This window comes from Arthrobacter sedimenti (assembly GCF_042652025.1).
Classification (GTDB): Bacteria; Actinomycetota; Actinomycetes; order Actinomycetales; family Micrococcaceae; genus Arthrobacter; species Arthrobacter sedimenti.
In genome coordinates this window covers 1-55448 of record NZ_JBHSDQ010000005.1, presented here as the reverse complement: position 1 = coordinate 55448, position 55448 = coordinate 1, and the positions used below count along the sequence as shown (strand labels likewise).

Genomic DNA, 55448 nt, shown 5'->3' with positions numbered 1-55448 from the left:
GCTGCCCTGCTAGTGCGCCGGGATCTGCATGTTGTCCTTGTCCTGCGGAGATGCCTTCTGGTCGGTCAGCTTCTTCCGCGGCAGGGCGAAACTGATGAGGAACGCCAGGCCCGTCAGTGCTGCGGCCGTCAGCATTACCGTGTCGATGGACGTGGCGAATCCTTCGGTAATGGGCCGGGTCAACGTGCTGTTGGCGGTGTGCAGCCAGCTCGTGTCGTTCAGCGAATCGTTGGAGGCGCCGTTCTTGAAGAAGTCGTACAGCTTGGCGTTGGCGGGGTCCGAGGCCACCGCCGGGTCCTTGAGGACGGCCAGGTAGGCGGGGTCGCTGGCAGCGGCCTTCATTCCTTCGGCAATCTTGTCAGCTGCCAGGCTGAACAGCATGGAGATGAAGACGGCTGTGCCCACGGCGCCGCCCATGGAGCGGAAGAAGGCGGCGGAGGAGGTTCCCACGCCCATGTCCCGCGGCGGCACCGAAGTCTGCATGGCCAGGGTGAGCGGCTGCATGCAGAATCCCAGGCCGGCGCCGAAGAACACCGCGATGAGGCCGGGAACCCACAGTTCGGTGTCCACTTTCAATACCGAACCCATCACCAGGGCTGCGGCGGTCAGGATGCCGGTGCCCATGATGGGGAAGATCCGGAACGTGCCGGAGGCCGAGATGGTGCGGCCGGCGGTGATGGAGCCGAACAGGATGCCGATGGTGAACGTGATCATCATCAGGCCGGCTTCGGTGGGGGTCAGGCCCTTCACCAGCTGCAGGTACATCGGGAGCATGGCGATGGCACCGAACATGCCGATGCCGATGATGAAGTTCAGCAGCGAGGACAGCCCGAACGTGATGTTGTGGAAGAGCCGCAGCGGGATCAGGGCGTAGTCGCCGGCGCGCTTTTCTGCCAGCAGGAACCACACGATGCCCAGCACGCCAACGCCGTAGCAGAGGAAGGAGTTGGTGGAGGTCCAGCCCCAGGAACGGCCCTGTTCGGCCACCAGCAGGAGCGGAACGATGGCCACGGTGATGGCGGCGGCGCCCCAGTAGTCGATCTTCTGCTTGAGGTGCCTGGCCGGCAGGTGCAGGAACAGGAACACCACCACCAGGGCGGCGAGGCCGATGGGCACGTTGATGAAGAAGACCCAGCGCCAGCCGTCGAAGCCCAGGATGTTGGCGGAGCCGGCGAAGGCGCCGCCCACCACGGGACCCAGGACCGAGGAGATGCCGAAGACGGACATGAAGTAGCCCTGGTACTTGGCGCGGTCCTTCAGGGAGACGATGTCCCCGATGATGGTCAGCGCCAGGGCCAGCAGGCCGCCGGCACCCAGGCCCTGGATGCCGCGGGCAATGGCAAGCTCGGTCATCGAGTGCACGGACCCGGCGTAGATGGAGCCCGCCAGGAAGACGGCGATCGCGGTCAGGTACAGCGGGCGGCGGCCAAAGATGTCGCTTAGCTTGCCGTACAGAGGGGTGCTGACGGTGGAGGTGATCAGGTACGCCGTGGTGGCCCATGCCTGCAGGGAGAGCCCGTCCAGGTCATTGGCAATGGTGTAAATCGACGTGGAGACGATGGTCTGGTCAAGGGATGCCAGGAACATGCCCAGCATCAGGCCCACCATTACGGTGACGATCTGGCGTTGCGTCAGGGCTTCTCCGGCGCCGGGCGCGGCCGTGGATTTGGACATGGGTGCTCCAAGGGAAAGAAAAGGATATAAGCAGCGATAGTTGCTTTCAGTAACTATCTTACCTGCTCTTTCTATTCCCCGCCTTGGAGACTTTTCGCTTTACGGCTCCACAAGGATGCCATCCGGGTCGCACCAGACGGTGGCTCCGGGACGGAAGGTCACGCCGTCGATCACTACGTCCACATCCACCTCGCCGGCGCCGGCCTTCAGGCTCTTCCGCGGGTTGCTGCCGAGTGCCTTGACACCCAGGTCCAGCTGCCCAATCGCCACCCGGTCCCGGATGGCCCCGTTGATGACGACGCCGGCCCAGCCGTTCGCCACCGCGCTTTCGGCGATCATGTCCCCCATCAGCGCCGTGCCCAGCGAGCCGCCGCCGTCCACCACCAGCACAGCCCCGTTGCCCGGAGAATTGAGCGTCGACTTCACCAGGGCGTTGTCCTGGAAGCAGCGGATGGTACGGACCGGGCCGCTGAAGTGCGAGCGGCCGCCCAGGGACTGGAACTGCAGGGAGACGGACACCAGTTCGTCGCCGCGCTCGTCGTAAAGGTCCGCCGTGTTTACCGCTGTGCCTTCTGCCGGGGTGGGTGCGCTCATCTGGTTCTCCTTTTTCCTGGCAATTTTGTTCGTTGGGCAATGGGCCGCCAAATACCCGGGCGGCCAGCTACCGCCCACGATAGTCTGATCCCACCGCCAACCGGCCGCACCAGGGGGAGCCAAGCCAATGAGTCCGTTCCACACGCCCGTGCCGCCGGGCGGCACCTCCGAAGGTGTCAGTACGACGGCGGCGCTCTCCGAACCGGTGCACGAGGTCACCGCCCGCTGGGTCACCGGCCTGGTGCTGGTCAACGTAGGCATCAACGCCGCGTTCTTCGGCCCCATCAACGTGTTCATCGGCCAGCAGGCAATCACCATCGACGCGCCCGGCAAGGAGGCCATCCTCTCGCTGGTCACGGCCTGCGGTGCGGCGGTCTCCCTGGTGGCCAACCCGCTCTTCGGCGCGCTCTCGGACCGGACCACTTCCCGTTTTGGCCGGCGCTCGCCGTGGGTGCTGGCCGGAGCAGTGCTGGCCACCGCGGCGCTGCTGGCCATGTCCTTCTCGGGCGCCGTGGCGCTCATGGTGCTGTTCTGGTGCCTGGTGCAGCTCGGCGCAAACGCCGCCTACGCCGCCATCACCGCCGCAGTGCCGGACCGGGTGCCGGTGGTCCAGCGCGGGGGAGTGGGCGGGCTCGCGGCCATGGGCCAGACACTGGGAATCCTCACCGGGGCCGTCTTCGGTGCCGTGGTATCCGGCAACTTCATGGTGGGCTACTGGCTGTGTGCAGGGGCGCTGCTGCTGTCCGTGCTGCCATACCTGTTCCACCGGAACGACCCCGCACTGCCAAAGGATGCTGCCGGCCGCTTCCGGCCCGGCGGGTTTCTCCGTGGCTTCTGGATCAGCCCCCGGTGCTACCCGGACTTCGCGTGGGCCTGGCTGACCCGGTTCCTGGTGAATGTGGGCAACCAGCTGACCATCGTCTACCTGCTCTTCTTCCTGCGGGACGTGATCGGGCACGAGGATCCGGCCGCCGGCGTGCTGGTCCTGACGGGGATCTATGCCGTGATGGTGATGATCACCGCAGTGCTGGCGGGGCCGTGGAGCGACCGGATGGGAAGGCGAAAGCCCTTCGTTATCGGTTCCTCCGCCACTATTGCCATGGCCGGTGCCATCATGGCGTTCTTCCCCGTGTGGCCCGGCGCCTTGGCCGGCGCTGCCGTGCTGGGTATCGGCTTCGGGGCGTACCTGGCCGTGGACTTCGCCCTGCTCACCCAGGTCCTGCCCTTCGCCGTCAGCCGCGGCAAGGATATGGGGGTGATCAACGTGGCCAATTCCCTGCCGCAGGTGGTCGCCCCGGCGCTGGCACTGCTGGCCGTGACCTACGGGGGCGGCTACCGCACACTGTTCCTTACGGCAGCCGTCATTGGGCTGCTGGGCGCCGTCTTCGTGGTGAAAATCAAGGGCGTCAACTGACCCTGCTGGAGGCAATAGTAAGGCTGGCTGACTAATTAGGGCACGGATCTGTGCCGTATAGTTGAACCGGCTGCAGGGCGGTACGGAAGTGGGGGCGCTCCTGGCCGCAGTCGCAAAAACACAACCCCGGAATGCTGATGCCCGAGACTTTTTCAGACCATCCGCCCATGGCCGCCCGGCCTTCCGCTCCACGCCAGCGCCTCCGCTATGCGCGGATCCTCGATACAGCTGCAGGGTTCGCCCGCACGGGACTCGACGGCGTGGAACTTTCCCAGGTCGCAGAAAAAGCAGACGTGCCGCTGGGCACCCTCTACCGCTACTTTCCATCCCCTACGCACCTGATGCTGGCGCTGTACCGGCAGCAGCTGGACGAGCTGCAGGCAGGAACCCGTAACTCCTCCCCGCGCTTCCGCGGCCGCGCACTCTCCGGCCTGCTGATGGAGATCTTCCACATGCGCGTCATGCAGCCCGCGGTGGAGCAGTGCCTCAGCCGGGGCGTGTACCTTCCGGAAAAGGACACCACGGACCTCCTGCGCGAGATCGACGCGCTCAGCGAAAAGCTCGTTACCGCTGCCTGCGGTGACGCCGTAGGGGCGCGGGTCCTCCTGCTGACCGTGACTGGCCTGGTCCAGTCCGTGCGGAACCGCCGGCTTTCCCTCTTCGAAGCCGAGGAGGACCTCAAAAAGGCATGCGGCAGGCTGTCTCCGGAGGCGGATTCCAGGTTCACAGTGACCAAATCGGCGTAACTGGTCTAGACCAAAAGAGCATTAAATCCGTCATAATGCCGTGATCTGGATCATAGAATTCTTGCCTAAACGTTTTTTCTCCTCGCAGTGCTGTCAAGAGGCCCCTAAAGCTGCTTCTTCGGTTGCCTACCATGGAGGCACAGGAGCGGCAGGGCGGAAACATCCCCGGCGTTCCCACGGACCCGCTACCCATGGGTTTCCTGTCGCACTACTTTCCCTGCTTGGGCCCGGCCGGGCTCCAGCCCCATGTGCCGTGTGCCCACGGCGAGCACCAGGAGACAACGACGTGTCCATTGACGCAATCACTGCCATTGACGATTCCGCAACCGCCCCGCTGACCGAGGACGAGATCTTCGGAGCCCACCAGGGCGGCAAGCTGTCCATCAGCACCACCGCACCGCTGTCCAACAAGCGGGACCTGTCCATCGCCTACACCCCGGGCGTGGCAGAGGTCAGCCGCGCCATCCACGCCAAGCCCGAACTGGCCCGCACCCTCACCTGGGCCGAGCGCCTGGTGGTCGTGGTCAGCGACGGCACCGCCGTCCTGGGCCTGGGCAACATCGGCGCCAGCGCCTCGCTGCCCGTTATGGAGGGCAAGTCCGCCCTGTTCAAGACTTTTGGCGACCTGGATTCCATTCCGCTGGTCCTCAACACTACCGACGTGGACGAGATTGTGGAAACCCTGGTCCGCCTGCGCCCCAGCTTCGGCGCCGTGAATCTTGAGGACATCTCCGCCCCGCGCTGCTTCGAGCTCGAGGAAAAGCTGATCGAGGCCCTGGACTGCCCGGTCATGCACGACGACCAGCACGGAACCGCCGTCGTGGCCCTCGCCGCCCTGACCAACGCCGCGAAGGTAACCGGCCGGGGCCTGGAAGGACTGAAAGTGGTGGTGTCCGGTGCTGGCGCAGCGGGCATTGCGGTCGCTGAGATCCTGTTGGCTGCCGGCATCAGCGATGTGGTCCTCCTGGACTCGCGCGGTGTCATTAACAGCAGCCGCCCGGACCTGGCAGCAGACTCCACGAGCAAGAAGGCCGACATCGCCGGCCGCAGCAACCCCCGTGGCCTTTCCGGCGGCCCCGCCGAGGCGCTGGCGGGAGCCGATGTCTTCATCGGCGTCTCCTCTTCCAAGCTGGACGAGGCACACCTGGCCACGATGAACCAGGACGCCATCGTGTTCGCGCTGTCTAACCCGGACCCGGAAGTCCTGCCCGAGGTGGCCGTGAAGTACGCCGCAGTGGTTGCCACCGGCCGCAGCGATTTCCCCAACCAGATCAACAACGTCCTGGCCTTCCCGGGCATTTTCCGCGGCGCCCTCGACGCCGGCGCCCGCCGCATCACCCCTGCCATGAAGCTTGCAGCGGCGCGTGCCATCGCCGAGCTCGCGGCCGAGGACCTTTCGGCTGACTACATCGTGCCCAGCCCGCTGGACCCGCGCGTTGCCCCAGCCGTGACCGCCGCCGTCGCCGCGGCGGTGGAAGCCGAGTAAGACTTCTTCCTGCAGGAAACCACGACGGCGGTGCCTCCTTCGCGAAAGGAGGCACCGCCGTCGTGGTTTAAGAAGCTGGGCGTTACGCAGCGGCCCGGCTTGGGGGCCATGACAGACTGGGGACTATGAGCTCCGAGACCATGGTGACCATCCTGTGCGGCCTGGCGATCCTGGTGGGGGTGGCGGGCACGATCATCCCGGTCCTGCCCGGAAGTGTCCTGATCGGCGTGAGCCTGCTGGCCTGGGCCATCTGGGGCGGCGCCGGGACTGCCGGATGGGTGGTCTTCGCGGTGGCCATGATCTTCGTCGCCGCGGGGATGACTGCCGGCGCTGTCCTCACGGGGAGGAAGCTGAAGCAGCACGCCATTCCCAGCCGGAGCATAGTTGTGGCCCTGGTGGCGGGCGTGGTGGGGATGTTCATCATCCCGGTTGTGGGGCTCTTCGTGGGCTTCGCTGCCGGTCTGCTGGTCAGTGAGTTCCTCCGCACGCGGAACATGTCCACGGCGGCGCGATCCAGCTGGGCGGCGCTCAAGGCCACCGGCCTTGGCATGCTCGCCGAATTCGGGCTCGCCTGCCTCGCCGCCAGCACATGGGTCATCGGGGTTTGGATCGCTGCCGCCAACGGCTGAATCTAGAGACCCAAGCCGCCGAGCTTGTCGCCCAGTCCGCCCGGAAGTTTGTCCCCCAGCCCGCCGGGAAGCTTCGACAGCAGGTCGGCTGGATTGATGCCCAGTTTGGACAGCAGGCCCGCATGCTGCTCAGTGTCCACCTGGTCCGGCAGCTCCGACTCCGCCTGCGACGCCTTGTCCTGGTCTCCCTGGGACCGCAGGAGTTCGAGGATCTGGTTCTTGTCGATCTGCATGGCATTTCTCCTTACTGGATGATTACTAAGGGTACTTACTACCTTTCCTGAAAATACGGCGTGGGACAAGGCCCCGTCACTGGGCGACATCCCCGGTGTCCGGGCGTTGGGGCGCGCGCCAGCCGAAAGCTCCCCGCGGCTAGCATGGAAGGATGAGCTCCGGGGATACTGCGCCGATCTACTGGGACAGCCGCGACCTCACTCCTTTCGGGCAGGCCCACCTGCGCACTCCAGTCCATGACCTCGCCGGGGGAGTAGGGGGCCTGCTCACCGGAGTTTTGGGGGGACGCAATCCAGCCCTGCTGTCCATCGACGGTGAGGTGCCGCGGCTCAAGCGGCTGCTGCCCAAGCCGGCCAAGGCGATCCATGAGGCTGTCTTCACCAGCCGGGAACCGGAGCGCCTAATCACCCTGGCGCGTGCCTACCCGGGTTGGGCCGGGCTCTGCTACCTGACGGCGGGACTGCTGGTTTACAAGCACGGCGGTTACCTGCGCGCCTCCGAGCTTCTCCAGCGCGGACTCACCACCAGGAACGACGACGAAGCGAACCGTTACTCCTCCACCTACCTCACCCGCATCGTCACCAGGATCGAACTCGCCGAGCGGGTGGAGATTCCCGTCCTGTTCAGCGAGGAATCGGTGTTCCTGGCCTTGGCCCACTCGTTGCGCGAGACGGGCCGCACCGAAGCTGCGCTCGACGCTCTCGCCGGGCTGCCGCCGTCGCTCCCTATGGCCTTGGCACGCTGCTCGCTGGCCCTCACCTTGGGCCGGAGCCGTACAGTAATCGACTGGACCGAGGGGCTGCTGAACGCGGACGACCTCTCGGCCGCCCTGTTGCTGGTCCGGGCCCGTGCCCTGCGGCGGGAGGGCCGGTTCGATGCTGCGCACCAGGCGATCGCCGAAGTCCTTCGCCGGCGCAAGACCCACCTGGCGCTCCGCAACGACGCGCTCACGGACAGGGCGATGTTGGTGCTGGAATCAAGCCGCCGGTCCCTGAACCCGCGTGACTGGGGACGCCGGCGCACGGACCCGGAACCGCAGCGGGAGCTTGAAGCGCCGGTGCCCATCCGGAAGGACGAGGAGATGCGGCGGATCTGGGAGCGGGACTGGAAGGAACTCAGCGGCGACTAGGAATTCCGCTGTGAACCAGGCATGGCCGGCACCTAAGCCCGCCCGGCCAGGAATGGTACAACCTGTTCGCCGAGGAGCACGGCTCCCAGCGCCACCATGATGATGCCGCTGGCGAGGGTCACTCCCCGCGCAGCACCGGGCCTGCTCTGCAGCAGGGTGCGTGACAGCAGGGCTACTGCCGTGTAAACCAGGCCGGCCAGCGCTACGAACGTCATGCCCAGCAGCCCCGACTGCACCGGCACGGGCAGGGAGGCATCGGCACTGACAAACTGCGGAATGAGGGCTACGTAGAAGAGGAGTCCCTTGGGGTTGATCCCGCTGGTGCCCATGCCCTGCAGGAAGGTGCGCAGCTGGGTGCCCGAACCGCCGTCGGCATCCGCACTGAAGCTGGCGCCCCGCCAGGATCGGAGGGTGCCCACGCCGAGCCACAACAGGTACGCAGCTCCGGCCAAAGTGATCCAGCCCAGGAGGCCGGGCATGCCGGCCAGCACCGCCGCGAGCCCGGCCACCAGCAGGGCTGTGTGGAGGACGTAACCGCCGCAGAGTCCGGCAACCGCGGGGACGAAGCTGCGCTGACGGAGCCCTGCGGAGATGGTGTAGGCCCAGTCCACTCCCGGGGTGCAGGCAAGCGCCGCGGCCACCACCAAAAAGGCCAGGAACAGCTGGGTATTCATCGGTTCTCCTGTCGAAGGGCTTTCAGGAGCAACCATAGGGAGAATCAGGCCATAAGTGCTGTCCGGTTTTCGCTTGACCCGCGGCCCAGGCGATATGTTTATTGCGTGATCGACAGCATCGACAGGAATATTTTGCGCCACCTGCAGGAGGATGGCCGGATGACGGCCACGGCGCTCGCTGCCAAGGTGGGTTTGACGGTGGCGCCGTGCCACCGGCGGCTGCGGGAACTGGAGCAGTCCGGGGTCATCCTGGGATACAAGGCGGATGTCGACCCCGCTGCCGTGGGCCTGGGATTTGAGGCGATCGTGTTTGTCACGCTGCGCCAGGTGGACAGGTCCACGATGGAGGTCTTTGAGAACCGGGTAGCGGATAATCCCAACATTATTGAGGCGCAGCGGCTCTTCGGCTCCCCGGACTATCTGCTGAAGATCATCGCGGAAGACCTGCCGGCCTACCAGCGCTTTTACGACACGGAGCTGACATCCCTGCCCGGGGTGGAGCGGCTGACCTCAACGCTGGTCATGAAGAACTTGAAATCCAACGCCGGGCCGCCGGTGTAGGAGCCAAGCCCCGCGGGTGCAGTGCCGCGGCGGGGCTTCAGGCTGCCGGCAGGACGTGGACGATGATGACCTGCGTGTCCTTGCTGCCGTCGAAGCGAAGATCGTAGTTCACGGTGAGTCCTGTGCCGGTTCCGGGCGTGATGGAGAAATCACTTTTCGATGTTGGGTCCAGTTGGGTGCTCTCAATCCACTCCTCAGCGGACTCGGCCGATATTCCGTACCGCTGCACGCCGTCCCTGATCAGCCCGAAGAATTCCTCGGGCGAGTTGGCAGTAAGAAAGTAGGTGATCTCGCTGAAGTCCGTTCGTTGATCAGTGGTGTTGAATCGGATCCTGTCCGTCTCGGCGGATATTTCACCGTTGGGGGCCAGGATGCTGAGGTTGATCTTGCCCGAGCCGCGGGTATTGATCTCGGGCCCGTAACTGTCCGGTGTGACCCGGACGGAGTCCTTTTCCAGCCGCCCGGAGCTCATGTCCAGCCGGGCTGTCCTGCTGTTGCGGATATTTTCCACGCCGACGGCATCGAGGGTGGAGAATGCTGAGGTTTTCACTGTGCTCCCTGCAGAAGATGAAGTGGGGCTGGCTGGTTCGGCGGGTGCCGGCACTGCTGTCCGGCAGCCGCCCAGGACAAGGAGTAAAAGAAGGCCAATGACGGCGGCGGTGCCCTTCCCCGGGGCGGTGGCCCGGGGGAGTCGGTTCACTGGTGGACCTCCGCGCCGAAGCCGTCAAGGAATCTGTCCATGATTCCCGCCACGTTGTTGGTTGGCCGGTACTGGTCCACCCTGCCGTCGAAATCCGAGCCGATGATCTGCGCTGCGCGGTCCGGATCCGTTGCCAGCAGGTGCTGGTAGGCCGGCAGGGTGTCCTGCTTGATGAGGTTCCAGCGCTGGTCCGCATCCGCGATGTTGCCGTCCGGGAAGCCCGTCGTGAAGTCGGTCCGGAATTGTGCCGGGTTGTCCCAGTTAGTGAAAGGGATGTTCTCCGGTCCGGGGCTTTCCACGCTGAAAGTGTAGGGAAAGACTTCGGGGTAGCTCCTGGCGCCGGGGATGGAGGGTTCGCCGGCAAGTGTCACCATATAGGTCACGGCTTCGCCGCCGGGATGGCTGCGCATATTGTCATAGTCGTCCGCGATGATCTCGTTTTGCTCGCGGTACAGCAGCGTTGTGTTGCCCTCACGGACCAGATCGGGGTTGCCGGAGTCGATCTGCGCCCACGCGTTAGCAGTGCCCTGGTCGATGGCACCCGAGTCGCGGAGCCGGTTGATCTCCTCGATGCCGCCGCTCATGTACGCCTGGTGCTGGCGGCCCTGGTCGAGGAAGATCTCCTTGTTCATGTCCAGCATGCTGGTTTCGTAGAACCGGATTTCCTGGTCCGTCATGCCCGCCAGCTGCTCCAGCTGGTCCAAGACCGGCAGCGGTATGTCCGAAGCAGGGTTGTCAGTGATCTGTTGGGCCAGGTCTCGAAGCATCGCCATGTCCCGGAAGCCGCCGGCAAAGGACGGGCCAATCATGTTGGCCATGCCCGCCCACTGCAGGTCCGGATTGGACAGGTACGCCTGGCCGTAGAAGTCGTAGACCTTGGCGATGGTCTCCCAGTTGTAGTCCGTGCCTTTGGAGGTGTCCCAATCCGCCGGATCAATGCCCATCTGCAGCATCGCCTGGCCGTTCCAATAGGAATTGAGGAAGTCCTGGTAGCCCTTGGAGTTCTTGCCGATCAAGCCTGAATCCGCGGCCGCATCCATGGCGCTCTTGGCGGCGGCCGGGTTGGCCTGGGCCCACTGGCGGAATTCGTCGGTAAGCAGGTAGGCGCGCCGTTCGGCCGGTGTCATGGAGGTCAGCAGATCCGTCAGGTCCTGGGGGGTTCCCCCGCCGGAGCCGCCCGTTCCGGGGCCGCCGGCGCCACCACCGCCGGACCCGCTGCTGCTGGCTTTCTCCTGTTCGTCGGCGTTGGCCAGCAGGGCCTTCGCCGCGGCCTCCAGGCCGGACGTTGCAGACCTTAGCAGTTTGGCGTGCGAGGAGGTCCACTCACTGCGGAACCGGTCGCCGTCCCTGCCTTTCCAAAGTCCTGAGCCGATGCTGCTGCCCAGTTGCTGCCTCAGGCCGTTGAGCCGGTTTGCGCCGCGGGTCAGCTCCTTGGCAAGCTGCCGGAGCTGCGCCACATCTGCCCCGTAGAAATTTCCCGCCATATGATCCCCCCGTTTGTTCCTGCCCGCCAGCCTAGCCGGGCCGCCACCGGCCGGCGATGGGGAGCACTATCCGTCCAAGAGTCCGGTGGTGCGGTACGGGATGACTTCGCGCAGGAACATGCTGGTGGAGGTCCGGACGATGCCGGGGCACAGGCGGATTTCTTCGGAGACGCGGTAAAGGTCGTCAGGGCTCCTGGCCACCACCCGTATCAGCAGGTCGGTGTCCCCGGCCGGTGCATGGCATTCCAGGACTTCGGGAATTTTGCGCAGCGCGGCGATGGCCTCGTTGAGGTGGCTCTGGTCCAACTCCGCGCTCACCGCTGCGGCAACACCCCGGCCCAGGGCCGAGGGCAGCACGCGGCTGCTGTTGGGCCGCAGCGCGCCGGATGCCGTCATCCGCTCCATCCGTGACTGCACCGTTCCGCGTGCCAGGCCCAGCTTCTGGGCCAACACCATGATGGGGACGCGCGGGTCCTCATCCAGGGCATTCAGGATGCGCTTGTCAGTGGCATCCAGTTCCTGCAATTTGATCACTCCCTGCCTGGTCCAGCCGCAGGAATTAGTCAGATTGACTAATCCAGCGCCTGCTTGTTGTTCTAACTGTAGAAGGCCTGCTGGAATAGTGGCAACAAGGGCAAAAGCTACCGCTGGTCCCCGCAGGCTACAGGTTCCCCGGCACACCACCCGGCACACTGGACACCGCTTCCCGCAAGGAGGCCGCCGCTGAATGAGGCTTGTTCACACCATGCTCACTCCGCAAACACGGCAAGAGCCCCTGAGCTACCGACGTCGGATTTCCGCAGTCATCGGTAGCTGAGGGGCTCTTGTGTTGTTCCGTCTAGGGTTGGTTCATGACCTCCGCCGGCCGCTTTGCCCCCAGCCCCTCCGGTGAACTGCACGTGGGCAACCTGCGCACCGCCATCCTTGCCTGGCTCTTTGCCCGTTCCACCGGGCGCAGGTTCCTCCTGCGCGTGGAGGACCTGGACCGCGCCCGGGCCGGCGCGGAGGCCGTGCAGTTGCGCGACCTGGCCGCCATCGGCGTGACGTGGGATGGGGACGTCGTCCGGCAGACAGATCGAGGAAACCTGTATGCCAAGGCGATCGCCCGGCTGGAGCAAGCGGGCCTCACCTACGAGTGCTTCTGCACACGCCGCGAGATCCAGGAGGCGCCATCGGCACCGCACGCGCCCCAGGGTGCCTACCCTGGAATATGCCGCAACCTGGACCGCGCTGAGCTGGAATTCAAGCGGTCCACGCGCCCTGCAGCCATCCGGTTGCGGGTGGACGTAACGGAATACACGGTGCAGGATGTTTTCCGCGGCGAATACACGGGGGCAGTGGATGACTTCGTGCTGCGCCGCAACGACGGTGTGACGGCATATAACCTCGCAGTGGTGGTGGATGATGCCGAGCAGGGCATAGACCAGGTGGTCCGCGGCGATGACCTGCTTCCCTCTACTCCCCGGCAGGCCTATCTTGCCTCGCTTTTGAATATTCCCATACCGGAATATGCCCACGTTCCGTTGGTGGTGAACCACGCCGGCGCCAGGCTGGCCAAGCGCGATGGCGCAGTGACGCTCGCGGATCTCGCGCAGGAAGGGGTGCCCGTCGAGGGGGTGCGGGACCGGCTGCTGGCTTCGCTGCGGTTGCCAGCGGGGAACCTTGACCACGCCCTGGGTGCATTTGACCCGGCAGGGTTGCCCAGGGAGCCCTGGGTCTGGCCCGGGAGCTGACTATTCCGGTGCGGGATTCCGCTCCAAAGCAGCCACGAACTCCTCCGCAAACCGCCGGACCCCGTCCCACTCTGTGTAAATGTAGTCGCGGCCGGTGTCCGTGTCCGCACTGCCCTGGCTGCTGACGATCTCCTTCATCATCATCCGCTTCAGGAACCCGTATTGGGTATAAAGGAGCGCCCCGCCAAATACGGCCACTGTCGAAGGATGCCAGCCGGTGGCGTCTTCGAACTCCGACACATACTTCTGTGCCTCCTCTGGGTCCGCGTGGGCGGAGAGGCTGACGGAAAACAGGGCGGCGGGCATGTGCTCCAGGGCATCCCGGTTCCTGCGGACGAAATCAGCCACGAACCCCTCGTGCTTTCCGGCGTGGATAGAAGCGCCCACGATGACACCGTCGTAGCCTTCCGGCAGGTCATGGTCTGCGTGCTTGAGGTCAAGGGTGTCGGCCCTATGGCCACGCGCCTGCAGGACATCGGAGATGTACTCAGCGATCCGCGCGGTCTGTCCCTCTGTAGTCCCATAGGGAATCAGGATCTTTGCCATGCCTCCCACTCTGGCGTTCACGGGAAACACGGCAAAGGGGCAAAAGTCCCGGCTAGTCCCTCCCCAGCGCCTCAATGTCCTCGAGGAAGTCCGCCTGCACTTCCGGGCTCACTGTAGTGCGGGTATCGCCGATGGCGTCGAGGTAGTCCTGGGTGGAGGGACCCTTCCTGACCGCCTCGCGGACGGAAACCTCGCCTCCGGAGGCCAGCCCGCCGTCGTCGTACACTGCCTTTTCCAGCGCCCGCTGGGAGGCACTCCGGGCGGCGTACTCGATGTCCGCGGGGGAGAATCCCTCCGTGCGTTCCACCAAAAGCTCCACATCCACCCCGTCCACCACGGTGGCGGGAATGAACCGCTGCCACATCGCCTCCCGGGCCTGCCGGTCCGGCAGTCCGATGGGGATGACGTAGTCGAACCGGCCGTGGCGCAGGAAGGCTGAATCCAGGGCGCGGATGAAGTTGGTGGCGCAGACCAGGAGCCGGCCCGGCTGTTCCCGGAACGCGGGGATGATCTTCAGCAGTTCGTTCGTGACGCCCTGCAGCGGCGACGGGGGATCCCCTGCACGCTGGGAGGCGATCTCCTCCACCTCGTCGATGAACACCACTGCGTGCTCCAGTTCGGCGATCTCCAGGAAGGTCTCGCGCAGCGCTCCGGCCAGGCCCTGCGGATCGCCGGCCAGGCGGGAAGGGAACACTTCCACGAACGGCCACTCCAGCCGGGACGCGATGGCCTTGGCGAAGGTGGTCTTGCCGGTGCCGGGCGGACCGAAGAGGACGACGGCGCGCGGCGGCACCACGCCGAACTCATCGGCCAGGTCGGCCTCGGCGAGCGGCAGCACCAGGCGCCGCTCCAGCAGTTCCTTTTCCTTGCGCATGCCGGCCACGTTTTCCCACAGGTCGCGGGCCAGGACACGCCCGCCCAGCTGGCCCAGGGCGCCGAGCTCCTGCCGCTGGACCGGGATGGTGCGTTCGAAGTAGCGCAGGTTCTTCTTGAGCGCGAAGCCGCGGCCCAGGAACGCCTCCACGCGGGTTTCGGATTCCGGCATCAGCGCCGAGAGCTTGTTCAGGCCGTGCGGAGCCATCCGGTTTTCGACGGCGGCCAGCAGCGAGGTGCCGATGCCCCTGCCGCGGTATTCGGGCAGGGTGGCCAGGAAGACGATCCAGCCCTGGTCGTGCGCGGCACGTCCGACGGCGGCGCCCACCACCTGCTCGCCCTGCACCGCCACCACCGCATGGTCCTTTTCGCAAGACGCGAGGACCTCGGACAGGGCGTAGACAGGTTCCACGTTGTTGGCCTTGAGCGTCTCCCAGAGGTGCAGGATCCCGTCCAGGTCCGCCGAATGGAAATCCCTGATGCGCCAGTTGGTCATGCGTTGCTCCTGTTTGGTTCGTCGTTGAGCCTGCTCAGCGTGCACTTCTGTGAGCATATGCGAACCAGGGCCTGCGGACGGTTGCGGCGGCGTTGCATGACGCCGGTTCAGACGCCCAGGGCATCCATGGTGGCGCGCAACGTGTCCGCGGAATGCCGCAAAGCTGCCATTTCGCCGTCGTCCATGGGCGTTTCCAGGACGCGGTGCACGCCGCCGCGGCCCACCACGCTGGGCAGGGACAGTGCCACCCCGGAGATCCCGTGGAGACCCGACAGCACGGTGGAGACCGGCAGGACGGCGTTGTCGTCGCGCAGCAGCGCTTCCACAATCCGGGCACCGGACAGCCCGATGGCATAGTTCGTGGCACCCTTGCCGGCAATCACCTTGTAGGCCGCCTGCACCACCTCCTTGGCGGTGGCGGCAAGGTATTCGGGCGTGAAGATCCGCTCGCCGCCGTCGGTCCAATCGCGGATGGGGACCGGCCCAATGGTTGCTCCGGACCACAACGGGAACTCCGTGTCGCCGTGCTCACCCACCATGCTGGCGTGGACGCTGGTGACGGAAACCCCCGCCCGGCGGGCCAGCAGCCAGCGCAAACGGGACGTATCCAGCACGGTGCCGGAGGAGAAGATCCGTTCCACCGGCAGCCCGGATATTCGCTGGGCGGCCACCGTCAGCACGTCGCAGGGGTTGGTCACCAGGACGTAGACGGCGTCCGGTGCGCGCTCAAGCAGCGGCGGCATCAGCTGCTCCAGGATCCGCACGTTGGTGCCGGCCAGGTCCAGGCGGCTTTGGCCGGGATTCTGCTTGGCACCTGCAGTGATGACCACGACGTCGGCGCCTTCCGTCACGGCGATATCCCCGCCTCCTGTGACGGTCGCCGAGGCTGCGGCGAACTGGCTGCCGTGCGCCAGGTCAAGGGCTTCGGCCTCCGCCTTGGGCGCGTTGACATCGAACAACGCGATGTTGCTGGCCGAGCCGCGGATCAGCGCGGCGTACGCCAGGGAGGTGCCGACGCTCCCGGCGCCCACTACTGCGAGTTTGGATCCTGCCATGGTGCCCTTCCCATCCGGAGTCGTTGAGAGTGTCCTACCCGAAGAGTAGCGTGGCCCACATCACTCGAACCCCACGTAGGAGCCACCATGCCACATCTCGGACGCCGGCTCGCAGCTGTTACTGCCGCGCTGGCAATGAGCGTCACCACCGGGGCCATCAGCCCCGCGTCCGCCGATCCCCGGCAGACCGACAAGAACCCCACGGCCACCGGCTATGGCGGCGCTGTCAGCACGGTGGACCCGGATGCGTCAGCGGCGGCCATCGAAGTCCTCAGCAAGGGTGGAAACGCGGTGGACGCCGCCGTTGCCGCGGCAGCCACCCTTGGCGTCACCGAGCCGTACAGTGCCGGGATCGGCGGTGGCGGCTATTTCGTCTATTACGACGCGAAGTCCGGGAAGGTCAGCACCATTGACGGGCGGGAAACGGCACCGGCCGGGATCAAGCAGGATGCGTTTATTGATCCAGCCACCGGCAAGCCTTACCCGTTCACCCCGGAGCTTGTCACGAGCGGAGTCTCGGTAGGTGTCCCCGGCACGCCGGCCACGTGGGAGCGGGCACTGGATCGCTGGGGCACGCTCAGCCTGAAGGACGCCCTGAAACCTGCCATCAAGGTTGCAGACCGCGGCTTCGTGGTGGATGAGACCTTCCGCAACCAGACGCAGGACAATCAAAAGCGGTTCGAGGCGTTCACCTCCACCAAGGACCTGTACCTGAAAGACGGCAAGCTGCCTGAGGTCGGCTCGATCTTCCAGAACCACGACCTCGCGGCCACCTATCGCATGCTGGCCAAGGACGGCATGAGCGCGTTCTACACCGGACCGCTCGCCGAGGAGATTGCCAAGACGGTGCAGAGCCCGCCGAAATCCCCGGACACCACCCTCCCGGTCCCGGTGGGTTCCATGACTGCGGAGGACCTGGCCAACTACGAAGCAGTGGACCAGGACCCCACGCACGTGAACTACCGCGGCTATGACGTCTATGGCATGGCACCCTCCAGCAGTGGCGGCACAACGGTTGGGGAGTCGCTCAACATCCTGGATGTGTTTGACCTGCCCGGCCTGAAGGCAGACCGGCCGGCCGTGCTGCACCACTACCTCGAGGCCAGCGCCCTGGCGTTCGCGGACCGGGGCAAGTATGTGGGCGACCCCGCCTTCGTGGACGTGCCCACCGAGGCGCTGACCGATCCCATCTTCGGCAAGGAACGGGCCTGCGAACTCGACCCCAACCATGCAGCAGCCAAGCCCGTCCAGCCCGGCGATGTGGCCAACTACGACGGCACCTGCCCGGCGGCACCGGCGGCGCTCGCCGACGAGAAGGACACGGAGAACATCTCCACCACCAACATGACCGTCTCGGACAAGTGGGGCAATGTGGTGGAATACACGCTGACCATTGAGCAGACCGGCGGCTCCGGCATGGTGGTCCCCGGCCGCGGATTCCTGCTCAACAACGAGCTCACGGACTTCTCCACGGTCTACAGCGCCACGGACCCCAACCGGATCGAGCCGGGCAAGCGGCCGCGTTCCTCCATGTCGCCCACCATCCTTTTGGAGGACGGCAAGCCGTTCCTGGCCCTGGGTTCCCCGGGCGGATCCACCATCATCACCACGGTCCTGCAGACCATCGTCAACCGCATCGACCTGGGCATGAGCACCCCTGACGCCATTGCGGCTCCCCGCGCGTCCCAGCGGAACACGGCCAGCGTCACTGCCGAACCGGCCTTCATCGACAAGTACGGCCCGGCCCTGACGTCCCGCTTTGGCCACAAGCTGACACCGTCGGGTGACTCGTTCACATCTGCCTCTGAAATCGGCGCAGCCACCGCCATCGAGTTCCTTGGGGACGGGCGCGTCCTGGCCGCCGCGGAGCCGGCCAGGCGCGGCGGCGGATCGGCCATGGTGGTCAAGCCGTCCAAGTGACGGGCTGAGCCACTCTTAAAACCCCGACGGCGGCACCCGCGTTCCGGACTTCCAGAACCCAGGTGCCGCCGTCGGACGTTTGAGGCGCGGTTACTTCTTGAAGGTGTCAGCCGGTGCGTTGGCGACCACCGGGGACATGCCGGTGAAGCCTTCACGGGTTTCGGCGATTTCGCGGATCCGGTGCCGGCAGGCGTACCAGCCGATGACCATGAGGACGGAGGCGATCGCGGTGACCAGCATGGTGAACGGTGAGTCGATAAAGACCATGATGAGGACGCCCACCAGGAAGAGCAGGGAGAGGTAGCCGGTGTAGGGGGCGCCGAACATCCGGAAGGAGGGGCGTTCCACCCAGCCCTTGTCGGCCCAGCGCTTGAGCTGGATCTGGCACAGCACGATGGTGGCCCAGGTCATGATGATGCCCACGGAGGCGATGTTCAGCACGATTTCGAAGGCTTCGGCGGGGACCAGGTAGTTCAGCGGAACACCGAGCAGGGAGACGACGGCGGTGATGGCGATGCCGCCGTAGGGGACGCCGGCCTTGTTCATGCGCGAGGCGAACTTGGGGGCCGAGCCGTTGACGGACATGGAGCGCAGGATCCGGCCGGTGGAGTAGAGGCCGGCGTTCAGCGAGGACAGGGCGGCGGTGAGGACCACCAGGTTCATGATCACGTCCACGCCCTGGACTCCGATGGAGCCGAAGAACGTCACGAAGGGGCTGACGCCCTTTTGGTAGGAGGTGAAGGGCAGCAGCAGGGCCAGCAGGATCACGGAGCCGACGTAGAACACGGCGATGCGGAAGACCACGGAGTTGATGGCCTTGGGCATGATCTTTTCGGGGTTTTCGGTTTCGCCGGCGGCGGTGCCCACCAGTTCAATGGAGGCGTAAGCGAACAGGACGCCCTGCATGAGGATGATCATGGGCAGCAGGCCGTTGGGGAAGATCCCGCCGTTGTCGGACAGGAGGTTGATGCCTACCTGCTGGCCGTCCACGGGGGTGCCGAAGATGACGAAGTAGGTGCCGATGATGAGGAAGGCGACCAGGGCGGCGACCTTGATCAGGGCGAACCAGAATTCCATTTCGCCGAAGACCTTCACGGAGACCAGGTTCAGGGCCAGGACCACGACGAGGGCGGTCAGCGCCCAGACCCACTGCGGGACGTCGGCCATCCAGGGGATGTAGTTGCCGAAGAAGTGCATGTAGAGGGCGGCGGCGGTGATGTCCACGATGGTGGTGGTGGCCCAGTTGATCCAGTAGAACCAGCCGGAGACGAACGCTGCCTTCTCGCCGAAGAACTCACGGGCGTAGGAAACGAACGAACCCGAGGACGGGCGGTGCAGGACCAGCTCGCCCAGGGCGCGCAGGATCAGGAACGCGAAGAAGCCGCACACCGCGTACGCGATGACCAGGGACGGGCCCGCGGCGTTCAGCCGGCCGCCGGCGCCCAGGAACAGGCCTGTACCAATCGCACCGCCGATCGCGATCATCTGGATCTGCCGCGGCTTGAGGTTCTTGTGGTAGCCCTTGTCCTCCGCGTGCAGGGAGGTTTCGGTGGCATGCGCGTGGCCACCATCAATCAGGTGGTCTGGAAGTGGGGTGTTTGCCATTGGGGATGTCCTTACAAACGGAGGAGGTGGTTGGGTGGGCCCACGCCTGCCGGGTTCCCTGGCCGAGCTTGCGAGGCGAGGGAGCAGGTGGGGATTACTTGCTGAGGTTGGCCAGGCGTTCGGGGCTGAGGAGTTCCTGGAGCTGGGCATCGGTAAGGAGCCCGTGTTCCAGGACGAGTTCCGCTACACCCTTGCCGGTGGCAAGTGCTTCCTGCGCGATGGCGGTGGCGGTGGCGTAGCCGAGGTGGGGATTCAATGCGGTGACCAGGCCGATGGACTGCTCCACGGTGCGGCGCAGGTGCTCGGTGTTGGCGGTGATTCCCCGGATGCAGCGGGCCGTAAGGGTGCGGCAGGCTGCTTCCAGGTGGGAGATGCTCTTGTGGAGGCTGTGGACGATGACCGGTTCGAAGGCGTTGAGCTGCAACTGCCCGGCTTCGGCGGCCATGGTGATGGTGACGTCGTTGCCGATCACCTCGTAGGCCACCTGGGAGACAACTTCCGGGATGACCGGGTTGATCTTGCCGGGCATGATCGAGGATCCGGACTGCACGGCGGGCAGGTTGATCTCGCCGAAACCGGCGCGCGGGCCGGAGGAGAGCAGGCGCAGGTCGTTGCAGATCTTGGACAGCTTAACGGCAACCCGCTTCAGCACGCCGGACAGGTGCACGAAGGCGCCCACGTCCTGGGTGGCTTCGATGAGGTCGACGGCGGTCACCAGCGGGAGTCCGGTGATCTCCGCCAGGTGCCGGCAGGCTGCTGCGGCGTACCCGGCCGGGGCGTTCAGGCCGGTGCCGATGGCGGTGGCGCCGAGGTTGATCTCGTGGATCAGCAGCTCGGCCTCCGCCAGGCGCAGCCGGTCCTCGCCGATGGTGACGGCGTAGCTGCCGAACTCCTGCCCCAAGGTCATGGGGACGGCATCCTGCAGCTGGGTGCGGCCCATCTTCACCACAGTGCGGAACTCCATGGCCTTGGCGGCGCAGGCATCCTCGAGTTCCTCGAGTGCTGCCAGCAGCTCGCGGGCGGCGAAGATTGTGCCCAGCTTGACGGCAGTGGGATACACATCGTTCGTGGACTGGCTGAGGTTCACGTGGTCGTTCGGGTGCAGCCGCGCGTAGTCGCCCTTGGGGTGGCCCAGGATTTCCAGGGCGCGGTTGGCGATGACCTCGTTGGCATTCATGTTCGACGACGTCCCGGCACCGCCCTGGACCACGTCCACCACGAACTGGTCGGCAAGCTTGCCGTCCATGACGTCCTGGCATGCCTGCCCGATTGCGTCGGCGCGTTCGTCGTCCAGCAGGCCGAGCTCACGGTTGGTGCGGGCGGCGGCCAGCTTGACCGCGGCAAGCCCGCGGACCAGGTGCATGTTGGAGGACAGCTTCTGGCCGGTGATGGGGAAGTTTTCCACAGCGCGGAGCGTGTGCACGCCCCAGTACGCGTGGGCCGGGACGTCCCGGTCGCCGAGCAGGTCGTGCTCCGACCTGGTCGGGGCGGAGGTGGTGGCTTCCGCCGCGGTATCGGTGATGGTCATGGTTGTCCTCACAGGGCTTCGTTGTCGGGCGTGGACTGGTTGGTGTTCAGGAAGTCGGTGGCCAGGAGCTGGCCCACAGGGTGGCCGCCGCCCAGCACGGGGGATGTGGCGATGCCGGCGAGCGGCCCGGCATCCACTCCCAGCGCCTCCAGCAGGCGGACGGTGGCGGGCATCCGGGCGCGGTCGCCGCCGTCGGAAATCTTCACGGCCACGGCGCTGCCGTCCGGCAGGCCGACGAGCTGTACGCCCTCAAAGCCGTCTTTGGCCACGGCCCCGGGGACCAGGCGCATCAGCGCGGTGACGTCGCGGCCTTCCCCGGCCACCATCTCCGGGTGCTGCTGCATGGCGAGCCCGACGGCGGCTTCCGGGCTGACGTCGTCGTCGTTTCCATCCAGGGAGGCCGCGGCCGCCCGGGCGATCCGGCCGAAGGCACGGGCCATGCCACCGAGCGTCAGGGCGAACAGCGGGGTGCCGCAGCCATCGGTGCTCAGGGTTGCCGGCTCCTCACCGGTCAGGTCAATAACTGTTTCCGCCACGAGCTGCTGCAGCGGGTGGGACGGGTCCAGGTAGCCCCGCACGGGCCAACCGTTGATCTTGCAGGTGGCCACCATGGCGGCGTGCTTCCCCGAGCAGTTCTGGGTGATCTGCGTGGCGCTGCCCCCGGTGCGGAGCCAGTCCTCCCGCTCCGCCGTGCCGTACGGCAGGTCAGTGCTGTTTTCCAGGTCCATGGGGGCGAGCCCGTGCAGTTCGAGGATGCGCAGGGCGCCGTCCCGGTGTGCGGACGCACCCGAATGGCTTGCAGCGGCCAAGGCCAGGAGGTCGGCCGGGAGTTCAAGTCCGGCGCGGACCATGGCCACAGCCTGGAGGGGCTTGAGCGCAGAGCGCGGGTAGAAGGGTGCCAGAGGATCGCCAGCAGTCGCCGCCACTGAACCATCAGCGCCAAGGGCTACGGCGGAGCCGTAATGGACGCTCTCTACCAGGCCGTCACGGACGGCGGCAACCAGCGGGGTGTGCTGCGGCAGGGCCAGGTCGGCCGGGGCAGCAGTGTGGGCAGCAGAAAACACGGGGGAGGGCATGGGTTCCTTGGAAGGGTTGGTTGAATCTGGCTAGCTATTGAGGATGAAGTCCAGGGCCACGCCCACGGCTTCCAGATGGTGGGCCATGGCGGCGCGGGCCTTCTCCGCGGAGCCGGACTCGATGGCGGCAAGGATCTGCTGGTGCTCGACGTCGGAGGCGTGCTGGCGGTCGGCCACCATGTTCAGTGTCTCGGACTGGTGTGCCAGGGCGTCCCGGATGTCGGCCACGACGCTCGCGAACACTTTGTTGCCGCTGGCGCGGGCGATGGTGGCGTGGAAGCTGGAATCCAGAGCCACCCAGGATTCGGGATCGGTTTCCACGGCCATTGCGGCGACAATCCCGCGGAGGATTTCCAGTTCCTCTGCGGTGCGCCGCTCAGCAGCAAGTCCAGCGGCCGGGACTTCAATGTGCGGGCGCGCTTCCGTCAGGTCGCGTGCCGAGTACTGCCCCAGGGTGAGGTCGTTGGCCACCTTGCTGGCGACGACGAACGTGCCCTTGCCGGTCCTGGTGACCGTCAGCCCCAGGGCGGTGCAGGAGCGGAGGGCTTCCCGGATCACCGAGCGGCTGACTCCATACTGCTGCGAAAGGGTGGCCTCCGAGCTCAGCTTGCTGCCCACCGGGATGACGCCGGATTCGATGTCCTCACGGATGGTGTTGAACACCGCCTCGGCGGCGCTCAGCCGGGCAAGGGGGCGGACTACAGGCTGTCCTGCTGTCCGGCTGTCTGACAGGTTCACGCTTCAAATATGGCACGGGTCACAAAGGGTGTCAAACCCTCCCTAGTCCTGGCGTTGGCCTGCCGCGCGCCGCCGTTGCTGCCGCCGTCGTGAGCGAAGGTGCCAGGCGATGAGTGCAGCCACGGCAACTGCTGCGATGACGACGGCGAGGTCCCGGCCCACTGCCTGGGCCACGGCCTCGTAGGAATTGCCGGCGAGGAAGCCCAGCAGGACGAAGCCGATGCCCCAAACGATGCCGCCCGCAGCGTTGTAGGCAAGGAACCGGCCATACGGCATCCGGGATGTGCCGGCCAGGGCAGGCATGACGGCACGCAGGAAGGCGGTGAAGCGGCCCAGGAACACTGCGGAACCGCCCTTGCGCCGGAGGAATTCCTGCGCGTTTTGCAGCTTGCGCGTGTGCCGCGCCAGCACTTTTGTTTTCATGAGCCGGGTCCCCAGGTGCTTGCCCACTTCGTAGCCCACGCTGTCACCGATGACGGCGGCTAACACCACCAGGGCCATCATGGTTCCCAGTTGCACCTCGCCGCGGCTGGCCACCACCCCGCCGAGGACGGCCGCCGTCTCACCCGGGATCACGAAACCGACGAATATGGCGTCTTCGGCGAAGACCAGGCAGAAGACGGCTATGTACGCCACGATCGGGCTGACGTTCAGGAGTCCGTCGATAAAGCCCGTCATGGAACCAACTTTAAGCCTGCGGAGGCTCAACTCGGTTCTTTAGCCGGTCAGAGTACCTACGAGTATGCGCTCGTGCTCCTGAAAAATCCCTGACAGTTGGCCACAGGACGGTCAGCACGGCCGCCAGGTCTTGCCGCCGGGAGCGTAGCAGCGCGGGCCGGTGTATTTAGTTGAGGGGGCAGGGGGAACGTACGGTTGCGGGGCCGGCGCAACGTAAGGCGCCGGGTTTGGTGCTGGTGCAGGCAGATTGCGTAGACGTTCAGCCTCAGCTGCGGCGTTCCGGGCTGCTTCATCGGCTGCAGCTTTCGCCGCTGCCGCAGCAGCCTCGTCTGCTGCCTTCTTTTCTGCCGCAGCGCGCTCCTCTGCTGCTTTGCGTTCGGCCACCGCCCTGGCTTCAGCCGCTTTGCGCTCTTCCTCGGCTCTTTTTTCCGTTGCTTCCAAGGTCGCTTTTGGCGTTTTCGTGTCTTCTGCCTTCTTCTCCGCGGCAGTGATCTTCTTGTCCAGGTTGGACACATGTTTCGCGAGCACGGCAGTGGAAAGTCCGGCCCACAATAGGGCCCGCTCAGTTACTTTGTCCCCATTCAGGACCTTTCGGAGTGCCTTCGCCGCTGCCACTTTGCTCGCGAGGACGCCCGCTGCCGCACCTGCCGCGGCAGAAGTGGTTGCCGGTGATGCCTCGGTGGCCGTCTCGAGGCCCTTCGTTGTCTCAGCCAACTGCGCAGGAAGTGTGCACCCGATGCTCTCGGAGAAGAGCCCACTCTTGGCAGCCCTGGCCTCTTCGTAGGCTGCCTGCACGGGCGGCAGGAACTTCCTGTTGCCGCCGTACTCGACTGGAATTCCCAGTCCCTGCTGCGCGATTTTGGCGTTGACCAGAGACCCGTCGGCTGTGAAGACTCCCGCGAGAGTCCTGCCGTACTTGTCGTGGCGCTCGGCGTCGAACTCGAGTCTGACCTGGGTCCCCTTCGGCAGTAGGCCCTCAAGGTACTTTGAGGCCTCCGGACCGAGGCACTCGACCGGTTGGTTTGGGTCCTTGGTCTCAGGAGTGTCGATGTTCAACAGTCGGATGGTGTGGTCGCCGTTGTTGATGGAAACCACCAGAGTGTCCCCGTCGACCACGCGGACAACGGTGCCGGTACCAGCGTTGGCAGCTGCACCTGCAGCAAATGATCCTGCGACCAGGCCAGTGGCTGCCAGTGAAGCGATTATGAGTTTTTTCATGCCAAGTTCCCCCAACTGCAGCAGGAAACGAGGCCGATCGAGCGCTCTACCTCGGAGAATCCTGAGTGTTTACTCCACTAATGCTGGAGATGGAGAAGCAAGGATTCATCAAGGGTGGATCAAGGAATGCGCAGTTTTCGGTGCACCCGGGGAAGCGCGCCCTAGAGGTGCTGGATGCCGGCCCGCTGCATCGCGTCCCGGTAGGTCTCCACGTTCTTGGCCAGGAGCTCTTCCTGCTTGGCCTCAGAAACAGCAAAGGCCCTGCCGCCAAGGGCAGTGGCCTTGTAGATTTTGATGCCGTTGTTCTTCAGCGAGGAGTGGTAGGTCTTCTCGAACAGGGTCAGGAACGTGGACGCATCCGTACCGTGCGCGATGATGGCCGAAACGCGGGAGTTGATCTTAAGGAACTGCCTGAACGGGCGGAGCCCGTCGGTCTTCTCCTGGACACTCAGGGCCGAGGGGCTGCCGCTTTCGCGGATCCAGGGATAGGCGTTCCAAGGCATGACGTAGCGGGGGTCCAACTCAGCGAGCTCGTAGATCTGGGTAGCGCGGCGGGCCGCTTCGTCGTCGTTGTTGTGGGAGACAAACCCGGACTCGGTGCCCTTGCCGGGGCTGGCTTGGAGGCTGATGATCCTGCACTCATCTTCGTCGTGCACAGGGTCGATGTAGGGGACGGTGGAACCGGGCTTCTTTTCCATCAGCTCATCGCAAAGCTGGGTTACCTTCGCGATATTCGGTTCCTGTAGCAGGGCCTTTTTTTCGTCCCAGTCAATCGTCACGATTTCTCCCTTAGCAGCAAGGCGTCCAGAATCAGGCGTCCTATGTCACTCTACGCTTTCACCGAGAGTGGTGCGCACACCGAATTTTTTGCAGCTGGCCAACCTAGTGCGGTCCGCGCAGGTGCTGCCTGTGCAGTTCACTCAGCTGTTCGTCCGTCAGCTCATCGAAGACTCCTGCTTCCCGCTTATCGCTGCGTGAGAACCGGACGAACATGAGGATGATCAGTGGCAGGTCCACAACTTCGCAGATGAACCAGAGCAGGTTTCCCGCAAACTGCTGATCCTGGAACGCATCCCTGAACCACCACTGGGGGTTGGGCACTGACATCACGTGGTCGAGCACCTGGCCGTTGAGACTGAGCAGGATTCCGGGGATCGCGTCGATCAGCAATTCAATGAAGACGAACATGAATTCCAGGGTCAGGTACGCGCTGGACCGCTGGAAGTCCGATTCCTCGATGATGGGCAGCGCCATCAGCATGCCAAGCAGCGGTACACCGAGGGTGAGGAGTGCGCCGGCCACGGGATCTGTCCGGAGTGTGTAGAACATGGGAGTCAGGAACGTGGAAAAGAGCACCAGGCCCAGCAGCGGTGCACCGAAGGAGTTGCTGACGAACCGGACAGGCCGGCTCGCCAGGACAGTGTTCAGCGTGCCTATTCCCTTGGCCGGCAACGCTGCCCGGGCAAGGGTGAGCGGCTTTCCCAGCCCAATAAGCAGCGGAACGACAAAGAGCAGCATGGAAATCTTGATGGTGAATGCCCACCGCTGCTGCGCGCCGTAGACGCCCGTGAACCCACAGGTCAGGACAACGAATGAGCCCAGGCCCAGGACGTAGAACGCAACCGCCCGCCACACGGGCCAGTCCTGGCCTCGGCGGGCGGCTGACCGCATTCCCCACCCGTACAGGACACCGGCCACAACGACGAAGGCAGTTGCAGCCCAGTCGAGTTGCCAGGAGGACATCAGGATCTCAAGGGGTGGCACGCGCCAAGGATAGGTGGCGTTCCTGTGAATGGCCTGACTGCTCCCCTAGGTGAACACGCAAACGCAGCGGTGGTCCCCGACCTGCTGTTCAATGGACTATGCAGTTCACCAGGAAGGGCCTGAAGGCCGAGGGTTTCGCTGGCTTTAGGCCCATTCAGGCCCTGGAAACCATGAGGATCCCACAAGGAACAGGCCTCGTCGCCGTGATTGCTCCGGACGGCTTCCAGCCACGCTTTCTCCCGAGAAGCACCGCGGGCGTCTTCAAGAAGAAGGACCCGTCCCTCCCCGCGGCCGCGTTAGCCGCCGAGTGGGTGGAAGGCGCCGTTGTTCTCTACTTGGGAAAGGCCGGACCCGGAAGCAAGGGTAACCGCGGGCTTCGGCGCCAAATCCAGGAATTCGTTGACTTTGGGCAAGGCAAGCCGCCCGGCCACTGGGACGGGCGGCTTATCTGGCAGCTTGCTGACGCGGGATCACTGGCCATTGCATGGAAGGAACTTCCGGCCGACCAACTGAACGGCGCAGAAGCTGGTTACCATGCTGCCTTCGTGGAGAAGTTTGGTCGGTTGCCGTTCGCCAACCTCGTGCAGGCACGCACCAAAGCCGGCCCCTGACGCCGGCAGCACGCCTGTCACGCAGGTCCGCGAAGCCGATCCATCTCGCGGCGGTCCTTCTTGGTGGGGCGTCCGGCGCCCCTGTCCCGCTGCGGCAGTCCGAGCGCGGGAAGGACTGGCCGCGGCGGAGTGTGGTCGGTAAAGCAGTGCGACGCGGCCTCGGCCCCCACGCGCTTGGCGATGAGCCGCCGCACCTCGAGGATGCGCTCGTACCCGGGCATGCGGACGGTGACGGTATCGCCCGTGACCAGCGTTGCCGAAGCTTTCGAGGGGCTTCCGTTCAGGCGCACATGTCCGGCGCGGCAGGCGGCGGTGGCGGCAGACCGTGTCTTGTACGCGCGGACGGCCCACAGCCACGCATCGATGCGGACACTGGCGGGGGAGGAAGGGAGGATGGTCATGATTGGCACCGAGTATAGCCCCGGGCCCGCAACATCACTCCACCGTCACGGGCACCCTCTGCACCACGTTGTTGCCCATCCCCTGGAAATTCCAGGCCTGCTCCAGGGGCTGGGTGGCACCCGTGATGTCCGTGGCGCGGCAGGAAAGGACGTGCTCGCCGGGGTTCGCCACCCAGGGCAGGGTCCACCGCCGCCACGCGTAGCCGCCCGCCGGCTTGTCCAGGTGGGCGGGCAACCAGGTGCCGTCGATCCCCACGTCGACGGCGGTCACGGCACCTTCGCCGGACCATGCCCTGCCTTCCAGCATGACCGGGCCGGGGCGCAGGAACCGACGCCGGGAGAAGAAGTCCGGGACGCCCGGCGGGACCATCAACGAACGTACCCTGATCCGCGAAACCGGCGTGCCGGCGTCGTCCGCGGAGTCCTGGTAGCGGTAGGCGACCTCCTGCTGGAAGCCAGCGAACGGTGTCTTGACCACCTCGATGGACTCCAGCCACTTGACGCTGGCCATCCCGTACCAGCCCGGGACCACCAGCCGTAGCGGGTAGCCATGCTGCGGCGGCAAGTCGGTGCCGTTCATTTGGTAGGCAAGGACGACGTCGGGACGCAGCGCCTCGCGGATCGGCAGGCTGCGCGCGTAGCGCTGGGGAACGCCGCCCTGTACCCCGGCGTCGGCCCCGGTGAAGACCACCTCCACCGCGTCCGGAAGCACGCCCGCCTTGCCAAGGAGGTAGGCCAGTGGAACCCCGGTCCAGTGTGCCGTGCCCACCGCCTCCAGGACCCACGGCTGGCTGAGGGGCCGCGGCTCAAGGAGCGAACGGCCGTTCCCGGCGCACTCGAGGGTGACGGGCACGGTGATGGCAGGGTCCCTGCGGAGCGCCGCCATGCCCAGTTCCAGCGCACGTTCCACAGCCCCGCCGATCCGCAGATGCCAGGACGAACCGTCGAGGTCCGGAATGTCGAAGTGCGTCAGCACGTAGTGGAGCCCGGGCGGGGTGACGTCGCGGCGAAGCGCTTCCAGCGGCATGGAGTGGTTCCGGGCGGCGAGCTGCAGCTCCTCCCGGGTGAGCGGACCGGAGGCAGGCTGCGTGGCCGGTGACGGGACCGGCGCAGGCTCCTGCCGGGTTGACTGCTGGTTGCTGTAATTCATGGCGGTGCGATTCTGCTTGGCGGACTAACGACGCCCCCGGCACCAACAGGTCTACGCCGGGCCCACCCGCCCGTCAACGGGTGAAAACCATCTCCTACAGCACCGGCCGGGTCAAAAACTCTGCCAGGCTGATGGGATCCTGACCGGTCAGCCCGTGGACGTCCGGCGAAAGCCCTGCCATCTCGCCGGCAGCCATCGCCGTGTAGGTGCTGACCCAGGCATCGAGCTGCCACTGCGGGGCACCGTAGGAGGCCCGGGACGCGTAGGCTTCCTCCACCGTCTCCGGCTGGTAGCGCACCTCCCGCCCGGTCCCGGTACTCAGCACCTCGGCGGCCTGCGCCATGGTCAGCTCTTCCGGCCCGGTGAGGTTGTAGGTCATGCCCTTATGGATGGCCGGATCGCGCAGCACTGCATGGGCGCAGCGGGCAATGTCCTCCCGCGCCACTCCCGAAAAGACGCCGTCACCGGCAGGGCCCCGGATCACGCCGTCGTCCCCGGTCATCAACGGCAGGAAGTCCAGGTAGAAGTTGTCGCGCAGGAGCGTGTACTCCATCCCGGACGCCTTGATCCGCTCCTCCGTGGCGTAGTGGTCCCGGGCCAGGGTGAAGGTGGCATCCGGTGCCGCGCCGTAGAAGGACGTGTACACCACGTGCTCCACTCCGGCCTCCGCAGCGGCATCCACGAACGCGTAATGCTGCTGCAGTCTGTCCTCGGCCTCCGCGGCGGACACCATGAACAGGACTTTCGCTCCCTCAAGGGCCTGCCGGGAGGCCGCGCCGTCCCCGTAGGAACACACCACTGCATGCGCGCCGTCCAGCTGCGGCGCCCGCGCGGCGTCGCGCACCAGCAGGCGCTGGGCGAAACCGGACGCGGCAAGCTGCCGCGCCACCATTCCGCCCAGGCCTCCGGTGGAGCCGGCTACCGCAAGCTCCGGCAGTTCCGACGGGGTGGCCACTTACGCTTCCCGCGTGGCCGGCGACTTGGTCTGTGCCGGATCCCGTTCCGCGAGTCCGCCGATGGCGTCGTCAATCCGCTTGAGGACCTCAGCCTCCAGCTTCACGCCGGCGGCACCCACGCTGTCGGCGATCTGCTCGGGCCGGGACGCGCCCACAATGGCGGACGCCACGTTGGGGTTCTGCAGCACCCAGGCGACAGCCAGCTGTGGCATGGACAGCCCTGCCTCCTGGGCAATCGGCTTCAGTTCCTGCACGCCGGCCAGGACGTCGTCGCGCATCCACCGCTGGATCATCTTGGCGCCGCCCTTTTCGTCCGTGGCGCGGCTGCCCTCGGGAGCGGGCTGGCCGGGCTGGTACTTGCCGCTGAGGACGCCCTGGGCCATGGGGGACCAGACGATCTGGGACACGCCCAGCTCTTCCGACGCCGGAACCACCTCGGCTTCGATCACGCGCCACAGCATGGAGTACTGCGGCTGGTTCGAGATCAGCTGGAAACCCAGTTCCTTGGACAGCTTGTGGCCTTCGCGGAGCTGCTCCGCGGTCCACTCGCTCACACCGATGTACAGCGCCTTGCCCTGCCGGACGATGTCAGCGAACGCCTGCATGGTCTCTTCCAGCGGCGTTTCGAAGTCGTAGCGGTGGGCCTGGTACAGGTCCACATAGTCCGTCTGCAGCCGGCGCAGCGAACCGTTGATGGATTCCATGATGTGCTTGCGGGACAGGCCAAGATCATTCTTGCCCTTGGGGCCGGTGGGGCCGAAGACCTTGGTGAAGATTTCCAGGGACTCGCGGCGTTCATCCTTCAGGGCCTGGCCCAGGACGGTCTCCGCGGCCGTGTTGGCGTAGACGTCTGCTGTGTCGAAGGTGCTGATGCCGGCGTCGAGGGCCGCGCGCACGCACTGGGTGGCGACGTCGTTCTCCACCTGGGAGCCATGGGTCAGCCAGTTGCCGAACGTGATTTCCGAGACTTTGAAGCCGCTGTTTCCGAGGTATCTGAATTCCATGTGTTCACGCTAACCCAGATGGTTGCTCAGGGTAAGGGCTTAGCCGTTCTCCTTGGCCTGCTCCTTGAGTACCTGCTGCGGGCCGGCCAGCGAAACCAGGGACCCGGTATCGAGCGGCGGCACGGGGTGCAGCGGCTGGGGCTTCTTGAAGGACCGCGGCATCTCATGCGGCGGCCGGTGGTTGTGCAGGGCGGACTCCACCAGCGGGGCCACTTCCGAGACCTTGTCGGCAGGTACGGCCGGATCCGGAAGATCCCGGACCGAGAGCTTGATTTCGGGCCGTTCCGCCCGCGCCCTGGCCTCGGCGCGTTTATCCGCCTGGGCAACAGCGGAGGCCCAGTCTTCAGCGAGGACCGGGGGCTCCGGACGTGCGGCAGCAAGCTTTGGATGGCGTACGACGGCGGTGCGGAGCGACTCCTTCAGCCGGCCCGGCTTCAGCGCGGCGGCCCGTTCCCGGAGCGGCTTGCGTGGCTCCGCCTGGCTGGTTGCCCTGTTGGCGAAACGTTCGGAGCCGGTCCGGCCGGGGACGCGGCCGAACAGAACCATCAGCACGATGGCGGCCAGGCGGCCCAGGCCCGCGAGGACCAAGGTGATGACGCCCAGCAGGAAGAGGACACCGAACATCATGAGGGCCACGCCCACGGTGCCCAGGAAAGTCAGGTTGAGGACGAGAGTGTCCGGGTGCTCCACGCCATCTCTCCTCTCTGCCTGCATCCTGGGCTTACATCCCGGCGTCAAGTGCCGGGCGGAAGCTCCTTCTCCACCATACGGATTTTTGGCCGGACGTGCCGCCGCGGACCACGGGATGCCCGGGGTTGTAGCGAACCTGTTACCGGATGTGACAGCATCACCGGGTGACCGCGCCAATTGACTCTGCAAACTGCTTGTGCCTGTCCGGGGAGCCGTACTCCCAGTGCTGCGGCCGGTTCCATTCGGGCCAGGCCCAGGCGGCGACGGCGGAGCAGCTGATGCGTTCCCGGTACAGCGCATTTGCCCTGCTGGATGAGGAGTACCTGCTGCGCGCACACCATCGCTCCACCGCACCCGCCAGCCTGGACCTGGATCCGGCCATGGAATGGCGCCGCCTGGACATCGTGGGCACCAGCAACGGCGGCCCGTTCGATACCGAGGGGACCGTGGAGTTCAAGGCCTACTACCGGCACGGCAACGAACGGGGCGTCCTGCACGAGAACAGCAGGTTCGTCCGCGAGAACGGCCGGTGGTTCTACGTGGACGGCGACGTCCGCGCCTGACTACTCCTCGTCGTCGTAGAACTCGCTGTCCGGGGTGAAGCCTGCGCGGTCAACCTTCCGGTGGAAGCGCATGCCGGCCAGGCCGCCGAGCATGGCCCCGATGAGGGCCACCACTGCCACAACCACCGCGGCGATGATGCTGGTGGTGGTGAGCTGTCCTTCATTGATGGGGATGCGGGGGAAGCTGTTCAGGTTGGCCAGGACGTTGAACTGCTGTCCAGCCACCAGCCCCAGGATTGCCACCACGACGGCCGCGATCAACGCCCACACCCACACCATGAGCCCCTGCTTGGCGCCGTTGAAGCGTGCCATCCGGCCGGCCACGTAGCCGCCGCTGTAGTAGGAGAGGAACAGGATCACCAGCAGGACGATGATGCCCACCAGTCCAACGGTGCCGCTGTTCTGCGCGGCCTGGTTAACGGCCTGGTTGACGTCGGTGTTGTTGGCGAGCCCCACGGCGGTCCCGGCGGCGGCCACCAGCGCCGTCAGCAGCACGGCCATGCCGGTGGCGGTCAGCCAGCCAAAGAACGCCGAACCCACCTTGATGCCGCCAAACCGCTCCTTCTGGCGCGCGACGGCGGTTTCCCGGTCAGCCAGCGCCGGGTTCACTACCGGGGTGGCAGCCGTTGGCGCGGGCTGGTATTCCCGCTCCGCCCTGACGTCCGAGCGGTCCCGGTCCACGACGGCGTCCCGATCCCTGCCAATCACGCGGTCACGGTCCACGGCGCGGGTTGGTACTTCTTCCCGCGCAGCTACTCCATCCCGGGCCGGCGCCTGGTCAAACGAGCGCGTGGCGGCGTCGTCCGCGGCTCCGTCGCGGAAGGCTCCGCGACGGGTGGTTTCGTCCTCCCGGGCGCGGCGGGGAGGCAGGTTCTCTGGGTCCGTTGAGCTGCTCATAGCTCAACTCAACCACCCGCTCCACCCGATAGCAAGCGTGCTTACTACTTTGTGACCTGCGGTTTTACCGGTATTTCCGGTGCAGGTCCTCCTTTTGGGACGGGCCCGGCGAGGCATCGGCGATCCAGGGGCCGGTGCCTTCGGACTGGTCCAGGACCCCCGCCTCAAGCCAGGTGTAGTCACCGGCCAGGACCTTGCGTGTCAGTTCCCGGTCGGCGTCGTCCGTGTTCCGCCACAGCTGGTCGAAGTACTCGTCCACGCGCACCTTGGCCTGCTCGCAGTAGGCGTCGGCCAGCTCATAGGCGCTGGCAGCCTTGTCGGGGGACGTCTTGAGCAGCATCTCGGCTCGGGAACAGCAGGCGGTCATGGCGAAGAGTTCGGCGCCGATGTCCACCACGCGGCCCAGGAACGCCTGCTTCCGCTCCAGCTTGGCCTGCCACCGGCCCATGCCGTAAAAGGTCTGCCGCGCCAGCCGCCGCGATGAGCGTTCCACGAAGCGGAGGTGCTTGGCCAGCCTGCCGAATTCGCTGTAGGAGCGGGGGTCCATGCCGGCGCCGGCCACCAGCTTGGGCAGCCATTTGGCATAGAAGCTGGAAGCCCCGACGGCGGCCTTCGCTTTGTCGGCAAGGCTCGCGTCCAGGGACGCAAGATCGCCCGCGGCGGCCAGGTGCGCATCCACCGCTTCCCGGGCGATCAGGAGCCGCATGATCTCGGAGGACCCCTCGAAGATCCTGTTGATGCGCAGGTCCCGCAACTGCTGCTCGGCCGGCACCGCCCGTTCACCGCGCGCAGCCAGCGACTCGGCGGTCTCAAATCCCCGCCCGCCCCGGATCTGGACCAGCTCGTCCGCGATCGTGCAGCTGATCTCCGTGGCCCAAAGTTTGGCGAGCGCCGCCTCGATCCGGACGTCCTTCTGCCCGGCGTCGGCAAGCTCGGCGGAGAGTTCGAAAACGGCATCAAGGGCAAAGGCTGAGGCCGCGATAAAGGCAATCTTTTTGCCCACGGCTTCGTGCTGGCCCACGGGACGGCCCCACTGCGTGCGGGCGTTGGACCATTCCCGGGCTATCTTCAGGCTCCACCGCCCGGAGGCCACGCAGAGGGCGGGCAAGGCCAGGCGGCCAGTATTAAGCGTGGTCAGCGCGATCTTCAGGCCCTGCCCCTCACGGCCCAGGCGGTTCGCGGCGGGCACCCGCACCTGATGGAAGCGCGTCACCCCGTTCTCGATGCCGCGCAGGCCCATGAACGCGTTGCGGTTTTCCACCGTGATGCCCGGGGAGTCCATTTCCACCACGAACGCACTGATGCCGCCCTTGTGCCTGGTGCCGTCCGGATCGGTGTGCGCCGGGACCACCGCCATGACCACCACCAGTTCGGCGATCACCCCGTTGGTGGTCCAAAGTTTCACGCCGTCCAAAAGGTACGCATCGCCGTCGTCCGTTGGCGTTGCGGTGCTGCCCAGGCGCGCGGGATCGCTGCCCACGTCCGGTTCGGTGAGGAGGAATGCAGTGACGGCACCGGCGGCACAGCGCGGCAGGTACTCGCGCTTCTGTTCCGGCGTCCCAAAGACCTTCACCGGCTCCGGCACACCGATGGACTGGTGGGCGGAGATGAGGGCGCCCAGGCTGGGGTGCACGCTGCCCAGCAAGGCAAGGGCCCGGCCGTAATACACCAGCGAGAGCCCAAGGCCGCCGTATTCCTCCGGGATCTTCATGCCAAAGACGCCCAGATCCGCCAGGCCCTTGATGTAGTCGTCCGGGATCCTTGCTTCCCGCTCGATCACCCGCCCCGACATGGTTTTGGCGAACTCCGTGAGGCGGGCCATGAACTCCTCGCCCCGTTCCACGGACGCAGGGTCCGCGACGGGCCAAGGGTGGACCAGATCCAGGTCAAAGCTGCCAAGGTAAAGGCCCTTGGCGAAGCTGGGGCGGTCCCAGCCGGATTCGCGGGCGGCTTCGGCGACGGCCCGGGCATCTTCAGCGGTGGCCCCGGCGCCGATTTTGCCGGCTGGGACTGGGGTTTCCTCAGCCGGGGCGTCCTTGGCCTGGCTGTCAGTGGCGGAGGTCATGGGTTATCTCCTTGGCCGGATGGCCGGTGTAGCCATGGATCCGCCGGGGTTGGAGAACCCTTCAGCTGTCCCTCAAGATTACCCGCGGGTAGGTTCCGGTGCTAGGGGACGTTTGGCCCTGGAAATCGGCCGGAAGGTCCACGGCGGAGGCGCGCCGGACCAGCTTGTCCCAGCCCGCGTTGATCCCGTGGACCACGGCCATCAGCGTATTGACGACCACCATCCAGGTGAGCTTGCCCGCGCCCAGCAGCGCCAGGGCAACCAGCCCCGCGGTGAGGACGAATCCGGCCAGGATGGCACCGAAAACCAGTGTCCCGATGAAGACCAAGGTGGCTGTTTCCACTGAGCTTAGATCGAACTGCATGAATCCCCCTGCTGCGGCATTGCTTTGCGAAAGACTGCTGTGTGGCGAAGACCAGTAGAAGCAGATTAGGGGGACGCGGGGCGGCCAACCAGAGCAGCATGGGTCTGATGTGACTGTTGATACGGGATCGAAACACTACCGGCAGGTAGGTCACGAAGCGGTCGCGGCGGGCTGCGTTAACCTTGTAGTTGGCAGTTTTCCGGTCCGTCCCGTTCAGACCGCCCTGCCCCGTCCCCGGAACAGTCCAATAGCCAACAGCCCAAGGAGAGTGTGTGCCCCGCTCCGCCAGGTCATCCGCTGACGCCATCAGCGCCCGGCTCCGGGACCTCGAACTCCTCACCAAGGGACCTGCCTGGGCCCTGACGCGTTCCGCGCCGTGGGTGATCGCGGTGCTGCAGGCTTCCTTTACCCGCACCCGGCCGCAGGTGCCGCTTGAGGAGTTCCATGCCGACGTCGACACCTTCCTTGAGGAGCTCCGGCGCCAGGATCCCGGGCTGGGCGGAGGGGCCAACGGTAAGGCCTTTGGCGATGAATGGACCCGGCGGCAGTTCCTGACCCGCCGCAACCAGTCCGCACAGATTGTCTATGAGGCCACCGAGCCTGCCGCCCGTGTGCTCGCCTTCCTGGACAGCCTCTCCAGTGAACGGTCCACCCTGAACGGTTCCCGCCTGGGTACCTTGCTGGGCGACGTGGAGAAGCTCGCCAACGAAACCAACCCGGACCAGAGCGCCCGGCTCGAGGCCCTGGAAGAGGAAATCGGAGAGCGCCAGCAGCTGATCCAGGACATCAACACCGGCGAGTTCGACGGCCTGCTGGACGACGACGAAGCCGTGGAGGCCGCCGGAAACATCCTGGACCTGGCCGCCAGCCTCCCCGCCGACTACAAGAAGATGCGTGACCGGATTGAGGAGCTGGTGGGCGGGCTCCGCAACCAGATCATCGAGGAGTCGCTGACCAAGGGTGCCACCATGGCACAGGTCCTGGAGGCGGATAAGCGTCTCCGCCAAAGCCCGGAGGGCCGTACTTTCCGTTCGTTCACCGCGTTCCTCGAGGACCCGCAGCAGCAGCTTCGCTTCCGGTCTGCGATCGGCGAGGTGCTGAGCCGCCAGTTCGCCGACGACCTCTCTCCCGATGACCGGGAAACACTGAAGAACCTGGTAGCCGAGCTCCGCCAGCAACACAGCCAGATCCAGCGCATCTACGGCAAGCTCAGCGAGAGCCTCAATACATACGTCCAGAGCGACGACTTCCGCCAGTCGGTAAGGCTGCGGCAGGTCCTGCGCGAAGCTGAGCAGGCCATCCGTTCCCTCCCCTATGAGCGGGAACGCCCCGGCCTGGTCCCCGGACCCGTCCTCTACAACGCCGGCTTCGAGTCCCTGTCCATGGTGAAGCTGTTCGATCCGGATGAGTTTGCGGCACCGCCCCGCCTGGCCGATCCGATCGCCTTCACCGACTCGGACCGGGTGCGCTCGCCGAGGACCGGCAAGGCCAAACCTGCCGTGGTCCGGGCGGCCATGGCAGGGGCCGGGACGCTCGCCGACGCCTGGCAGCAGCTGCCGCCCGAAGAGCAGCACATCAACTCCATCCGCGCCCTCCTGTCCGAGGCCCTTCACGCCGGGGCCGACTTTAACCGCAGCGACTACCAGGGCCTGGACTTCGAACAGATAGACGGCTCCACCCGCAGGGCCTACCTGCCGGTGGTCACGCTCGCAAAGGATTCAGATGACTGAGGTTTCACACGACAACGGGCTGGACGAAGCGGCGGACATCCAGCCCGAAGCTGAGGCTGCACCGGCGGCCGAGCGTCCTTTCGCCGTCTCACCGCGCGACACCTTCGTCGACGGCGCTGCCTTGTTCCCCGGCGACACGGGCGTTCTGTCCATGAAGGTGCGCCAGGCCCTGGTGAAGCTCCTCAAGGGCCCCTACATTGACGGCGGCCGGGACGAAAAGCTCTGGACCGTGTTGCTGGATAACCAGGTGATCCTGCGCAGCCGCCTGTCCGAGCTGTTCCTGACCTTGCAGTTGGACCATGAGCGGAAGATCGCCGTCCTGCGTCCCGTGGATCCGGAGGTGATCGGCGGCAACACCCGGTCCAGCATCCTGCGCCAGCAGCGCGCCCTCAGCCGGGTGGAAACCATCGTGCTGCTCCGGTTGCGCCTGCTGCTGGACCGGCATGTCACTGCCCAGACGGACCCCACCATCACCCGCGAGGAGATCACGGACCTGGTGGCGCACTACCAGCCCGCCGGACAGCAGGACGCCCTGCGCGACTCCGACGTGGTCACCCGCGCCATCACCAAGCTCCTGGCCCGCCAACTCCTGCTCCCCACCGGATTGGACGACGTCTACACCATCTCCAACGCCCTGCCCCTGGCCTTGCCGTTCGAAAACATCGGCGACATCCCGGCCCACATCGAGGCTTTGGTAGCGGCCTCGGCAGACCCCACCGGCACAGAGGCGATGCTCGACCTCGACGGTGATTCTTCCGCGGAGGACGACGACGCCGATGCCGCCCCCGCCCCTTCGCCGGTCGGCATACGTCCTGCGGACGATGCGCCCGGCTCCGACAGGCCCGATGCCACTCCCGGGGCGGCATCGGCGTCGTCTCCCTTGAGTGCACTGGTTCCAGCCACGAGCGGTGGTGCCGCGGTAGGCGAGCCGGCAGCAGAACCTGAAGGAGAAGCCAAGTGAGTATCGCGAGCATGCTTCCCTTGGGGGACGTGACCAATCCGGGGCAGATGCGGCTTGCGTTGGTGCAGGTGGTCAACTGGGGGACGTTCCACGGGGCGCACACGATGCACGTGGACCGGAACGGGACGCTGCTGACGGGTAATTCGGGCGTGGGTAAGTCCACGCTGTTCGATGCGATGCTGCGGGTTTTCGATGCGCGGCCGCGGTCGAATGAGGCGGCAGCGCAGCGGTCGGGCGGTGCCGTGGAGGACAAGCGGACCACGTTCACGTATATGCGCGGCAAGGTGGGCGACAAGGCCGTGGGCGAGGGGTCGGCGAGTGCCTTCCAGCGCCCCGGTGCCACATGGTCCGCCGTCGCGCTGACGTTCGATAACGCCGCCGGCACGCGGGTGACGGTGTCGGCGCTGTTCGACCTGCCCAAGAACGGCACGGAGTCCAGTGTTGGCCGCTTCTACCTGATCGACAACGTGCCCCTGGACCTGGAGCTACTCGAGGGGATTGCGGACAAGCGTTTCACCAAGGGTGCATTGGAAACGATCTTCCCGCACGCCCAGGTCTTCGACGTGCACAAGGCTTTCGCGGAGCGGTTCCGGCGCCTTTTGGGGATCAGTTCGGACCAGGCACTGCCCCTGCTGCGCGTCATCCAGGCGGGAAAGGGGCTCGGCGGCAGCGTCAACACCTTCTTCCGCGACCAGGTCCTGGACGCCCCGGCAACGCTGGCCGCCGCGGACGACGTGGTGGAGGAGTTCAGCAACCTGATGTCCATCCGCCAGCGGCTGGAGGACGTGCGGCAGCAGCGCGACCAGCTGGCGCCGGTGCCGGGGATGAACCGGGAGTATGCGCAGTCGCTGCTGGACGCCAACCGGCTCCGGGAACTGGTGGGCGAGGAGTTCGAGGCGTACAAGCAGCAGCTCGCCGTCACGGTCCACCAGAAGACGCTGGTCCGTTTCCGCGAGCTGGCGCAGGCAAAGGCCAAGGAACTCGGCGCCGAGCGTGCGGTCCGGGACGGCCTGGCCAAGGAGCTGCGGCAGCTGGAAACCGACTACAACAACCAGGGCGGCAACGCGATCTCTGCCATCGAGCAGTCGCTCGAGAACGCTCGGGTTGGCCTGAAGCTCCGCCAGCAGGTGGAGGAGGCGGCCCAGCAGGCACTGGCCGACGCCGGGCTGCAGCTGGAGTGGAGCGCCGCCGGCTGGGAGCAGGCCCACGAGCAGGCGGCGGCACGGTCCGCTGAGCTGAAGGATGATTCGCAGGCCCTGCAGGAGCTGAGGTTCGAGGCGTTCGATGCGCACGCCGGCCGGAAACGCGAACTGGCGGCGGCTGAGCAGGAACTCGTCTCGCTGAAGACCCGCAAGTCCCTGCTGCCGCCGTCGAGCATCGAAAACCGCGCCGCCATTGCCGCGGCAACCGGCATCCCCGAGGACCGTATGCCCTTCGCCGGTGAGCTCATGGACCTCGCCGAGGGGGAGGAACGGTGGCGTCCCGCCGCCGAACGCGCGCTCCGCAACCTGGCCACCACGCTGCTGGTTCCCGGCGAGCACTTCGGCGCCGTGACCCGGTACCTCAACGACCACAACGTCCGCGGCGCGCTGCGGGCAGTGGACGTCTCCAAGCCGCTCGCCGGCGGCGCGCTCGCCGTGGAGGACGTGCGCGACGACGACCTGCTCACCAAGCTGGACATCCTCGCCTCGGGCACGGCTGCTGAAGCCGGCGAATGGGTCCGCGAACGGATCGCCCTCGACTTCGCCTACCCCTGCGTGGAAGACCCGGACGAACTGGCCTCCCTGGACAAGGGCCTGAGCCTGGGCGGCGTGGTCAAGCGCAACCGGCACACGGTGGAAAAGGACGACCGCTTCACCAGCCGCCAGGACTATGTTCTCGGCTTCGACAACGCCGCCAAGCTGGAACTCGTGGCGGCCCAGGTGGAGGACCTCCGGCAGGAAGTGGCCAAGGCCGCCGAGCTGGCACAAAGCCGTGAAGACTCGCACCAGGGCATGAGCAGGCAGCTCGACGCGCTGCGGCGGATCGCCGAGGACGACCGCCCCTGGGAACAGGTATCTGCCGCGGTGGCCGCCGATGAGCTGGCGCGAATCGAGCAGCGGCTCAAGGACGCCCTGGCTGCCCAGGCAGACCTGGAGCCACTGCGCGCCACCATCGAGGAGGTCCGGCAGAAGCACCAGTCGAGCACGGAATCCGCCGCGGTGCTGCAGAGCGAATACAAGGCGCTCGACCGCCAGCTGACGGCTGCGGATGCCCTGCTGGAAGCCGCGCGTGACCGCCTGCGCCAGGCGCCGCCGTCGGACGCCACCGTCAAAGCCCTGGAACCGTACTTCGCGGAATTCGGCGACGTCACCGAGATGCACGAGCTGGACAACCTGGCCAACCGGGTCCGAACCGCGCTGCTGGGCGAACTGCACGCCGCTGAATCCCGGGGGCAGGCTACGGCTGAGCGGCTCACCCGCATCTTTGAAGGCTTCGTCCGCGAGTGGGGCAGCGCCATCTCGGCGGACCACGGCACCAGCATTGGCGCGGCCAGCGAATTCGAGGCCCGCTATCACGCGATCGTCAACGACGGCCTGCCCGCGCAGGAAGCGGAGTTCCGCCAGTTCTTCAACCAGCGCACGCACGAATCCTTCAGCACGCTGCTGCACCTGCTGGATGAGGAACGCCGCTCCATCACCAGCCGCATCCTGCCCCTGAACGGCATCCTGTCGCAGGTGAACTTCCACGAGGGCAGCTACCTGGAACTGGACATCAAGCAGACGCTCCCGCCCACAGCCAAGCAGTTCAAGGACGCCATCCAGAACGCACTGAAGGCGCGGCACACCCGGCCGGCCAAAGCTGAAGCCGGCCGCGCAGACGGTCCCGGTCCGGACAGGGACGACGACGGCGAGCTCACCGCCCGCTACAAATCCCTGGAAACGCTGGTCAAGCGGCTCGGTTCCCAGGCACCCGAGGACCGGCGCTGGCGGGCCGAGGTGCTGGACGTGCGCGGGCACCTGTTCATCCAGTGCAAAGAGCACCGGGAAGTTACCGGTCCCCGTGGCGGAAAGAAGACCGACGTGTTCATGCACGCCGACACCGGCTCCATGTCCGGCGGCGAGCGGCAGCGGTTCACCGCGTTCATCATGGCCGCGGCCCTGAGTTACCAGCTGGGCATTGCCGAGCAGGGCTTCACCACCTACGGGACGGTGATGATGGACGAGGCGTTCGTGCTCGCCTCCGAGGAGTTTGCAGGTGCCGGGATCAAGGCGCTGCACGAGTTCGGCTTCCAGTTGCTGCTCGCGGCTCCCGAAAACGTAATCGACCTGTCCCGGCACCTGGGATCCGTGACCGAGATCCTCCGGGACCGGCGCACCAACCGCTCCGGCGTCCTTACCGCGCCCGTTATCCGGCCCCGTCCGGGGGAGGAAGGCGCCTGGCGGTCCGAGGCAAACCCGGTGGACATTGTCCTGCGCTGAGACGGCCGGGCAATATAACAAATAGATGGATTTATTGCGGGGGCCATGGTGGCCGCTGTTCGCGTTGTGCCACTCTGGGATGACCAAACACACCTCGCCTGAATAAATCCCATAGGTACTGCGGGATGCTGGGTCCGCACAGTTCCAAAAGAGAACAATGGCGTCCTCTTGAAAGGCACCTCCATGCGCCGACTCCAGCGTGCCGCATTCCTCCTCGCCGCAGTCGCCGCCACCGTGCTTTGCGTGGCAGGTTGCTCGATCAGCGGCCGCGTAACCGCCGGTTCTGCGGGGCCGTCTACGGCAGTGGCGGCCGCACCCACGACGGCGGCCGTTCCGCCGTCAATCAAGGCTCCCGCGGGGCCGGAAACCTTCACCTTTCCCGATGGCCGGCTGTCCTTCAGCCATCCGGCGGACTGGACGGTGGAGCTTTTCGAGCCGTCCAAGACTCCGTACGTGGGAACGGCCATGGTCCACGATGCCGAAGGAAACAGCCGCATCAACATCTACTACGGCCAAATTGCCGACGTCGTGGCCGGCTCTGCCAACCGGACCGTCATCGAAACAGATCCTGTCCCGGGCCTCCGGGACCATTCTGTTCCCACGCCGCATTCGTCGTTCTTTGTAGACCGCAGCGGAGGCGCCGCAAGATACCGCATGGAACTCACGGCCGGATTGCCTGTCTCTCCGGATGGACAGGTGCGGGAAGGCCCGGTGCTTCTTGGCGGCCGGGTATTGAGCGCGAACGTCCTGTTCGACCCGCAGCCGTTCACCAATGATGAGGCGGCCAAGGCCTGGTACTGGGGCCCCGAAGGCCAGGCGCTCAAGGCGGTGCTGGTGAGCTTCTCCTACCGTTGACCAGCACGCGGGAAAGCCCCGTCCACCTCAGCGAACGGGGCTTCCTTGCGCCTGCTACTTCGACTGCACCCTGCCCAGGAACTGCGCCGTGCGTTCCTGCAGGCCCTGGATCTGGCGCACCACGACGGCCGCCGGGTCCGGGTTGATCTCGTTGACCGGCGGTTCCTTGCGTACGTTGCCGCAGCAGAGGAAGTCGGCGCAGATCAGGGTTCCCACGGTGTTGCCGTTGCGCCCTGACTGGCCGGCGCGCTTGGCGACCCAAAGGAGCACGTCGTCCTTGGAGTGCACGTCGCGGCAGAGCTCACACAGCACGGCGCGGTTCTTCCTCGCGCCGCCTTCGGGTGCCCGGAGCATCACTCCGGTGATGCCCTTTGGGCCGGGGACCACCAGGTAGCCGCGCAACGGCATTTTCTCGTCCCGCCAGCCCAGGAACTCCAGGTTGTCCCAGTCAAGGAAGTCGAAGTTCTTGGGCAGCGTGAGCTTGGCAGCCTCTGAGCGGCTGGCGTTGACGAAGGATGAACGGATCTGTTGAGGCGTGACTAATTGCATGGCTGAACTTTCCTAAAGGGTGGGCGGCCCGGAGCCCGGGCCAGGGTAACAAGGGGGTCAGTCAGTCCCCGCGGTGCAGGCCAAAGCGGCCACCCCGCTTTCCACGGCAGCGGCGGTCCAAGTGACCTTCTGCGTGCGCATCGTTCCCGTTGTCCTGTTCCTGTTCAGCATTCCGGTGTCTATGCCGCCGGTCCGGCACAGGACATCCTGCCAGTTCAGCTGCTTCCTGTCCAAGGACTGCTGCCGTTATGTGGTGTTCGTCACCTTCGGATATTAGGTGATAAAAGTGTTGCGTAATCCGGATTTACATAGGTTAGCCTTACTTAAGTTTTTGATCAGCCTGATTCAAGGAGCCCCGTGACCAACCCCCTATTCCCCGGCCCTCTTTCAACACGCCGGGCCCTCTTTTCCTCTGCCGGCAAGGGAGTGACAGTACTGGTGGCAGCGGCCCTCACGCTTTCCGCCTGCAGCACCGGACCCGCCACGCCGGTGTCGGACGCCACGGGCTCCGGCAGCAACGCCCAGTTCCCGGTCGCAATCAAGCACGCGTACGGCGAAACCACCATCGAGAAGCAGCCCACCCGGGTTGCCACCGTCTCCTGGGTGAATGACGACGTCGCCATCGCCCTGGGGGTGGTGCCGGTGGGCGTCCCGAAGAATGAATGGGGCGGCAACGACAAGGGCTCCACCCTCTGGAAGGACGCCGCACTCGAAAAACTGGGCGCGGGCTTCGGTTCGGCCAAGGCCCCCGCCCAGTACTCGGAAGCGGACGGCATTAACTTCACCGAGATCGCCAAGCTCAGCCCGGACGTCATCCTCGCCGCTTACTCGGGCCTGACGGAAGAGGACTACAAGAAGCTCAGCCAAATCGCCCCCGTGGTGGCGCACCCCGGGGTGGCTTATGGAACGTCCTGGCAGGATGCAACCACCATCATCGGCAAAGCCCTGGGCAAGGACGCCGAAGCCGCCAAGTTGGTCTCCGACACCGAGGCCACCGTCAAGGACAAGGTTGCCCAGTACCCGCAGATCCAGGGCAAGAGCTTCATTTACGGCAACCTGGAGCCCGCCAAGGGCGACGGCGTGAACGTCTACACCGCCAACGACAACCGCCCCCGCTTCCTCAGCGAAATCGGCATGACCCTGGCCCCGGTGGTGGCAGACAACTCCAGGGGCTCCAAAGAGTTCTACATTCCGTGGTCCGCCGAAAAGGCCAACGAACTGCAGTCGGACATCTTCGTCACCTGGGTTCCCGATACCTCCACCACAGGCGCGATCAAGGCGGATCCGCTCCTCGGCCAGATCCCGGCCATCAAAAATGGCGCCCTGGTGGCCGATTCCGACAACACGCTGACCCTGTCCATCTCGGCCTCGTCGCCCCTGAGCCTGCCGTGGTCCCTGGACACGTTCCTCCCGCAGCTGGCCACAGCAGCGAATGCAGTGAAGTAGGCGCACCTCAATGAGTACGACGACGGCGCGTCCGGCAGCGGACAACGGCACCCGGGTGCCGGCCATGGCAGCCCCGGGCACCCTCCGCGGTGATGCTCCGGGAAGGAGACGGGCCGCCTCGCTGCTGGCCGCCGTCGTTGTGCTGGTGCTCCTGGCCGGCACCTCGCTGGCCGTCGGTGCCCGCGCGGTTCCCATCGGCACCGTGTGGCAGGCACTCGCCGCGTTCGATCCCGCAAACGGGGACCACGCCGTGGTGCACGCCCGCATCCCGCGGACCGTCCTGGGCCTGCTGGCCGGCGGCGCGCTGGGCCTGGCCGGCGCGGCGATGCAGGGTGTGGCACGCAATCCGCTGGCCGATCCCGGCATCATCGGGGTGAACGCCGGAGCGGCCCTGGCGGTGGTCGCCGGAATCTACCTGTTCGGCGTGACCACCTTCACCGGCTACATCTGGTTCGCGTTCACCGGGGCAGCCGCAGCTGCTGTCGTCGTATACCTCATTGCTTCGCTGGGCCGGGAGGGAGCCACTCCGGTGAAGCTCGCGCTGGCGGGAGCAGCATTGAGTGCCGGGCTGTCCTCGCTCATGAACGTGATCCTGGTTTCCAGCCAGGACACCCTTGACCGGTTCCGCTTCTGGCAGGTGGGCGGCATCGCCGGCCGTGACTGGTCGGTGCTCCTGCCGGGCCTGCCGTTCCTGGCGGCCGGTGCACTGGTGGTGCTGCTGGCAGGGCGGACCCTTAACAGCCTTGCCTTGGGGGACGACATTGCCCGCGGGCTGGGCCAACGCGTGGCCCTGTCCCGCGCCTTAGTTGCCCTGGGGGTTGTCCTGCTGTGCGGCACGGCCACCGCGCTGGCCGGACCCATCGGCTTCGTCGGCCTGGTCATCCCGCACGCCGTCCGCTTCCTCACCGGCCCGGACTACCGCTGGATCCTGCCGTTGTCCCTGGTGGCCGCCCCCGCCCTGCTGCTGGGCGCGGACATCATCGGCAGGGTGGTGCTGCTTCCCGGTGAGATCCCGGCGGGCATCATGACCGCCCTGATCGGCGCCCCCGTGTTCGTGTGGCTGGTCCGCCGCGGGAAGGGGGCAGGCCTGTGACCGGCATTGCCCTATCAGATATGGCTGCCAAAACCGGCCCTAAGGGACCAAAAGTGATGGAGCAACGCGGGGGACGGGGGCGACCGCATCGGACCGCGGTGCTGGCTGCCGCCGTCGTGATCCTGTTCTTCGCATCCGTCCTGCTGGGCAGCTACACGGTGACCATTCCGGACTTCTTCACCATCGTCTTCAACCACCTCACCGGCGGCGTGAAGATTCCGGGCGCCAGCTTCATCGTGATGGAGAACAAGCTTCCGCGGGCCGTCATCGGCACCCTGATCGGAATCGCCTTTGGCCTGGCCGGCGCTCTGTTCCAGACCATGCTGCGGAATCCGCTGGCCAGCCCCGACGTGATCGGCATCAGCTCGGGGGCCAGCGCCGCCGCCGTTGTTGCCATCGTCGTCTTCGGCGCCTCCGGTGCCGCAGTGTCCGGGGCGGCGCTGGCGGGTGCCCTGGCCGTGGCTGCGCTCATCTACGCAATCTCCAGCGGTGGAAAGCTCCGAGGAACCAGACGCGGGAACGCCGCGGGAAACAGGCTGGTCCTGGCCGGCGTGGGCATCGCGGCCGCACTTCAGGCCGTGGTCAGCTTCCTGATGTCACGGGCCGATATCCGCACCGCCGCGGACACGCTTGTCTGGCTCAACGGCTCCCTGAACTCCGCTTCCTGGGACCGGGCCGGCGTGCTGCTCCTGGCGCTCGCGGCGCTCGTACCCGCCGCCGGGGTGGTCGCCGCGCCGCTGCGCATCCTGGAACTCGGGGATGACGCTGCCGCCGGCCTCGGAGTCCGGGTGAACAGGGCGCGGCTGGCGCTGGTAGTCACCGCGGTATCGCTGGCAGCAGTGGCGACGGCGGCCGCCGGCCCGGTCTCGTTCGTCGCCTTCCTGGCCGGTCCAATCGCCCGCCGCCTTACCGGCACAGCCAGCCTTCCGGCGTCGGCTTTTGTTGGTGCCCTGATCGTCCTCGCTGCGGACTACGTCGCCGCGAACCTGGCACCCCTTCTGCTCGACGGCACGGTCCTGCCCGTCGGCGTCATCACCGGCGCGCTCGGTGCCCCGTTCCTGCTGTGGCTGCTGGTCACGGCCAACCGAAAGGAAGCCTGACGTGGCAGTTCTGGAAGCCCGCAACCTGACGCTCAAATACCACCAGCGCTCCGTGGTGGACGGGCTCAGCGTCCGTATCCCGGAAGGCAAGGTGACCATGATCGTGGGTGCCAACGCCTGCGGAAAGTCCACCCTGCTCCGCGGCCTGACCCGGCTCCTCAAACCCGCCGCCGGCGCCGTGGCCCTAGACGGCAGGGACATCCACACCCGCCCGGCGCGAGAACTGGCCCGCAGCTTGGGCCTGCTGCCCCAGCATCCCACCGCGCCGGACGGCATCACTGTCCGTGACCTGGTAGCCCGGGGCCGCTACCCGCACCAGGGCTTCTTCCGAAGCTGGACCGGAAAGGACGACGCCGCGGTGCAGCGTGCGCTGGAAGCCACCGGAACGCTGGAACTCGCCGGGCGGGACGTGGACGAGCTGTCCGGCGGCCAGCGGCAGCGGGTGTGGATTGCCATGGCACTTGCGCAGGAAACAGAGGTCCTGCTGCTCGACGAACCCACTACTTTCCTGGACCTGGCGCACCAGGTGGAGGTCCTGGACCTGGTGACGGACCTGAACGGCACTCGCGGCACAACCGTGGCCATCGTCCTGCACGACCTCAACCTCGCTGCCCGCTATGCGGACAACGTCATCGCCATGAAGGACGGCGCGGTGGCGGCGATGGGTGCCCCGGAAGATGTGGTCACCGAGGAGCTGGTCCGCGAGGTCTTCGGCCTTGAAAGCCGGGTGATGCCGGACCCCGTCTCCGGCACGCCTCTCATCATCCCCATCGGACGCCATCACGCCACCGCCAACGAACTGGAGCCCGTGTCATGAAGACCACTGAAAACGCCGCCCGGCAGGTGAGCGCCCAGCCCATGAGCCTGGCCTTCGAGGTCACGGTGTCAGCAGTCCGCCAGCTCAGTCCCTCGTTCCGCAGGATCACATTCGGCGGTTACTCCTTGCGCGATTTCGGCGTGCACGGCGACACGCTCGATCTCCGGATCAAGCTTCTGATCCCGTCGTCGGCAGCGGATGGCTCACCGCTTCCGCTTCCCGCCGTCCAAACCACCCAGGCCGGCTGGTACCGGGACTGGCTGGCCATGGACCCGGAGGTGCGTGGCTCGATGCGCACGTATACGGTGCGCGACGCGCGGCTGGATGCGGTGTACCCGGAACTCGATGTCGACTTCGTCAGGCACTTTGACACGCACGGAAACGGCGGGCCGGCGGCGAACTGGGCGCTGAATGCCAAGCCCGGCGACGCCATCACGATCATCGGTCCGAACAACCGGGCCGCACACTGTGTCACCGCCGGGACCTACTCGGGCATCGAGTGGCGCCCAGGCCTGGCGCAGCGCATCCTGCTCGCCGGCGACGAAACCGCGGTTCCGGCCATCTCCGCGATCCTCGAGGCCCTTCCGCCCTACATGAGCGGGCACGCCTTTCTGGAGGTTCCCCAGGCCGGAGACTTCCTGGACCTCAGCTCCCCGGCCGACATTGAAATTACCTGGCTGGCCCGCGGCGCCGCCCCCGGCCGTTCCCGGGCGCACGGCCAACTGCTGCAGGAAGCCGTCCGCAAAGCAATCCCCGTACCGGGCTGGGTGGGCATCACAACGGACGACGGCGGAGCCGGGCCGGAGCCCGAAGACGTCGATGTGGATGAAGACATCCTGTGGGAGACACCCGCGCGCTTGGACACGGCGGACATCAGCGCCACCAGGAACCCCCACCTGCCATCCGGTGCCCTGCCCTTCTACGCGTGGCTCGCCGGCGAAGCAGCCGTCATCAAGGACCTGCGGCGGTACCTGGTCCGGGACGTGGGTATCGACCGGAAACAGGTGGCGTTCATGGGGTACTGGCGGCAGGGCAAAGCCGAAGGGTGAATGCCTCCCGCCCCGGACGCCCGCTAACCTTTCGCACTTTTCCCTGCGACGCCCCATCAGGTTTTGCAGGTTTTTTCGCAACGCCCGCTCACTTACTGTTCATCCCGACGTCGTACTTGCGTTGGTTTGTTTTGCTACTTTCTTGCCTGTGCCCTCTGTTCCCCTGCTTCCTGACTCCGGGCGGCGGGTGTTTGTTGCCCTTGGCGACTCCTTTACCGAGGGGGTGGGGGACCGGGATGAACGGCTGCCCAACGGGGTGCGCGGGTGGGCTGACCGGGTGGCGGAGAAACTGGCCAAGGCGCAGCCCGGATGGAAGTACGCCAACCTCGCCATTCGGAGCAAGCGGCTGCGGCACATCATCGACGAGCAGCTGGAACCCACGCTGCGGATGCGGCCAACATTGGTCACGCTGTACGCCGGCGGCAACGACATCCTGGACCTGAAAACGGACATGGCAGCGCTCATGGCGGACTACGAACAACTTGTTGCGAAACTCGCGGGCACGGGGGCCGTCCTTGTCCTCTTCACCGGATTCGACGTCAAGGTCTCCGCGCTGCTGGAACCGCTGAAGAAGCGCAACACCTACTACAACCAGCGGGTGCGGGAGATCGCGGAGAAACACGGGGCCGTGCTGGTGGACTACTGGTGCCTGGACGCCTTCCACGACCGGCGGATGTGGGACTCCGACCGGCTCCACATGTCCAAGGCCGGCCACAAATACCTGGCCGGGCAGGTGCTGGACCAGTTGGGCGTGCCGCACAAGATCAAGCCGAAGGACTGGGAACCGCAGCCCAGGCTGGGACTGCGCGAATGGGAAAGGCGCCAGCGGCGCTGGGTCCACGACTGGGTCCTGCCGCTCTTTGGCCGAAAGCTCCGCGGCGTGACGCTGGGGGACGCGCTCACTCCCCGGTGGCCCGAGCCCGTGAAGGTGCCGCGGAAAGGCGGGCTGAAGAAGCTGGCCGCAGAAAAGTACGACGGCGGGAGCGCGCCCTAGGCAGTGGGCGCGGGTGGGGTGTCCAACAGGTTTTCGTACCCAGGGGCCACCCGGCCCGCATGGAACTCCACTACCTCGAAGTCGGCAACACCATTGGTGTAAAACGGGTCCTGCGCCAGGCTGGCGTCGAGAGTTTCCCGTTCAGCCTGCGACAGCAGCAAGCCCCCGGTGCGCGGAATTTTGCGGCCGGCAGCAATGAACACGCCGTCGTCGAACGACTTCTGCAGCCAGGCGATGTGGGCGTCGTTGTGGAAGTCGACGATCTCCTGGGGCACGCGGTAGGTGAGGGAGACAACATACATGCGGCAAGCCTACCGGGGCCCGGGCAGCTGGTTGAAAGATCAATCGTAGAATGGGGTCCATGACCGAACCCCGCTGGCTTACCGCTGACGAACGCCGGGCCTGGCTGGCACTGGTGAGCATCAATACCCTGCTGCCGGCGGCCTTGGATACCAGGCTGCACGCTGCAGGGAAGCTGTCCCTCTTCGACTACACGGTATTGGCCATGCTTTCCGAAGCGGAGGACCGGTTCCTGCCCATGAGCGAGCTCGCAGCCCGCAGCAGTGCGTCCCTGTCGCGCCTTTCGCACGTGGTCACCAAGCTGCAGAAGCGCGGCTGGGTGGAACGCCGCCCCCACCCCTCCGATGCCAGGGTGACCACCGCGCACCTCACCGAGGAAGGCATGGCCACCATCGTGCAGCTGGCCCCGGCCCATGTGGAGGATGTCCGCGACCTGTTCCTCGACGCCCTGAGCGAGCAGGACGTGCTGGACCTGGCCCGGATCGGCGAAAACGTGGTGGGACGGCTGGACACCGACCACTGGATCCTGCGCGAAAAGCAGGCCTGACCGGGGACGGGAACAGCCGATTGGTTGCTTCCGGCAACGGGTGGCAAACTAACCGCATGGATTTCACTTCCCGCTACGTGGCCCTGGGCGACTCCTTCACGGAGGGCGTTGGCGACGACGACCCCACCCGCCCCAACGGTGTCCGCGGCTGGGCGGACCGCGTGGCTGAGCAGCTGTGCGCCGCCGATCCAAACTTCGGCTACGCCAACGTGGCTATCCGCGGCAGGAAACTCCGCCAGATCCTGGCTGAGCAGGTGGACGCCGCCGTCGAACTCAATCCAACCCTGGTGACCATCTACGCCGGCGCCAACGACATCCTACGTCCCAAGGTGGACATCGACGACCTCCTGGCGGAATACAACGACGCCGTCGGCAAGCTCACCGCAACCGGCGCCACCGTGGTGATGTTCACCGGTTTCGATGCCCGGGGTTCAAAGGTTTTTGGCACCATGCGCGGCCGAACCGCCATCTACAACGAGCTGGTCCGCGGAATCGCCGGGGACCACGGTGCCCTGCTGGTGGATTACTGGCGCTTCAGTGAGTACTACGACTGGGGCATGTGGGCCCACGACCGGATGCACATGTCCGCCGCCGGCCACGGCAACATGGCCAAGCGCGTTCTTGAGGTCCTCAAATACGACCACTCCATCGATGTTCCGCCCATCACGCCCGTTCCGGAACTGAGCCGTGCCGAAGCCATCCGCGCCAACGCCCAGTGGTTCCGCGAGTACGCCGCGCCATGGGTGGTCCGCCGCGTTACGGGCAAGTCATCCGGAGACAACCTCCAGCCCAAGTACCCGCAGTTCACCCGGCTGTAGCGGGAAGTCCCGCCGGCCGTCCCGTGCGTTTCAGGAGGACTGGAAGCCCGGCGTTGCCAGCATGGAACCGTCGGCGCGGATGGCCAGCACGGCAACATCCCAGTGGTCCGCGGCGCGGTTCAGCATGCGCGTCCCGCCGGCGACGATCGCGGTCGCCAGCACATCAGCGGTAACTATGTCCGCTGCTGCCACGCTGACCTGGATGAATTCGCCGTCGTTCCCCACCCGCCAGATGTGCTCGCCGCGTTCGGCGGAGCCGGAGGTTGCGATGGCTGCATGGCGGTTGGTGCCGCCCAGTGCGTAGCCCGTAATCAAGGTGCGGCGGTCGGCAGGATCCACGACGCCGGCCTTCCACGGTTCCGCGCTTCCGGGGCGCGGCGAGCCGCTGACCAGGACGTCGCCGCCGGCGTTGAGGCACCAGTCGCGCCGGCCCAGGGCCAGCAGCGACGTTCCCGCCTCGCGGATGGCGTGCCCCTTGATGATCCCGGAAAGGTCCAGCACGCCGTCGGGCCTCTCGGGGGTGAAGGCGCCTTCTGTCCGGAGCCGCCATTCGTGGGCCTCGGCATACCGCTCACGCATTTGCGCCGAGGCCTGCGGAAGCTTCACGTCACCCCTGGCAAGTTTGCTGGCCTCCGAATCGGGGCGGTAGAGGCTGAACGTTTCGTCCAGGTCCCGGAAAAGGCGTTCGACGACGGCGGTGGCGGCACCGAGCTCATCGAACCCCGGCTGCCCCTCCGTGGGGGAGTCCGCGGGCATGGTGAGCCCGATGACCGTTCCCATGCACTGAAAAGTGCGCGCCTTCAGTGTGCTGGTCGCCGCGTTGGCGTCAGAGGTTTGCTGCATCGATGGCTGCCTGGAGTGAGGTCAGGTACGCCTCGCTGGTGATGGTGGCGCCGCTGACGGTTTGGATATTTGCCGACTGTGCCGCGAGGACCTTGCTGCGAAGCAGGGGAGCCGCGCGGTTGCTGATCTGGATGGACTTGCCGTCGGTATTGGTGAGCTGGAGGGCCGTGACATCGGTGATCTTCCCGCTGGCCACCGTGATCTGGACCTGAACGGGGCCGAACCGGGTCTGCACGGTGTTGCCCTTGTAGGTGCCGGAGGCTGAGGAGTTCGAAGAACCGGAGGAGCTGGTCGAGCCTGAGGACCCGGAGGAGCTGGAGGAAGCCGCCGAGCCTGAGGAGCCCGAAGAACCGGAGGGCCCCGTAGGCCCCGACCCGGACGAACCCGTGCCGGACGAGCCGGTGCCTGTCGAACCAGTGGTGCCTGCCGCCGTCGTACTTGATGCGACGGTGCTGATGCCGCCTGCCTGCGTTCCCGTCTGCCAACCGGCCAGGAGGATCCCGGCTGAGGCCAGGGCTGCTGCGACTGTTCCGCGTATTTTCACCAGTCAAACCTTTCGTGATGGATCTGTTCCTCGGGGACGCCCGCCTTGCCGGCATCCGCTATGACGTTGGCCGCCCACACCGCCGGGCCGCAGACGTAGACGTCCGCATCCGCGATGTCCGGCACATAGGAGGTGAGGCTGTAACCGTTCCGCACGGCGTCCTCGGGAAGCCATGTTGATTGGGTGCGGGACCGTGGGCCGGTGAGGTGGAAGAGCCGGACACCCCGGGCCTGGCAGAGGTCGAGGATCTCGCTGCCGAGATACAGCTCCTGCTCCGTGTGGCCGCGGAGCAGGACCGTGGCCTCGCCTGGCGCAAAAGGCGTGGTCTCCAGCAGCGCCCGCAGCGGCGTGATGCCGATGCCTGCGCCGATCATCACCACCTTGTTCTTGGTCCGGGCTGCCGTGCTGAGCAGGCCGTACGGGCCTTCCAGCGCCACCTTGGTTCCTTTCCGCAACCGCAGAAGCTGGGCGGAGCCGTTGCCAAGGCCGCGGACCGTGACCCGCAGCGTCCCCTGGCCGTCGGACCCACTGAAGACGGGTTCCGCGGACAGGCTGAACGGGTGCGGATGCCACCACATGCCCGGGGCGAGGAAGCGCCAGATGAAGAAGCGCCCGCCCGTTCCCGCGAGCTGGTCCAGTTTCCGGCCCCGCATGACGATGTTCACCACGCCCGGCGCCACCCTTTCCACCCGTGCCACGGTGAGCTGATGCCGTGCCGTCGCGAGCACCGGCTCCAGGATGCGGAAGTACACCAGGGCCGAACCGGTGTAGATGCAGATGGATAGCCAGTACCAGCGCTGCCAGGTGCCGGCCGCAAAAAGGCCGCCCACGCTGAACTGGTGCGGGATTGATGTGGCCACGGCCGCGTAGGTCAACAGGTGGACCACGTACCAGAACTCGTACGGGAAGCGGCGGCGCACGGCCACCAGGGATGTCACGACGACGGCGATGAACAGCACCATGGAGACGAAGGCCAGCCACGTGTCGGGGACTTGGACCCAAAGGTTGATGGACTCGCTGACCGGATCCAATCCTTCGGCCATGCCGTACCCGATGGCCAGCAGGACCCCATGCGCCAGCAGCAGGTACAGGGAGGGTTTCCCGAGTTTGCCGTGGAACTCCAGCGCACGGTCGTGGCCGATGGTGCGGTCAATGAAGGGGATCCTTGCGGCCAGGAGCAGCATGAGCAGGACCAGGTCCATGCCCGCCAAGCCGGCCACGATCCCCGCCGCCGTGAAAAGCGAGGCGGGTGACGTGATGTTGGTGGCCCCGCCGTCGGCAAGCCATAGGGCAATGGCGGCAGCGACGGACGACCAGGCGATGACGGTCAGGAGGTCCGTACGCAGCATGCGCTGCCGGTACTGTCGGGCAAACCAGCCGCGGGGCGGTCTCTTCGTAGTTGAAAGCTCCGGGCGGCCGGAGCTGCTTGCGGCCGGTGATGCCGGCAGGAGCTGCGTGTTCATGCATCAAACATGCGTGGCGAAGCTATGCCGCTGCTGTGAAAAGGGGCAACCCCAAGCTGTGACCTTGGCTGGCGGTGGCCGCCCTTATACACCCGATTGGTCTTTAATTGCGTCAACTCGTAGACTTGGTAGGCGCTAAGTGCGCGGAGCGTGCGCAATTGCTCCGGTTGCCCGGTAATTTTCTCCAGGGTGGCCGGTAGTTAGGGGCTCAAGTTGCGTAACTAACCGTTGCCCGTACATTCTGTGGGTCGCCCTTAGCAGCATGGTCCAGCAGCCGATATGCGGATCATTACTTTCAATTCTTGAGGAGAAGTCATGGCAGCACACTGCCAAGTGACCGGGGCCGAGCCGGGCTTTGGGCACAGCATTTCGCACTCGCACCGCCGCAACAAGCGTCGGTTCGATCCGAACATCCAGAAGAAGCGCTACTGGGTTCCGTCCCTGCGCCGTAACGTCACGCTGCAGGTCTCTGCACGTGGCATCAAGACCATCGACGTGCGCGGCATCGACGCAGTCGTCGCCGACATTCTGGCTCGTGGGGTGAAGCTCTAGTGGCTAAGGACAAGGACGTACGTCCGATCATCAAGCTCAAGTCGACCGCGGGCACGGGTTACACCTACGTAACCCGCAAGAACCGTCGTAACGACCCGGACCGCATGGTCCTGAAGAAGTACGACCCCAAGATCCGCCAGCACGTCGAATTCCGAGAGGAGCGCTAAACATGGCTAAGAAGTCCAAGATTGCTCGCAACGAGCAGCGCAAGGTCATCGTTGAGCGTTACGCTGCAAAGCGCCTCGAGCTGAAGAAGACCCTGGTTGACGAAAACGCAACCGACGAAGCACGCGAAGCAGCCCGCCTGGGCCTGCAGAAGCTGCCCCGCAACGCGTCCCCGATCCGTCTGCGTAACCGCGACATCATCGACGGCCGTCCCCGTGGCACCTTCCAGAAGTTCGGCATCTCCCGTGTCCGTTTCCGCGACATGGCACACAAGGGCGAACTCCCGGGCATCACCAAGTCTTCCTGGTAATCCAGCACCGCTGATTCCAGCTGCTTGAGAAGGGCCGGCAACCTTTGGGTTGCCGGCCCTTCGGCGTTTAACTCCTTAGCGCCCGGGTGCCCTGGCTGCCGTGTGCGGCAGCCCACACAGGGGAATTACGACGGCGGCAGCCGGGATGGGTGCCTGAATGGCCCGTCCTGCCGCGCAATCGCGGGGATTTCATCGGCCCCGCCCGACGGTTTGCGGTGAGGCTCCAGTGCGTGTATTGTTTTCTAAGTCGCCGCGGGGGAGACAGTGAAGAACTGATCACCGGGCGGCCAAAAACTCCCAAAATCAAAGCCAAAATCTGGTTGCTCTTTAGGGCGCTGGAAACGGGTTGGGAACGATCTTCCACCGAAAAGAATTCCGAAAGATGGATTTGCTTCGGGGCGGGGGATCGGGTAAGTTTGAAAAGTTGCTCCGGAGCGATCCTGAATGTTTGGTTTGGGTGGTGCCGGGTGTGTCTGTTGTTTGAGAACTCAATAGTGTGCCAAGTTTGTTGATACCGATTATGTATGTAATTGGTTGAATTTGCCGAATCGTGCCGCCCCTGTGGTATTGGTTTGGTGTTTTTAGCTGGTTTCAA

At 65.9% G+C, this 55448-nt stretch carries 56 protein-coding genes; 25 read left to right on the top strand and 31 right to left on the bottom strand.

Going from position 1 to position 55448, the window contains the following annotated elements; all coding sequences use genetic code 11:
• Positions 1–9: 9 nt before the first annotated feature.
• The gene (locus tag ACFO0G_RS12945) at positions 10–1674 is read right to left on the bottom strand and encodes an MDR family MFS transporter (protein ID WP_286400333.1); all 1665 of its coding nucleotides are present in this window, start codon (positions 1672–1674) and stop codon (positions 10–12) included.
• A gap of 99 nt (positions 1675–1773) precedes the next feature.
• On the bottom strand, positions 1774–2268 hold the full coding sequence (gene rraA / locus ACFO0G_RS12940) for a ribonuclease E activity regulator RraA (protein ID WP_286400331.1): 495 nt from the start codon (positions 2266–2268) through the stop codon (positions 1774–1776).
• A 127-nt stretch (positions 2269–2395) separates the two neighbouring features.
• Between rraA and ACFO0G_RS12935 the strand changes: the two genes are divergently transcribed.
• The 4 genes from ACFO0G_RS12935 (at position 2396) to ACFO0G_RS12920 (ending at position 6543) form a co-directional block, all read left to right on the top strand.
• Positions 2396–3682 (top strand): MFS transporter, encoded by a 1287-nt coding sequence (locus tag ACFO0G_RS12935; protein WP_286400330.1) that lies wholly within the window; start codon positions 2396–2398, stop codon positions 3680–3682.
• 137 nt (positions 3683–3819) lie between these two features.
• On the top strand, positions 3820–4428 hold the full coding sequence (locus ACFO0G_RS12930; RefSeq protein ID WP_286400327.1) for a TetR/AcrR family transcriptional regulator: 609 nt from the start codon (positions 3820–3822) through the stop codon (positions 4426–4428).
• Between the two features lie 286 nt (positions 4429–4714).
• Entirely contained in the window at positions 4715–5914 is a 1200-nt protein-coding gene (locus tag ACFO0G_RS12925) for an NAD(P)-dependent malic enzyme (RefSeq protein WP_286400326.1), read from the top strand.
• Positions 5915–6039: 125 nt separating this feature from the next.
• A complete protein-coding gene (locus ACFO0G_RS12920; protein ID WP_286400323.1) occupies positions 6040–6543 on the top strand; it encodes a DUF456 domain-containing protein in 504 nt (167 codons plus the stop codon).
• Between the two features lie 2 nt (positions 6544–6545).
• On the opposite strand, the gene ACFO0G_RS12915 is transcribed toward ACFO0G_RS12920, so the two are convergent.
• Positions 6546–6776 (bottom strand): hypothetical protein, encoded by a 231-nt coding sequence (locus ACFO0G_RS12915; RefSeq protein ID WP_142132234.1) that lies wholly within the window; start codon positions 6774–6776, stop codon positions 6546–6548.
• Positions 6777–6928: 152 nt separating this feature from the next.
• Between ACFO0G_RS12915 and ACFO0G_RS12910 the strand changes: the two genes are divergently transcribed.
• The gene (locus tag ACFO0G_RS12910) at positions 6929–7906 is read left to right on the top strand and encodes a hypothetical protein (protein ID WP_286400320.1); all 978 of its coding nucleotides are present in this window, start codon (positions 6929–6931) and stop codon (positions 7904–7906) included.
• Between the two features lie 32 nt (positions 7907–7938).
• Here ACFO0G_RS12910 and ACFO0G_RS12905 read toward each other — a convergent pair whose 3' ends face one another.
• Positions 7939–8580, bottom strand: a complete 642-nt coding sequence (locus ACFO0G_RS12905) for a LysE family translocator (protein WP_376978066.1) — start codon at positions 8578–8580, stop codon at positions 7939–7941.
• 105 nt (positions 8581–8685) lie between these two features.
• Between ACFO0G_RS12905 and ACFO0G_RS12900 the strand changes: the two genes are divergently transcribed.
• Complete coding sequence (locus ACFO0G_RS12900) at positions 8686–9141, top strand: Lrp/AsnC family transcriptional regulator (protein WP_286400317.1); 456 nt, start codon at positions 8686–8688, stop codon at positions 9139–9141.
• 37 nt (positions 9142–9178) lie between these two features.
• On the opposite strand, the gene ACFO0G_RS12895 is transcribed toward ACFO0G_RS12900, so the two are convergent.
• The 3 genes from ACFO0G_RS12895 to ACFO0G_RS12885 all read right to left on the bottom strand — a co-directional run bounded on the left by ACFO0G_RS12895 (position 9179) and on the right by ACFO0G_RS12885 (position 11859).
• Positions 9179–9691 (bottom strand): hypothetical protein, encoded by a 513-nt coding sequence (locus tag ACFO0G_RS12895; RefSeq protein WP_350310799.1) that lies wholly within the window; start codon positions 9689–9691, stop codon positions 9179–9181.
• Positions 9692–9837: 146 nt separating this feature from the next.
• Positions 9838–11325: a WXG100 family type VII secretion target gene (locus tag ACFO0G_RS12890; protein WP_376978063.1), complete on the bottom strand. Its 1488-nt coding sequence runs from the start codon at positions 11323–11325 to the stop codon at positions 9838–9840.
• 66 nt (positions 11326–11391) lie between these two features.
• A complete protein-coding gene (locus ACFO0G_RS12885; protein WP_376978061.1) occupies positions 11392–11859 on the bottom strand; it encodes an Lrp/AsnC family transcriptional regulator in 468 nt (155 codons plus the stop codon).
• A gap of 317 nt (positions 11860–12176) precedes the next feature.
• Between ACFO0G_RS12885 and gluQRS the strand changes: the two genes are divergently transcribed.
• Positions 12177–13058: a tRNA glutamyl-Q(34) synthetase GluQRS gene (gluQRS, locus tag ACFO0G_RS12880; protein WP_286400313.1), complete on the top strand. Its 882-nt coding sequence runs from the start codon at positions 12177–12179 to the stop codon at positions 13056–13058.
• Here the strand turns inward: gluQRS and ACFO0G_RS12875 are convergent, their stop codons facing one another.
• The 3 genes from ACFO0G_RS12875 to ACFO0G_RS12865 form a co-directional block, all read right to left on the bottom strand.
• Positions 13059–13604, bottom strand: coding sequence for a flavodoxin domain-containing protein (locus ACFO0G_RS12875; protein WP_376978059.1), 546 nt, complete (start codon positions 13602–13604; stop codon positions 13059–13061).
• Positions 13605–13656: 52 nt separating this feature from the next.
• Positions 13657–14973, bottom strand: a complete 1317-nt coding sequence (locus ACFO0G_RS12870) for an ATP-binding protein (protein WP_376978057.1) — start codon at positions 14971–14973, stop codon at positions 13657–13659.
• A 107-nt stretch (positions 14974–15080) separates the two neighbouring features.
• Positions 15081–16028 carry an L-lactate dehydrogenase gene (locus ACFO0G_RS12865; RefSeq protein ID WP_376978055.1) on the bottom strand — a complete coding sequence of 316 codons (948 nt, stop codon included), beginning with the start codon at positions 16026–16028 and terminating at the stop codon, positions 15081–15083.
• 87 nt (positions 16029–16115) lie between these two features.
• Here ACFO0G_RS12865 and ggt point away from each other — a divergent pair, with 87 nt between their 5' ends.
• On the top strand, positions 16116–17948 hold the full coding sequence (gene ggt, locus ACFO0G_RS12860) for a gamma-glutamyltransferase (RefSeq protein WP_376978053.1): 1833 nt from the start codon (positions 16116–16118) through the stop codon (positions 17946–17948).
• Between the two features lie 90 nt (positions 17949–18038).
• Here ggt and ACFO0G_RS12855 read toward each other — a convergent pair whose 3' ends face one another.
• The 8 genes from ACFO0G_RS12855 to ACFO0G_RS12820 form a co-directional block, all read right to left on the bottom strand.
• Positions 18039–19553, bottom strand: a complete 1515-nt coding sequence (locus tag ACFO0G_RS12855) for an amino acid permease (protein WP_286400302.1) — start codon at positions 19551–19553, stop codon at positions 18039–18041.
• A gap of 94 nt (positions 19554–19647) precedes the next feature.
• Positions 19648–21081 (bottom strand): aspartate ammonia-lyase, encoded by a 1434-nt coding sequence (locus tag ACFO0G_RS12850; RefSeq protein ID WP_286400300.1) that lies wholly within the window; start codon positions 21079–21081, stop codon positions 19648–19650.
• A gap of 8 nt (positions 21082–21089) precedes the next feature.
• Positions 21090–22157 (bottom strand): asparaginase, encoded by a 1068-nt coding sequence (locus tag ACFO0G_RS12845; protein WP_376978050.1) that lies wholly within the window; start codon positions 22155–22157, stop codon positions 21090–21092.
• A 30-nt stretch (positions 22158–22187) separates the two neighbouring features.
• Entirely contained in the window at positions 22188–22895 is a 708-nt protein-coding gene (locus ACFO0G_RS12840; RefSeq protein WP_376978048.1) for a FadR/GntR family transcriptional regulator, read from the bottom strand.
• Positions 22896–22937: 42 nt separating this feature from the next.
• The gene (locus ACFO0G_RS12835) at positions 22938–23573 is read right to left on the bottom strand and encodes a DedA family protein (RefSeq protein WP_376978046.1); all 636 of its coding nucleotides are present in this window, start codon (positions 23571–23573) and stop codon (positions 22938–22940) included.
• A 111-nt stretch (positions 23574–23684) separates the two neighbouring features.
• A complete protein-coding gene (locus ACFO0G_RS12830) occupies positions 23685–24791 on the bottom strand; it encodes a thermonuclease family protein (RefSeq protein WP_376978044.1) in 1107 nt (368 codons plus the stop codon).
• Positions 24792–24952: 161 nt separating this feature from the next.
• Positions 24953–25570, bottom strand: a complete 618-nt coding sequence (locus tag ACFO0G_RS12825; protein WP_286400293.1) for a uracil-DNA glycosylase family protein — start codon at positions 25568–25570, stop codon at positions 24953–24955.
• A gap of 103 nt (positions 25571–25673) precedes the next feature.
• Positions 25674–26555, bottom strand: a complete 882-nt coding sequence (locus ACFO0G_RS12820) for a cytochrome c oxidase assembly protein (RefSeq protein WP_376978042.1) — start codon at positions 26553–26555, stop codon at positions 25674–25676.
• 98 nt (positions 26556–26653) lie between these two features.
• On the opposite strand from ACFO0G_RS12820, the gene ACFO0G_RS12815 reads away from it, so the two are divergent.
• The gene (locus ACFO0G_RS12815; protein ID WP_376978040.1) at positions 26654–27166 is read left to right on the top strand and encodes a hypothetical protein; all 513 of its coding nucleotides are present in this window, start codon (positions 26654–26656) and stop codon (positions 27164–27166) included.
• 17 nt (positions 27167–27183) lie between these two features.
• Here the strand turns inward: ACFO0G_RS12815 and ACFO0G_RS12810 are convergent, their stop codons facing one another.
• The 5 genes from ACFO0G_RS12810 to ACFO0G_RS12790 all read right to left on the bottom strand — a co-directional run bounded on the left by ACFO0G_RS12810 (position 27184) and on the right by ACFO0G_RS12790 (position 31367).
• Entirely contained in the window at positions 27184–27567 is a 384-nt protein-coding gene (locus tag ACFO0G_RS12810) for an RNA-binding S4 domain-containing protein (protein WP_286400287.1), read from the bottom strand.
• 34 nt (positions 27568–27601) lie between these two features.
• A complete protein-coding gene (locus ACFO0G_RS12805) occupies positions 27602–28717 on the bottom strand; it encodes a sulfite oxidase (protein WP_376978038.1) in 1116 nt (371 codons plus the stop codon).
• A 94-nt stretch (positions 28718–28811) separates the two neighbouring features.
• Positions 28812–29672: an SDR family oxidoreductase gene (locus ACFO0G_RS12800; RefSeq protein WP_286400283.1), complete on the bottom strand. Its 861-nt coding sequence runs from the start codon at positions 29670–29672 to the stop codon at positions 28812–28814.
• Positions 29673–30677: an aldo/keto reductase family protein gene (locus ACFO0G_RS12795; RefSeq protein ID WP_376978036.1), complete on the bottom strand. Its 1005-nt coding sequence runs from the start codon at positions 30675–30677 to the stop codon at positions 29673–29675.
• A 39-nt stretch (positions 30678–30716) separates the two neighbouring features.
• The gene (locus ACFO0G_RS12790) at positions 30717–31367 is read right to left on the bottom strand and encodes a hypothetical protein (RefSeq protein WP_376978034.1); all 651 of its coding nucleotides are present in this window, start codon (positions 31365–31367) and stop codon (positions 30717–30719) included.
• 164 nt (positions 31368–31531) lie between these two features.
• Between ACFO0G_RS12790 and ACFO0G_RS12785 the strand changes: the two genes are divergently transcribed.
• A complete protein-coding gene (locus tag ACFO0G_RS12785) occupies positions 31532–31930 on the top strand; it encodes a YchJ family protein (RefSeq protein WP_376978032.1) in 399 nt (132 codons plus the stop codon).
• On the opposite strand, the gene ACFO0G_RS12780 is transcribed toward ACFO0G_RS12785, so the two are convergent.
• The 3 genes from ACFO0G_RS12780 to ACFO0G_RS12770 all read right to left on the bottom strand — a co-directional run bounded on the left by ACFO0G_RS12780 (position 31931) and on the right by ACFO0G_RS12770 (position 35256).
• Positions 31931–32827 carry a TIGR04086 family membrane protein gene (locus tag ACFO0G_RS12780; protein WP_376978030.1) on the bottom strand — a complete coding sequence of 299 codons (897 nt, stop codon included), beginning with the start codon at positions 32825–32827 and terminating at the stop codon, positions 31931–31933.
• A 64-nt stretch (positions 32828–32891) separates the two neighbouring features.
• Complete coding sequence (locus tag ACFO0G_RS12775; protein WP_286400274.1) at positions 32892–34892, bottom strand: acyl-CoA dehydrogenase family protein; 2001 nt, start codon at positions 34890–34892, stop codon at positions 32892–32894.
• 61 nt (positions 34893–34953) lie between these two features.
• Positions 34954–35256: a hypothetical protein gene (locus tag ACFO0G_RS12770; RefSeq protein WP_286400272.1), complete on the bottom strand. Its 303-nt coding sequence runs from the start codon at positions 35254–35256 to the stop codon at positions 34954–34956.
• A gap of 272 nt (positions 35257–35528) precedes the next feature.
• Between ACFO0G_RS12770 and ACFO0G_RS12765 the strand changes: the two genes are divergently transcribed.
• From ACFO0G_RS12765 to ACFO0G_RS12750, 4 genes are all read left to right on the top strand, one after another.
• Positions 35529–36986, top strand: a complete 1458-nt coding sequence (locus tag ACFO0G_RS12765; protein WP_286400270.1) for a DUF3375 family protein — start codon at positions 35529–35531, stop codon at positions 36984–36986.
• A complete protein-coding gene (locus tag ACFO0G_RS12760) occupies positions 36979–37947 on the top strand; it encodes a DUF4194 domain-containing protein (RefSeq protein ID WP_286400267.1) in 969 nt (322 codons plus the stop codon). Before ACFO0G_RS12765 ends, ACFO0G_RS12760 begins: the two co-directional genes overlap by 8 nt.
• Complete coding sequence (locus ACFO0G_RS12755) at positions 37944–41408, top strand: ATP-binding protein (protein ID WP_376978026.1); 3465 nt, start codon at positions 37944–37946, stop codon at positions 41406–41408. The genes ACFO0G_RS12760 and ACFO0G_RS12755 overlap by 4 nt, the downstream gene beginning before the upstream one ends.
• Positions 41409–41591: 183 nt before the next feature.
• Positions 41592–42263 (top strand): hypothetical protein, encoded by a 672-nt coding sequence (locus ACFO0G_RS12750; RefSeq protein ID WP_286400261.1) that lies wholly within the window; start codon positions 41592–41594, stop codon positions 42261–42263.
• A gap of 54 nt (positions 42264–42317) precedes the next feature.
• On the opposite strand, the gene ACFO0G_RS12745 is transcribed toward ACFO0G_RS12750, so the two are convergent.
• Positions 42318–42812 (bottom strand): FBP domain-containing protein, encoded by a 495-nt coding sequence (locus tag ACFO0G_RS12745; protein WP_286400258.1) that lies wholly within the window; start codon positions 42810–42812, stop codon positions 42318–42320.
• A gap of 357 nt (positions 42813–43169) precedes the next feature.
• Between ACFO0G_RS12745 and ACFO0G_RS12740 the strand changes: the two genes are divergently transcribed.
• The 6 genes from ACFO0G_RS12740 (at position 43170) to ACFO0G_RS12715 (ending at position 49311) form a co-directional block, all read left to right on the top strand.
• Positions 43170–44258, top strand: coding sequence for an iron-siderophore ABC transporter substrate-binding protein (locus ACFO0G_RS12740; protein ID WP_286400255.1), 1089 nt, complete (start codon positions 43170–43172; stop codon positions 44256–44258).
• 10 nt (positions 44259–44268) lie between these two features.
• Positions 44269–45351: a FecCD family ABC transporter permease gene (locus tag ACFO0G_RS12735; RefSeq protein ID WP_376978023.1), complete on the top strand. Its 1083-nt coding sequence runs from the start codon at positions 44269–44271 to the stop codon at positions 45349–45351.
• A gap of 56 nt (positions 45352–45407) precedes the next feature.
• Entirely contained in the window at positions 45408–46451 is a 1044-nt protein-coding gene (locus ACFO0G_RS12730; protein WP_376978324.1) for a FecCD family ABC transporter permease, read from the top strand.
• A gap of 1 nt (position 46452) precedes the next feature.
• Entirely contained in the window at positions 46453–47268 is an 816-nt protein-coding gene (locus tag ACFO0G_RS12725; RefSeq protein ID WP_376978021.1) for an ABC transporter ATP-binding protein, read from the top strand.
• A complete protein-coding gene (locus ACFO0G_RS12720; protein ID WP_376978019.1) occupies positions 47265–48317 on the top strand; it encodes a siderophore-interacting protein in 1053 nt (350 codons plus the stop codon). The genes ACFO0G_RS12725 and ACFO0G_RS12720 overlap by 4 nt, the downstream gene beginning before the upstream one ends.
• A 148-nt stretch (positions 48318–48465) precedes the next feature.
• Positions 48466–49311 (top strand): SGNH/GDSL hydrolase family protein, encoded by an 846-nt coding sequence (locus ACFO0G_RS12715; protein ID WP_376978017.1) that lies wholly within the window; start codon positions 48466–48468, stop codon positions 49309–49311.
• Here the strand turns inward: ACFO0G_RS12715 and ACFO0G_RS12710 are convergent.
• Positions 49308–49613, bottom strand: coding sequence for a YciI family protein (locus ACFO0G_RS12710; RefSeq protein WP_376978015.1), 306 nt, complete (start codon positions 49611–49613; stop codon positions 49308–49310). The two genes, ACFO0G_RS12715 and ACFO0G_RS12710, sit on opposite strands and share 4 nt — an antisense overlap.
• Before the next feature lie 59 nt (positions 49614–49672).
• On the opposite strand from ACFO0G_RS12710, the gene ACFO0G_RS12705 reads away from it, so the two are divergent.
• Together ACFO0G_RS12705 and ACFO0G_RS12700 are read left to right on the top strand one after the other, a co-directional pair.
• Positions 49673–50158, top strand: coding sequence for a MarR family winged helix-turn-helix transcriptional regulator (locus ACFO0G_RS12705; protein WP_286400244.1), 486 nt, complete (start codon positions 49673–49675; stop codon positions 50156–50158).
• Positions 50159–50214: 56 nt separating this feature from the next.
• Entirely contained in the window at positions 50215–50976 is a 762-nt protein-coding gene (locus tag ACFO0G_RS12700) for an SGNH/GDSL hydrolase family protein (RefSeq protein ID WP_286400241.1), read from the top strand.
• 30 nt (positions 50977–51006) lie between these two features.
• Here ACFO0G_RS12700 and ACFO0G_RS12695 read toward each other — a convergent pair whose 3' ends face one another.
• Genes ACFO0G_RS12695 through ACFO0G_RS12685 form a run of 3 tightly spaced genes read right to left on the bottom strand, consistent with a single transcriptional unit; the run spans position 51007 to position 53826 of the window.
• Positions 51007–51756, bottom strand: coding sequence for an FAD:protein FMN transferase (locus ACFO0G_RS12695; protein ID WP_376978013.1), 750 nt, complete (start codon positions 51754–51756; stop codon positions 51007–51009).
• A 46-nt stretch (positions 51757–51802) separates the two neighbouring features.
• The gene (locus ACFO0G_RS12690) at positions 51803–52363 is read right to left on the bottom strand and encodes an FMN-binding protein (RefSeq protein ID WP_376978012.1); all 561 of its coding nucleotides are present in this window, start codon (positions 52361–52363) and stop codon (positions 51803–51805) included.
• Positions 52360–53826 (bottom strand): ferredoxin reductase family protein, encoded by a 1467-nt coding sequence (locus ACFO0G_RS12685; protein ID WP_376978010.1) that lies wholly within the window; start codon positions 53824–53826, stop codon positions 52360–52362. The genes ACFO0G_RS12690 and ACFO0G_RS12685 overlap by 4 nt, the downstream gene beginning before the upstream one ends.
• 315 nt (positions 53827–54141) lie before the next feature.
• Here ACFO0G_RS12685 and rpmB point away from each other — a divergent pair, with 315 nt between their 5' ends.
• Genes rpmB through rpsN form a run of 3 tightly spaced genes read left to right on the top strand, consistent with a single transcriptional unit; the run spans position 54142 to position 54853 of the window.
• Positions 54142–54378, top strand: a complete 237-nt coding sequence (gene rpmB, locus ACFO0G_RS12680; RefSeq protein WP_018763944.1) for a 50S ribosomal protein L28 — start codon at positions 54142–54144, stop codon at positions 54376–54378.
• Positions 54378–54545 (top strand): 50S ribosomal protein L33, encoded by a 168-nt coding sequence (gene rpmG, locus ACFO0G_RS12675; RefSeq protein ID WP_013602737.1) that lies wholly within the window; start codon positions 54378–54380, stop codon positions 54543–54545. The genes rpmB and rpmG overlap by 1 nt, the downstream gene beginning before the upstream one ends.
• Positions 54546–54547: 2 nt before the next feature.
• Entirely contained in the window at positions 54548–54853 is a 306-nt protein-coding gene (gene rpsN / locus ACFO0G_RS12670; RefSeq protein WP_009358853.1) for a 30S ribosomal protein S14, read from the top strand.
• The last annotated feature ends 595 nt before the right edge of the window (positions 54854–55448 follow it).

Excerpts from the sequence above, each read along its gene's own strand:
- ACFO0G_RS12770 (WP_286400272.1), bottom strand. The coding sequence starts at position 35,256 with ATGCAGTTCGATCTAAGCTCAGTGGAAACAGCCACCTTGGTCTTCATC.
- ACFO0G_RS12865 (WP_376978055.1), bottom strand. The coding sequence starts at position 16,028 with ATGGCAGGATCCAAACTCGCAGTAGTGGGCGCCGGGAGCGTCGGCACC.
- ACFO0G_RS12750 (WP_286400261.1), top strand. The coding sequence starts at position 41,592 with ATGCGCCGACTCCAGCGTGCCGCATTCCTCCTCGCCGCAGTCGCCGCC.
- rpmB (WP_018763944.1), top strand. The coding sequence starts at position 54,142 with ATGGCAGCACACTGCCAAGTGACCGGGGCCGAGCCGGGCTTTGGGCAC.
- ACFO0G_RS12720 (WP_376978019.1), top strand. The coding sequence starts at position 47,265 with ATGAAGACCACTGAAAACGCCGCCCGGCAGGTGAGCGCCCAGCCCATG.
- ggt (WP_376978053.1), top strand. The coding sequence starts at position 16,116 with ATGCCACATCTCGGACGCCGGCTCGCAGCTGTTACTGCCGCGCTGGCA.
- ACFO0G_RS12815 (WP_376978040.1), top strand. The coding sequence starts at position 26,654 with ATGCAGTTCACCAGGAAGGGCCTGAAGGCCGAGGGTTTCGCTGGCTTT.
- ACFO0G_RS12730 (WP_376978324.1), top strand. The coding sequence starts at position 45,408 with ATGGAGCAACGCGGGGGACGGGGGCGACCGCATCGGACCGCGGTGCTG.
- ACFO0G_RS12845 (WP_376978050.1), bottom strand. The coding sequence starts at position 22,157 with ATGCCCTCCCCCGTGTTTTCTGCTGCCCACACTGCTGCCCCGGCCGAC.
- ACFO0G_RS12795 (WP_376978036.1), bottom strand. The coding sequence starts at position 30,677 with ATGGAATTCAGATACCTCGGAAACAGCGGCTTCAAAGTCTCGGAAATC.
- ACFO0G_RS12915 (WP_142132234.1), bottom strand. The coding sequence starts at position 6,776 with ATGCAGATCGACAAGAACCAGATCCTCGAACTCCTGCGGTCCCAGGGA.
- ACFO0G_RS12850 (WP_286400300.1), bottom strand. The coding sequence starts at position 21,081 with ATGACCATCACCGATACCGCGGCGGAAGCCACCACCTCCGCCCCGACC.
- ACFO0G_RS12830 (WP_376978044.1), bottom strand. The coding sequence starts at position 24,791 with ATGAAAAAACTCATAATCGCTTCACTGGCAGCCACTGGCCTGGTCGCA.
- ACFO0G_RS12855 (WP_286400302.1), bottom strand. The coding sequence starts at position 19,553 with ATGGCAAACACCCCACTTCCAGACCACCTGATTGATGGTGGCCACGCG.
- ACFO0G_RS12875 (WP_376978059.1), bottom strand. The coding sequence starts at position 13,604 with ATGGCAAAGATCCTGATTCCCTATGGGACTACAGAGGGACAGACCGCG.
- ACFO0G_RS12700 (WP_286400241.1), top strand. The coding sequence starts at position 50,215 with ATGGATTTCACTTCCCGCTACGTGGCCCTGGGCGACTCCTTCACGGAG.
- rraA (WP_286400331.1), bottom strand. The coding sequence starts at position 2,268 with ATGAGCGCACCCACCCCGGCAGAAGGCACAGCGGTAAACACGGCGGAC.
- ACFO0G_RS12905 (WP_376978066.1), bottom strand. The coding sequence starts at position 8,580 with ATGAATACCCAGCTGTTCCTGGCCTTTTTGGTGGTGGCCGCGGCGCTT.
- ACFO0G_RS12685 (WP_376978010.1), bottom strand. The coding sequence starts at position 53,826 with ATGAACACGCAGCTCCTGCCGGCATCACCGGCCGCAAGCAGCTCCGGC.
- ACFO0G_RS12735 (WP_376978023.1), top strand. The coding sequence starts at position 44,269 with ATGAGTACGACGACGGCGCGTCCGGCAGCGGACAACGGCACCCGGGTG.
- ACFO0G_RS12695 (WP_376978013.1), bottom strand. The coding sequence starts at position 51,756 with ATGGGAACGGTCATCGGGCTCACCATGCCCGCGGACTCCCCCACGGAG.
- ACFO0G_RS12935 (WP_286400330.1), top strand. The coding sequence starts at position 2,396 with ATGAGTCCGTTCCACACGCCCGTGCCGCCGGGCGGCACCTCCGAAGGT.
- ACFO0G_RS12930 (WP_286400327.1), top strand. The coding sequence starts at position 3,820 with ATGCCCGAGACTTTTTCAGACCATCCGCCCATGGCCGCCCGGCCTTCC.
- ACFO0G_RS12705 (WP_286400244.1), top strand. The coding sequence starts at position 49,673 with ATGACCGAACCCCGCTGGCTTACCGCTGACGAACGCCGGGCCTGGCTG.
- ACFO0G_RS12910 (WP_286400320.1), top strand. The coding sequence starts at position 6,929 with ATGAGCTCCGGGGATACTGCGCCGATCTACTGGGACAGCCGCGACCTC.
- ACFO0G_RS12835 (WP_376978046.1), bottom strand. The coding sequence starts at position 23,573 with ATGACGGGCTTTATCGACGGACTCCTGAACGTCAGCCCGATCGTGGCG.
- ACFO0G_RS12775 (WP_286400274.1), bottom strand. The coding sequence starts at position 34,892 with ATGACCTCCGCCACTGACAGCCAGGCCAAGGACGCCCCGGCTGAGGAA.
- rpsN (WP_009358853.1), top strand. The coding sequence starts at position 54,548 with ATGGCTAAGAAGTCCAAGATTGCTCGCAACGAGCAGCGCAAGGTCATC.
- gluQRS (WP_286400313.1), top strand. The coding sequence starts at position 12,177 with ATGACCTCCGCCGGCCGCTTTGCCCCCAGCCCCTCCGGTGAACTGCAC.
- ACFO0G_RS12805 (WP_376978038.1), bottom strand. The coding sequence starts at position 28,717 with ATGAATTACAGCAACCAGCAGTCAACCCGGCAGGAGCCTGCGCCGGTC.
- ACFO0G_RS12945 (WP_286400333.1), bottom strand. The coding sequence starts at position 1,674 with ATGTCCAAATCCACGGCCGCGCCCGGCGCCGGAGAAGCCCTGACGCAA.
- ACFO0G_RS12890 (WP_376978063.1), bottom strand. The coding sequence starts at position 11,325 with ATGGCGGGAAATTTCTACGGGGCAGATGTGGCGCAGCTCCGGCAGCTT.
- ACFO0G_RS12710 (WP_376978015.1), bottom strand. The coding sequence starts at position 49,613 with ATGTATGTTGTCTCCCTCACCTACCGCGTGCCCCAGGAGATCGTCGAC.
- ACFO0G_RS12810 (WP_286400287.1), bottom strand. The coding sequence starts at position 27,567 with ATGACCATCCTCCCTTCCTCCCCCGCCAGTGTCCGCATCGATGCGTGG.
- ACFO0G_RS12780 (WP_376978030.1), bottom strand. The coding sequence starts at position 32,827 with ATGAGCAGCTCAACGGACCCAGAGAACCTGCCTCCCCGCCGCGCCCGG.
- ACFO0G_RS12745 (WP_286400258.1), bottom strand. The coding sequence starts at position 42,812 with ATGCAATTAGTCACGCCTCAACAGATCCGTTCATCCTTCGTCAACGCC.
- ACFO0G_RS12760 (WP_286400267.1), top strand. The coding sequence starts at position 36,979 with ATGACTGAGGTTTCACACGACAACGGGCTGGACGAAGCGGCGGACATC.
- ACFO0G_RS12870 (WP_376978057.1), bottom strand. The coding sequence starts at position 14,973 with ATGACCAACTGGCGCATCAGGGATTTCCATTCGGCGGACCTGGACGGG.
- ACFO0G_RS12920 (WP_286400323.1), top strand. The coding sequence starts at position 6,040 with ATGAGCTCCGAGACCATGGTGACCATCCTGTGCGGCCTGGCGATCCTG.